This is a genomic window from Larsenimonas salina (genome assembly GCF_023736155.1).
Lineage (GTDB): Bacteria > Pseudomonadota > Gammaproteobacteria > Pseudomonadales > Halomonadaceae > Larsenimonas > Larsenimonas salina.
Genome location: NZ_JAMLJJ010000001.1, coordinates 912,964 through 970,634, shown reverse-complemented (window position 1 = coordinate 970,634; position 57,671 = coordinate 912,964). Strand labels below are relative to the sequence as shown.

Sequence of the window (57,671 nt, the reverse complement as noted above, 5' to 3'; positions counted from 1 at the left end):
TGGTAATGTGGAGTCGAACACTATGAAATCCCGTGCAGCCATCGCCTGGGAAGCGGGCAAGCCGCTCGAAATCGCCGAGATCGACGTTGAAGGTCCGAAGGAAGGCGAAGTGCTGGTGCGTATCGTTGCCACCGGCGTGTGCCACACTGACGCGTTCACGTTGTCCGGTAAGGACCCGGAAGGGTTGTTCCCCTCCATCCTGGGTCATGAAGGTGGCGGTGTGGTCGAAGAAGTCGGCCCTGGCGTAACCTCGCTTTCTCCGGGCGACCATGTCATCCCGCTTTACACCGCAGAATGCGGCAAGTGCAAATTCTGTCTGTCCGGCAAGACCAACCTGTGCAGCTCAGTTCGCGCAACGCAGGGTAAGGGCGTCATGCCGGATGGCACGTCGCGCTTTTCATTGAATGGCAAGAAGCTTCATCACTACATGGGCACGTCCACCTTCTCCGAGTACACCGTCGTACCGGAAGTATCGCTTGCCAAGATCAGCAAGGAAGCGCCGCTTGATAAGGTCTGCCTGCTGGGGTGCGGTATCACGACCGGTATCGGTGCGGTTCGTAACACCGCCAAGGTTGAGCCGGGTGCCACTGTTGCGGTCTTCGGTATGGGCGCGATCGGCCTGTCGGTCGTTCAGGGCGCGCATCTTGCCAAGGCGAGCCGCATCATCGCCATCGACATCAACCCGGATAAGTTCGAATTCGCTCGTCAGCTGGGTGCAACCGACTGCATCAACCCCAACGACTACGATCGCCCCTTCCAGGAAGTCCTGGTCGACATGACTGACGGTGGCGTCGATTATTCGTTCGAGTGCATCGGTAGCGTCAATGTCATGCGTACCGCGCTTGAGTGCTGCCACAAGGGCTGGGGTGAATCGATCATTATCGGTGTGGCCGGTGCCGGTGAAGAAATCTCGACCCGTCCGTTCCAGCTGGTGACCGGTCGCGTCTGGAAAGGCTCTGCCTTCGGTGGGGTCAAGGGCCGTACCGAGCTTCCGGGCTACGTTGACGATTACATGAACGGCAACATCAACATCGATGATTTCGTCACGCACACCATGAAGCATGAAGAAATCAACGAGGCATTCCGTCTGCTGCACGACGGTGAAGCCATTCGTACGGTTCTGACGTACTAAGGTCCGTCGAGCATTTTTTGAAACGGGGCCTTTCGGCCCCGTTGTCGCATAGGAGGCTACCATGACCACTCAGCTCGAGTGCCTAGACGAACACCGCTGCTTCGGTGGACGACAACTGCGTTATCGGCATCGCTCCGAAAGTGTCGATGGCGACATGACCTTTTCCATATTCCTGCCGCCTGGCAACGAAGACACCGCGATGCCGGTTCTCTGGTGGCTTTCGGGGCTGACCTGCACGGATCAGAATTTCGTGCAGAAGGCCGGTGCCCAGCGCAAGGCCGCAGAACTTGGCTTGATCATCGTTTGCCCGGATACCAGCCCGAGAGATGCAGGCGTGCCCGGCGAAGACGACCGCTACGACCTTGGCTCCGGCGCAGGGTTCTACGTGGATGCAACCCAGGACCCGTGGTCCGAGCACTACCGCATGTACGACTACGTGACGCGGGAGCTTCCCTCTGTAATCCGTGAACATTTTAATGTGACGGAGGCTCAGTCCATCAGCGGCCATTCGATGGGCGGTCATGGTGCGCTTGTATGCGCGCTCAAGAACCCGGGCAAGTATGCCTCTGTCTCTGCGTTCTCACCGATCGTGAACCCGACCGAGTGCCAGTGGGGCGTTGACGCCTTCCAGACGTATCTGGGTGAGGACCGCGCCAGCTGGAGTGAATACGATGCGTGTGAACTGGTTCGAAAGAACACCGCACGCCAGCCACTTCTGGTCGAGCAGGGCGAGGCCGATAACTTCCTCGATGAGCAGTTGAAACCGGACCGGCTCGAAGCCGTCTGTCAGGAGCTTGATCATCCGCTCACGCTCAACATGCGCGCAGGCTATGATCACAGCTACTTTTTCATCGCCAGTTTCATCGATGAGCACCTCGATTATCACGCCCGTCACCTGAGCGGCGCCTGAGATCGAACGGCCGGCCCGTGTCGCAGTACGAAGACACGGGCCGGTTCGGTATACTGTCTGACCGTCCACCGCGATAACGAGACCCCATGTCAGGCATAAAAACGGTCGCTACCCTTCTTAAACGCTGGTTGATTCGAGCGCTGCTGACGTTCGTGGTGCTGTCGATCGCTCTTGTACTGGTCTTTCGTGTCGTGCCGCCGCCTCGATCAATGGTCATGCTCGAGCGTCAGATTTCAGCAAGCCTTGAGAGCCGCCCGTTCACGCTGAACTACCAGTGGCGTGCTTATGACGCGCTTTCGGATCAGGCCAAGCTTGCGGTCATTGCTTCGGAAGATCAGCGTTTTCCCTTCCATTATGGAATCGATTTCAAGCAAATACGTGCCTCTATTGATCGATGGGTCGATGGTGGGTCGTTGCGTGGTGCCAGCACCATCAGCCAACAAACCGCCCGAAACCTCTTTCTCTGGACCGGGCGCAGCTGGGTGCGAAAAGGGCTCGAGGTCTGGTTTACCGGCTTGATCGAGCTTTTGTGGCCAAAGCAGCGCATTCTCGAGGTGTATCTCAATATCGCCGAGTGGGACGCGGGTGTATTTGGGCTTGAAGCCGCCTCGCAACACTACTTCAATCGATCATCCAGCCGGTTGACCCCGTCCCAGGCGGCTCGGCTGGCGGCTGTGCTGCCTGCGCCGGATGCGTGGAGCCCGGTTGCCCCGTCAGCGCGGGTATCACGACGCGCGGTGTGGATTCAGGGCCAGATGCGACAGCTTGGCGGTACACGTTATCTGGAGACGCTCGAGCACTAAGGCGCCACCGATGCTGTGCACATCTTTTGATGCCTGCGTCATGCGCGTGTCACCGTAACGTGATAAAAAGATACAAGCTGTAGTTGTCATGAAGGAGGGTGGTTATGCGTCGTCCCATGATTCTTCGCTTGCATGCATCGGGCATTCCGATCGATTGGCTCACTCTTGAAGAGGCGACGATGCTGATGACGCGTCGGGAAGAGGGGGCCGTGGTCTGGACCGATGGCGATGCCCGTTACCGCTTGCATGGTGGTACCAACTCACTGACCGGGCGCCGGTCATTCGTCGACATACCTGAGGTCATCGGTGTGTCCCCGCCTTCAGGGGCCTTTCTGGCCTTCGAGCATACCGGGTTCAACCGAGTGCTCTGCAAGCACCGTGAAGGACTTCGCTGCGCCTACTGTGGCTGTGAGCTGAGCCGCCAGGCCCTGACCATCGATCACGTGCTGCCACGTTCACGCGGCGGTGAGCTTTCCATGTTAAACGCCGTGGCTGCCTGCCGTGACTGCAATGCCCTCAAAAGCAACCGAACGCCTGAGGAGGCGGGGATGGCCCTGCTGCTCAAGCCATTCGTGCCCACCATGGCCGAGGTGCTTTACATGATGCGCCCACGCACGATATCACCGCTTCAATTGTGGTATTTGAAGCATCAGTTCAAGAATGCGGGCCTGCGTGATTACCTTACTGATGCACTTGCCGCCTGAGAATGCGCCTGTATCAATAATCCATCAGTCGGGCGGCGCGCTCACTGAGCGGCTGTCCGTCAAGCGTCAATCGGCTGGTCAAGGGGATCGGCGTTGACGCATGCTGATTCCAGCGTTCGGCGCGTTGTTGATTGAAGCTATAAAGCGGTGTGAGGTCATCGCGCTGCTTTAGGCTCAGTACCCGCAGCGTCAGATTATCCAGAATCAGCGTTTGGTTCCTGTCTTGGTATCCAAGCACCATATGCAGGGCAGGGCTGAACTGATCCTTCATGGCATAAAGGCGCAGCCGTTCATCGGCAATCCCGGTCTTTCTCAAAAGTTGATACTTGGCCAGCGCAAAATCTTCGCAATCGCCTTCCCCATGGCGGATCAGGCTTGAAAATCCGCGCCATTCGTTGGGGCGAGTCGGTGTCTGATTGGCAGCATTATTGACGACGCGATTGATCAGAGTCAGTCGCTCGATGACTGGCAGCGCCCGGGCGCGAGCGATCAAGGCGCTGTCTGTGGTTGTCACTGCGTGGTGATCGACGTTGTTCCAGTAGGTGAATGTCACCGTGGCCCAGGCGTTTTGCGCCAAAGAGGTCAGAATGATCAAAAGCCCCAGAGTTGCCGGTCGCATGGGCCATTCTCCGTATCGTTGTTGCCTCATCTATCGGTTGGTGTCGGCCAAATTTAAGCATGTGCTATTGAAAGTACTGCGGTACGCCTCCACACATTAGTTGAAACGTTACGCACGCTTGCATGCGGTAACACATGAAATGTGAACTCATCGTCTAAGCTGGCGTCTTACAACCGACATTTAATGAAAAAGCGATTGGAGAATCCATGAAACGTACTACTGCTTTTCTGACAGCCACTCTTCTGGCCACAGGTACGGTCGCTGCGCCGGCATTCGCTGCCGACACCAACAGCAGCTCAAGTGCAGCCGCATCGTCCGCGACCCAGAACCCTAACTTCTCCGACTCGCAGCTCGAGAACTTCGCCTCTGCCTCCAAGGAAATCGCGGGTATTTCCCAGAAATACACCCAGCAGCTTCAAGGCGCTGACGATCAGGACGCGCAACAGCAAGTGCGCCAGAAAGCCAACAAGGAAATGGTCCAAGCCGTTAAAGACAATGACCTGGACGTGAAACAGTTCAACCAGATCGGTCAGGCGGTTCAGAATGACCCGCAGCTGATGCAGAAGGTTCAGTCCATGGCGAAGCAGCAGTAAGCGCCATCGACGTCTAAAAAAGCCGCCTTCGGGCGGCTTTTTTTATGTCCAAAACATGTTATGTCCAGAAGGCCACGCTTCAGTCGGCATGCATGAACAGGCTCAAAAGCAGAGGCAGATAGATAAACGACAGGATCGTTGAGCACAGCACCAAACTTGCAACGAATTCCGGCGACCGGCCAGCCTTTTGCGCAAAGAGGTAGTTATAAACAGCGACTGGCATGCACATCATCGCGATCAGGATCTGGCGAGCGAGCTCCGGCAGGCCGAGCAGATGCCCGATTCCAAAGGCAAGGCTTCCGGCCACCACCACACGCGCCGCTGCAAACGCGAATCCGGCCTTCAAGTTGCGCGCTCGGATGCTTGCAAGCGAAACGCCGAGCGTGATCAGCATCATCGGGATGGTAAAGCCAGATAGCAGGTCGATGCTGTTTTTAAGCCACAGCGGCAGGGTGATGTCGAATGCCATCAAACCAATGGCGATCAGTATCGCATAGATGGTTGGCATCTTGAGCAGACTGCGTATCGGATGGGTGCTCGAGGTAAATCCGCCGACAATGAACTGCGCAAGCGACACCACCACGAAAATGGCAATGGCCAGCGGGAAGCCCCCGGTATCCTTGAAGGCATACATCATGACCGGCAGGCCCATATTGCCGGTATTTGAAAAAAGCGTCGGAGGCAGGATGACCTGCCATTCAAGCTTGAGCGCCTTGCTCAGAATCAAGGCAATGGCGCCAAGGGCTGCAAGCATCAATAGCGTTGCGCCCGCCATCTGGGAGAAGGCGTTCACGTCCACCGGCGTTGAGGACAGTGAGCTTATGATCAAGCACGGGGTGCCGACATTGAGAACAAGCTTGGTGATGAATCCGGTGGGGTAGGGCTGGCCGAGTCTAACCCAGAAAAACCCGACACCAGCGCCTGCAAAGACGGGTGCCATGACGGCGAGTAGCTGTGCAAACATCGAGGATCCTGTACGGCGGTTACCTTGTCGGCGTTTTAATCAATGCGTCAGTGTACCGCAGCTACCGCGCTCATGCTTAAGTCGATCTCCGAGAGTACATGGAGGGGGCGCCTGGGCGGTCAGGGCAGCCCGAACAGCCCGCCAAAGTGGACTTGGGAATGACCAGGGGGGTACGTTCGAAGTGCTCGACCCACTCGATCAGGTCGTCGCATTTCAGGGGTCTTGCAAAGAAGTAGCCCTGGGCGATCTCGCATTCCATGGCGCTCAGCATGGAGAGGCTTGCCTCGTTCTCAACGCCCTCGGCCGTAACCGACAGGCCGAGGTTGTGGCCTAGATCAATGATCGAACGTACGATCATTACGTCCTCGAATTGCGTGTTCAAATTGAGAATGAACGACTTATCGATCTTGAGCTGATCGATCGGCATATGGCGCAACTGCGACAGAGACGAATAGCCGGTGCCGAAGTCATCGATGGCAATCTCAAGGCCGAACTGGCGAAGCCGCTCAAGAATCAGCTTTGCCTCGAGCGGGTCCTGCATCAGTGCACTTTCAGTGATCTCCACCGACACTGTGCCTGGAATCAGACAGTTGTCCTCAAACGCCTGCAAGAATTTATTGGGCAGGTTCTTGTCGAGCAGGTCCATGGCGGAAAGATTGATGGCCACATTGGTCTGAAATCCTTGTTTGCGCCAGTCGGCGATCTGACGGCTGACACGTCCGATCACCCATTGGGTCAAAGCGCCGATGGTGCCGGCGCGTTCGGCAAGCTCGATAAATTCATCCGGCGCAATGAAGCCAAGCGAGGTATGTTCCCAGCGTACCAGCGCTTCCACACCTGCCAGACGGCCGGTGCGCATGTTGATCTTGGGCTGGTACACCATGTAGAGCTCATCGTTTTCAAGTGCGGCGCTCATGTCCTTGAGGATGCGCAGCTGGCGAAGGTGTTTTTCATCCATGCCGGACTGATAGACCTGAAAGTGGCTCGACAAATGCTTGGCCTGATTCAGGGCGATATCGGCACGGCGAAGCAGTGCATCTGGCGCGGCCCCATGCCGGGGGTAGCAGGACTGGCCGACGGAAACGGTAACGAAGGTCGGAGAAATGTCGCTGAGAACCGGGCTCTTGGTTAATGCATTACTCAGTGAGCGCAGGCAGGGCTTGTCCATCGAGCTGCATGGGTAAAGCCACAGGTACTCGTCGGCACCGATGCGGTAGGTATAACCGCGTTCGGCGGCCAAATCCCGTAGCCGATTGCCGATTTCGATCAAGACCTTATCGCCATTGAGGTAGCCGAACGTGTCGTTGATGCGCTTGAAGTCGTTGATGCAAAACCGGTTGAGCGTAAAGGGAATATTCTCTTCGATCAGCTGTTCGACCTTGGCCTCGGCTGACTGCCGATTGGGCAGCCCGGTCAGGTGATCCTGGCGGGAGCGATGCAAGAGTTGCGTGGCGCGCTGATCAAGCTTTTCCTGCATCATGTGAAGAGTTCGAGTCAGTGCGCCTAGATCTCCCCCCTTGGGTAGAGGGCGTTCGGTAGGGCGGTACTGACCTTCGCTGATCTGACGAGCGACATCGTTCAAGCGTTGGATAGGGTAGCCAAGTGTTCGCACGGTGACCCAGCTGATCATCATGGCCAGGCTCAAGGCGACGGCAAACATGGCCGCGAGCCGGTACTTCATGAAGCGGAAGGGGGCCAGGGCATCCTCCCGTGACACACTGAGAACCGCCTGAACCTGTGCATTTGCCGAGTACCCGATCGATAGCACCTGAGTAATGTTAAGCGGCTCATCGAGGGCGCTTGATTCATCGGAAAGCGTTGAAAACAGCACGTGTTCTACGCCTGCGTCATCAAGGGTCAACAAGGTGATGTCCATACCATTGAGCGTGCTGAGGCGGTCGATGAATGCCTGCTCGATGGGGCTTCCCAGTACGCGCCAGTGAGGGCCGCCAGATTCCGGGGTGACGCGCAGAAGATAGAGGTGGTCACCGGGGGTTTGAACGATGGCGCTCGCGCTGCCTTCCGCCGTTGCCCGCTGCCAGAGCGCGGTATAGGGAAACGCCGTACCGGGCGCAAGCGCGGCAAGCGTGCTGGTGCCGATAGTGCCCTGCGGGTCGAGTGTCAGGACGATATCGTTACCGGGTAATTCCTCTAAAGGATCGCCTTGCTGTGCCTGGGCTCGAAGCTGACGCTCTTCGTGGTCGATCTCTCGGCCTACCAGTTGAGCGGCCTTTTGGAGCCGTGTCTGCGCCTCTTCAATCAATTGGCTGCGATAATGAGAGAGTGCCGACACGGAAATTGCGGCCTGAGATGCCAGCAGCAGCAGGAGCATACCGATCACAAGCCGTGTAGTAACTGTCATGGGCGCCTCACCGTTTCAAATAATAAGCGAGCGGCGTTCGCTCGAGCCCATGGGCAGGCGCTTTGTGAGACCGGTATCCCCCCTGATGGGTATTGCGCTGGACAACATCGCACGTTCATCAAGATGGCTGGCATGACTGCCTCGGTTCGGTCTGGAATACATACTCATTCGGACTGAGTCTCCATCGGCGAAACCGGGGTTTTCTTTATTGTCTTGAGCCGCGCCACGACAGTGCTTGGCGTCTTTAGAGGTGCGCTGGGCGTGTTGGTAAGCGCGTTGTTAACCCGAGGTTGAGGGCTAGGCGGGCAAGGCGAGAAAGGTCAGTAGATGATCGCGCTGATACTGCCAGTAGAGCGTGATCTCTCGCCCTGCGGGCCACTCGGGCGAAAGCGATATCAAAAGCTTCAATCTAATCTCCTGAGTGTCCAGGCAGAGATAGGTAAGCTCAGCGTCGTGAAAGTAAAATGCGACGCCGGTGATCGGGTTCAGCGCCTTGAACAGGCTTTCCTTGGCTGAAAAAACGAGCGTCAATGCCGTTGCCTGGTCAAGGCCTGAGTGGCGAGCCAGCCATACACGTTCCGCCTCGGATACGATGGCCGGGGCCAGGCGGTCTGCGCGGGCTGTAGGCATGATAGGCTCGGCATCGAGCCCGAGGGCGAGTATCTGGTCAGAGTGCGCCATCCATGCCCCGGCAAGCATCGGGCTGTGCGTCAGTGCGCCGGTAAATCCCATTGGCCAGCAGGGGCGGCGGCCGTCGCTTTCGAGCATGAAAGGAATGGCGGGCGTGTAGCCAAGATCGACAAGCGCCTGACGCACACAAAGCCTTCCTGCAAGGTACTCGGCCTGACGCTTGACTGCTGCGCGCTGAAGCGCCTGCGGCACGTGAACGCCGTGCCGGTCGAACGCCTCGACGCTAAATTCGTCGCGTTCGAACCACGTTGTGATCAGTAACCCGGTGCCGCTTAGTGCAGAGGGCAGCCGGGCGTGTGTCAGGGTAGGCGCGAATGAACCGGTCTTCATCTAAAACAGGATCCAGGCGATGACACCGATGAACAGCGCCCATTTGATGATGTAGTAGAGCGTCCTGTTTTTCTTCTTGAGCCGTTTGCCCTGCTCTCGCACCTTATAGATGTACTTGAACGCTCGATTGATACCGCCGGTGGTGTCGGAGTCGTCGTTGGGCGCGGCAGCGGCGGCCATGACGTTGCGACTGAACCAACGATTCAATGCGCCGGCCCATCGATACTTCATGGGGCGCTCGATGTCACAGAATAGAATCAGGCGGTCCTGCTCGGTCTCATTTTTGGCGTAATGAATGAAGGTCTCATCGAACATGACCGCCTCGCCGTCGCGCCAGCTGTAGGGGATGCCATCGACATCGATCAGGCAGCGCTGATCGTTGGGTGTACGAAGGCCCAGATGATAGCGCAGCGAGCCGGCGTAGGGATCGCGGTGTTTCATCAGCTTGCTGCCAGCCGGCAGTTCGGCAAACATCGCGGCTTTCACGCTCGGGATGTTCGAGAGAATCTCAGTGGTTTTGGGGCAAAGCTCACGCGCGGAGGCGTGGCTGTCGCCATACCATTTGAGGTAGAACCGCTTCCAGCCGCGCCGGAAAAAGGAGTTGAAGCCGGCATCGTCCTTTTGCGACGACCCCTTGATGTGGTGCTCGAGCTGCTCGGCTTCATCGCGAATGACTTCCCATTGTCGAGTCAGTTCGTGAAGTTCCGGAAACGTCTCCGGCTGGTGGTAGGGACGATCCGGTACGCTTGAAAACAGATACATGAACGCATTGATCGGCGCCATGAAGGAGGAGTGATCGGAGAGTTGGCGTAAGGGTTTATGACGGACGCGCCCTCTAAAATGCACGTACAAGATGCTGGCAACGATCAGTGCCACGAGTGTCCATTTGATCATCGAACGCTTTCCTGGTGTTTCTGTAAGTCTTGATGCCGTTTGGCGCTGACTGCGTACTTTATTAGGTGGCTAACCACTTGAAAAGTTTTATCGGCGCCCTAAGCTCATTCGATACCACACAATTCAGGGAGTGATGATATGGTTCCCGCCATCGGATTTGGTACCTACAGATTAACCGGCGAACAGGCCTACAAGGCTGTACAGCAAGCGCTCGAGATCGGATATCGGCACATCGATACCGCTGCGTTTTACGAAAACGAGCGTGACGTCGGGCGTGCCATCAAGGACAGTGGCCTCGCGCGTGAGGATATCTACGTCACCACCAAGATCTGGTATGACCGCCTTGAGGATGTTGAGGCCTCGCTCGAAGAGAGCCTGGAGCACCTGGGGCTTGATCACGTCGATCTGGCCCTGATTCACTGGCCGTCACCCAACGATGACGTACCAATGGAGACCTACCTCGATGGGCTCAATCAGGCGTGCGAGCGGGGTCTGACGCGAGAGATTGGCGTTTCGAACTTTACCATCGCCCATCTTGAAAAGGCGCTGACCCTGCCCGCCGGCAAGCATATCGTGACCAATCAGGTCGAGGTGCATCCGTATCTTGCCAACCGTGCGCTGGTGGATTTCTGCGAACAAAAAGGCATCAAGGTCACGGCGTTCATGCCGCTTGCCAGCGGTAAGGTCATGGACGATGAAGTGCTACAGGACATTGGTAACAAGCATGGCGCGACCGCCGCTGATGTGGCCCTTGCGTGGCTCTCGCAGCGCGACATCGCGATCATTCCATCGTCCAGCAAGCCCAAGCACCAACAGAGCAATTTTGACGCCATTCGCATCTCGCTCAGTGCTGATGACATGACCCGCATCGATGAGCTGAATTGGGGCGAACGCATTGCTAATCCCTCGATGGCTCCAGACTGGGACGCATAAATCGCTTTGTGCTTGAGTAACAAAAAGCCCCGCCGACTGGCGGGGCTTTTTTGATTGGTAAGCCTTTATGGCTTATTGCTGAGAAAGCGTCGCGTTCAGGCTCAAGGGAATGGTATCTCCCAGGCTCCGGTATCCAAGAAGGCTCATGATCAACTGTGCATTGGGCTCTTCCATTAAAGGTTGTGTCTTGATCTCGACGGACTCGCTGGTCGTCACTTGGTAATGCGTGCGGTCGTTTCGGGTGATCGTGATCGGCACATGATCACGCGTTGTATAGCGTTGATCCTTGGTCTCGAGCGCGATGCGGTGGTGCGCTGTCTCACCGATATTCAAGTCATTCAGCCAATCAGGGTCGATGGTGGTCTCAAGCGTTGCCATGCGCTGGTTGGTCTTGTCCTTGAGCCACGTCGGGATATTGGCGTTTCGAACAATATCGAGCTGATTGTACTGAAGCGGCACCGTCAGCTGCCCCTCATCGGTAATGGTGCCGCCGAGCCGGTCAAGCGTGACCGTATCCGTACGGCTGTCATGCGTCACTTCCGCCTGGGCATGACTCGTACCGGGCTCAATCTGCCACGCCGCCTGGGCACCGGTTGCGGCAAGCATCAGACACAAGCCCCATCCCATTGATTTGATGCGCATAAAAACTCCTGTTTGCTGCGATAACGGGTTGGCGTCCTCGACCCTCATTGGGTATCATACGCATCCTTTCTGTAAGGGCCTATAGCTCAGTTGGTTAGAGCAGGGGACTCATAATCCCTTGGTCGCAGGTTCGAGTCCTGCTGGGCCCACCATTCGAATCAGTTACTTATCTAGTTCTTGCCCCTATTTCGACCTTCATTTTCTGACTTGGTTACGGTTTGATCGCAACTGATCACGAAAAAGCCTGGTAACGCCCCCCTGATTTCATCCAGTCGTTGATCGAACATGTGTGAATAGTGGCTAGTGATCGATAGTGACGAATGCCCCAGAAGTCCGCGTAGCGCTGTCATGTTCTCGACCGTTTGGGCTCGTATACTGACGTAACTATGGCGGAGATCTGAAGCTTGAGATGCAGTATATCGATAGCTTTTGAGCATGTTTCAAATGCTGCTATCAACGTGTTTTCCATCGATTGAGTGGGCCGGGCGATCAGCCACCCGCGTGTTCTGCCATTTGTTGTCTAATCGGGTCCCAATGAAATGTGATCGTGGCTGACATTGTTTGGTCCAAGCCCGAAATATTCTCGACGATGAAAATCGTGACAGTTCCAGGCCGAGTGTTTCGGGGAAGTCCAAACGACGCGGGGCCGCTTGGCGGCCCCGTCATCAAGCGCGAGCGCTTTGGACGTTACTCGGCGGTAATGACTTTCTGCACCAATTTGCCATCCATTTTGATCGGGCCGTCTTCTTTCGCGCCCAGGGTGTACTCGAAGACGCCGGTTTTCATGCCGCCTTCTTCGCTATGCACCATCAGCATTAGGTGATCGCCGGGTTTGACGTCTTCGGTCAGAATTGCGGCAACGTCTTTGTTCTTCCCCTTCTTGAGCGGTGCATGGCCGACCACGGGGCCTGGTTTCATGTCTTCGTTGGTGCGATGCACGACCAGCCAGCCGTTTTCATCAGCCATCACTTTCTTTGCAGTCACGGTGCCGCTTGAAACGGACTGATCATCGGCCCAAACACCGGGGTGCATGTCTTTATGGTCGCCTGCCTGTGCAAGGCTGGTCGCGGCGAGCAGAGAAACGGATACACATGCACTTGCCATCAGCTTGTTCATCATCTTTCGCTCCTTGGTCCATCATTTTTTATCGTGTCATTCCTCATTCAAGCCTTATGACTCAAGTGAGGATGTTGATAGATACGTAAGAGGGGGGCGTCGGGTTTCAGGCCGATTGAAAAAATTATAGGTGTTGGCCTTCCGGCTGGCCGGTCGGGTAGAGAACGCCGTGAATGGCCGGGCCGGTAGGTTGGCCAGTGGGGGAGCCGCCGCTGGGTTCGATGCTGATCCCGAAGGTTGCTCGCTTGAGCAGTGCCGGGTCGTACTCACTCATCGTGCGGGTATCCAGACTCAGGTCGTCGTTGAGCACGCCCAGCGAACGGGGCGTGGGCCCGAGTGCGTCATCCTTGATCCACAGCTGGTAGGACTTTCCCGCTACCGGCTCGGCGGAGACCGGCCGCACGTGTAGCTGTCTGTTGGAAAGGTCGACGGACAGCATGAACGCAGGCTGCCGGTCATCCTTTTGAAATACCGCAACAAACGAGGGGTCGCTGGGTGCGTTGCCCAGTGGGCTTGCAAGGATCACGGCCAAAACCAGGGCAGCGGCACAGGCCAGGCCGGTACTCCACTGCCAGCGGGCAAGTCGGCGCCGAAGCGCCTCGATCTGGGAATCGGGCGGCGGGTGTAATTCTGGCTGTCTTGGCTGCGTTGAGCAGTGAATCGGTGAGTGTTCTGTCTGCTGCCGTGCGGCCTCGGCTTCGAGCGCATCGATACGCTGCTCGATGCCAGTTCGAAGCTCGGGCCTCGGGGAAACCGGCAGAGCCTCCTCGCTCAGGGGGGCGAGGCGCGCCTCCCAGGCAAGAATCAGCGCGTCCAGATCAGGTTCTTGCAGACGCCGCCTGGCGATGTCTGCCCGGTCATCCGCATCCAGGGTGCCCAGTACGTACTCGGCGGCCAGCATGTTAAGCGTGTCGTTTTCAGTCACGATGCCAAACACCCCTTTAACTGCTTAAGCGCACGGTGCAACCATGTCTTGACGGTATTTACCGGCTGGTCGAAATGGGTGGCCAAATCCGCCCGGGACCAGCCTTCCAGATACGCGAGGCGGATCATGTCCTGTCGATTCTCCTCAAGCGTGTTGAGACACTGATGCAGGCGTCGGGCGTTTTGTTCCTGATGAAGCACTTCCTGCGCAGAAAGGCCTTCGTCAGGTGCGTGTTCCAGAACGTCCTCGGATTCCCGCACGCCCCTGGGTTGGCGCCGTAATTCGTCGATGGCCAGGTGGCGGGCAATGGCCACCATCCAGGTGATGGGCGACGCGCGCGTTGTGTCGAAGACCGCAGCCTGCTGCCAGATTTTTACGTAGGCTTCCTGCAGCACATCATCGGCGCTGCCTCTGTCCTGCAAGATACGCAGCACCGTGCCGTAAAGTTTCGCCGAGGTGGCGTCGTAGAGGCAAGCAAAGGCCTGGCGATCCTTCTTTGCCACGCGATCAAGAAGATCACAGATATGAGCAATGCCTGCAGATGAGGCAGATGTCGAAGGCTCTACAGTGGGGGTCGAAGACGGCCGTGAGGCATTGGGCATACGGGAGTCTCTTGTCGGGGGTCAACGAGCCATTCACGACGACTGATCGCTGATGGTCGTCTGGCAAGAGTGCTGCCTCGGCCTTGCCTCGGTCAAGCTGGTAAGGCCGCCTGTGGCGGTTTTTTTAATTTTTATCTAATTTAACGATCGTTACTTACTGGAGGCTCCTTACACTAAGAGGGCGTCTGCCTTATATGCGAGACAGACGAGGGTGCTGCGTGACGCAGGGTGCCGTAGATGAGGGTGCCAGGTCGGGGAGCGGTAAACGCCACCAACAAAAGACAGGTTCAGGAGAACACGATGGCCCCATCGGACGACGCCGAGCAACTGTGGCGCTACTTCGAGGATGTACCGCGCTTGAGCGCGGCCCTTCAGGATGCGATGCAGCGGCAGAGATTCAATCGGTTGCTTATGGCCACGCACCGCATGGGGTGGGACTGGTGGACCGTCACATCGGCTCAAGAGGGCCCTGTTCGGGTCGGGCGAAACAATGACCTGGAGAAGGGCACGGCGTCGGTATTGGCCAACATCGATGCTCGAAACAGCCAGATCCTGCTCAAGCTGAACAAGCGCGTTGCAGGCGCGGATGACGGCTGGCAGGTGCTGGATGAGGCGCTGATCGCGCGGTTTGAACGTGCGGAATTCGCCGCCGCGTTTCGAGATGAACAGCAGGTGGGCCGCGCAGGGCGCTGGCCCAAAGCGTATGACCGAAAGGAGCCCTTGATGTCTGATCGACCCGTGCCGCTCAATCAAATTCTGTTCGGCCCGCCCGGCACCGGCAAGACACACACCACCATCGAGGCCGCCCTTGACATCCTGGACGCCGATTATTTTGAGGCGCACCGGAACGACCGCGCGGCCTTGAAGGCCCGCTTCGATGCTCTCACAGAGCGCGGACAGGTGGCGTTTGTCACCTTTCACCAGAGCGTGAGTTATGAAGATTTCGTCGAGGGCTTGAGAGCCACTTCAAGCGAGGGGCAGCTTCGCTACGAGGTGGAGTCGGGTATTTTCAAACGGCTGTGTGAGCGGGCACGGCTTGGCCGCGCCGAGGCCGATGACCCCTTCGATCAGGCGTTGGCGCGCCTGGGGAAGCTGGCAGCAGAGAACGACGGCCAGCTGGAAATGCAGACCATTCAGGGGAAACCCTTTACCGCGTTCTATTCAGGTGGGGATACGGTCAAGGTTTTCCCGCACAGCTCTCAGTCAAACGAGCATGGGTACCGTGCCAATCTGGAGCTGGTCCGTCAGTACTACCAAACCGGCAACAAGGGCGGTATCTACAGCGCCTCCTACGTCGAGGGTGTTCTTCTATATCTAACCCGCGCGTGCGGTTTGCCCCCTTATCAGGCGCCGTCAGCCGATCTCGCCCGGCGGGAAAAATTCGTTCTGATCATCGATGAGATCAATCGTGGCAACGTCTCGCGCATTTTCGGCGAGCTTATTTCCCTGATCGAGCAGAGTAAGCGGGCCGAGGCCGAGGAGGCGCTGTCCGTGGTTCTGCCGTACTCAAAAGAGCTCTTCAGCGTCCCCGGCAACGTCTATCTCATCGGCACCATGAACACCGCCGACCGCTCGCTTTCCGGGCTGGATATCGCCCTTCGGCGCCGCTTCGTCTTCCGGGAGATGCCGCCGCGCCCCGAGCTTCTGGATCACGTGACCGTGGCAGGCATCAATGTGGGTGACATGCTTCGCACCCTGAATCAGCGCATTGAGGTACTGCTGAATCGTGACCACTGCCTGGGGCACGCCTACTTCATGCCGCTGATTGAGGCGCCGGAACTTGATCGACTGGCGTTGATCGTTCGCACTCAAATCCTGCCGCTGTTGCAGGAATATTTTTTCGATGACTGGCAGCGCATTGTGGGTGCTCAACGACCACCGAAAGCCGGCTTCCGACCGCTTCGTGACCCAGGCAGAACACGACGTTCACGCGCTTTTTGGCGAGGCGGCGAACCTGCCGGGCCAGCGTATCATCTGGCGGGTCAACGATGGCGCGTTCGAGCGACGCGAGGCCTACGCCGGTATTCTAAATGCGCGCCCGCCCTTGAGTGATCACTCTGACCCCAATGAGGCAGGCCCGGCGTGACACGCATCACGGTCAGGGAGTACGCCCGGCTCACCACGGAACCGGTCGACACCCCCACGTTTGATCGTGCTCAGGTCTCGCCCTCAGCGTTCGACTGGCTGTGCCAGCTCAACAGCACCTTCGGGCGAGGCGGGGCGAGCCTGGTGCAGGTCGACGGGCGGCGCTGGCTGCGGCTCGATAATTACGTCGGCGTGCTTGAAACCCCCTGCGGCACCTGCCTCGAAATCCTCCCAAAGCACGTGCATGACGCAGAAGGTGCGGCCCCGAGCCGAAAGCTGCTTCGTCGCATGATTCAGTCCTCGCTCGAGCTTTCGACCCGCGAAGTCGGCGCCGCCGAACTTGAACTGTTCGAGGCGCCGCTGTCGGAATGGGTCATGCACCGGTTTCTGGTGGCGCTGGATGAGCTGGTGCAGCGCGGCGTGCGCTTTGACTATGAGCGCATCGAGGATGAGCAGCCGTTTCTTCGCGGCCAGCTCGATGTTGCCGCCCAGATGCGCCAGCCCCCGAGCAGGGCGCATCGTTTTCGCCTGCGCCACGACCGGTTCAGCCCGAACCGGCCGGAAAACCGCCTGCTCAAATGCGCGCTAGAGCGGGTCTGCACCGCCACCCGCTCGAGTGACAACTGGCGGTTGGCCCAAGAGCTTCGACACAGGCTTTCTGATGTGCCGGCAAGCCGGGATGTAAAAACGGATTCAAACGCCTGGCGCACCGACCGCCTAATGGCGCATTACCAGCCCGTGCGCCCGTGGTGCCAGCTCATTCTCGATAAGACCCTGCCGCTCGCGGTGGCCGGCCACCATCACGGCATGAGCCTGCTGTTCCCGATGGAGCAGCTCTTCGAGCAGTACGTTGCCCACCACTTGAAGCGCGCCGCGCCGCCGGGCACCCGCGTACACACGCAGGCCACCGGCGCCTGGCTCTGCCGCCACCGGGGCCGTAACCTCTTTCAGCTCCGCCCGGACCTGCTGGTGGAGCAGGGCGCGCGCCGCTGGGTGCTGGACACCAAATGGAAGCGCCTCGCCCACGACGCGACCAACTACGGCCTCTCTCAATCGGACATCTACCAGCTCTTCGCCTACGGCCATCGTTATTTGAAGGGCCACGGCGACGTGGCTCTGATCTACCCCGCCCATGCAATGTTTGACCGCGCGCTCGAGGCGTTCGAGTTTTCACCAACGCATCGGCTATGGGTTCTGCCGTTCGATCTCGACAGCGCCGCACTGATCGGCGGCGAGGCCGTGGGGTTGCTGTTTTCGGGCAAGGGCAATCGAGGGATGACTTAAAGAAGCCGCCTGGATGGTCGTTACCCACCCACTCCTTGAATGCGCACGTACGATAACCTTCCCAAGGAATCACTGCTCGAGGAAACCTATTACCACCGCTTGAACCCGTCGCAGGGGTTCGCCTTTCAGCGGGTCTATACCGATGACCGCTCGCTTGACGAGACCATGGCGGTGGAAAATGGCTGCTGTGTGATGGTGCCCCGGGGGTATCATCCGGTCGGTGCACCCCACGGTTACGAACTCTACTATTTGAACGTCATGGCCGGGCCGACACGGGAATGGGAGTTCCAGAGCGACCCGGATCACGACTGGATTGCCAGGCAGTGACGGTTACAGCGCTCGGGTTGAACGTGCCCTGTGCCTCGCTCAGGCGGGGCGTGGATTGATTAATTATCCGCCATCGTTTTTTCAGACAGCTGCCGCAGCTTGCGCTTGCCCTGGAAGCTCTTGAATTGACTGTAGGCCAGTGCACACGACCCGATGAGTACCATCACCAGTGCTTGACGTAGATCCATCCTTGGAACCTCGAATATGTTGAAAGGGTAGTGACAGTCTAGATGCGGTGGCGGCAGCGCGCTTGACTGGTTGGGCCTTTATTTTTTGTGGGGCGCCAAGTGAATGTGGGATCGAATCTGAACTAGGATGAAGGTGTCGGCCGACGCCTGCATACGCATTATTGGCCGCTGATGCGTTTGTTCGCCCGGTTCGTTTATAGACTCGATTCATAGACCAAGGCACCGGTGTGGGAGGCGGCCGCTTGGGCCTTGGTGTGGTTCAAAAGGATCTTGACGTGTGAGTACCACCCAGGAGAACGACTATGATATTGCACAGCGCAACACTGCCTACCGATCCTACCCCCACGACCCCACCGCCGATCGACCCCGATCAGTCGCCGCCGGAAGCGCCGCCCGAACCGGGCCCCGAGATCGAGCCGCAGGAGCCTCAGCCTGAAATCGATCCGGACGACATGCCGGACACCGACCCCAATCCGCCGCCTGAGGTTGATCCTCAGGAGCCTGAGCCGGACATGGACCCGACGGCCCCCCCGGAAGTCGATCCGGTCGAGCCGACCGAGGTCGATCCGGTCGAGCCGACCGAGGTCGAACCGGAAGAGCCGACGGAAATCGAGCCGACCCAGCCGCCTGAGATTGATCCGGTCGAGCCGCCGGAAGTGCCTGCGAACGTGCCGAAGGAGTTTTGAGGCAGCGGAGGTCAAGCACAAAACACTAACCATAAAAGGGACGCATTGAGCGTCCCTGTTTTTGCAGGCGGGGTGTGGTGGCAGAGCGCTGCGTGTGGAAACGAAGCGCGTAATGCGGGAGGCCTGATTTTTCGATACATCACTCAATAGCGTTTGAAAGAAAGCGACTCTCGAATCAAGACTCCACGACACCGATCTGACCGAAACGGGGGTCGGCTACGCCGGTCACGAGCCAGACCGAGTATTCTGGTAGTGTAAACGCGACGCGGGATTTGAGTTCTACCGGCACCGGGCGAGCCTTTTGTTCTATTTCCATCACCAGATCCGGTGAGATACCTACCATGTTTGCAAATTCATCGGGTGAGATCTTTAGTTTTTCTCTCAGTGCCTTGAGACGGTATCCGTAGTCAGTGGGCATTTGAATAATCTCGTTCAGTTGTCCTTCAATTAGAGTAACAGGAATCTTTTGTATTCGGTTAATGAAAATTGGTCGACACGGGCTTTTCTCGAATGAGAAGCGAGGGCTTTGTAAGAGAAAGATGAGTGCGCGATGGCGCCGCGCACCCAGAAACTGAGGCAGACCCAAAAGGCTCGGTCAGGCCCGAAAAATGCAGCTCGAGCCAGACAACCCATTCCAGAATGGAATTCATTTCAGAATAGAGCTTATCCCAGAATATAGGGGTTGTGGGACCAGACCCAGGCGGTCAACGCCGTTGCAAGCGTTACCCAGGCCAGGTACGGCACCATAAGCAACCCGGCGAGCCAATCCGCGCGCCAGAAGCCGATCAACGTAGCCAAAATCAGCATCCACAGAACGACCACATCGGCCAGTGCGGCAAGCCCCATCGTCCAGCTGAAAAATAGCCAGCTCCAGAGCATGTTGACGCCAAGCTGAACCAGGTAGAGCGTCAGGACGCCATTGCGGGCAGCAAACCCACCGATGCGCCACACTCGCCAGGCCGCGAAGCCCATGAGGATGTAAAGCGTGGTCCAGACCGGGCCGAAGACCCAGCCCGGCGGTGCCCATCCGGGTTGCTGGAGCTGCTCATAGAGACTGCGGGCATCAACCGAGGCAACAGCGCCTACAAGAAGTGCGAGCGCACTGAGGCCTAGCCAGGCCAAAAGACCACCGCCCGGGCTCAAGGTACGCGAGGAGGGCGCCGGGATCGACATGGAATGTTCGCTATCGCGCATGACAAACTCCATTGATGATGAGCCAGAAGGGAGGCTCGAATCCTGAATGTGTCTGTCAGTCTATACGTAGTCAAGCACTTCGGCATGTACGCGTTTTGTCGATATTGGATCCCGGCGGGGCGTCAAGCGGTATGGCTTTGCACTTAAAAGGCGTAACTCATGCCCAGTCGGACATCGCGTCCCGGCTCGTAGACGGCACTGTTGCCCTCGAGCGCGAAAGTGGTCTGATCGAAATAGGCCTTGTCGAACACATTGTTGACCGCAAGTGTCAGCGTCAGGCCCGAGTAGGCGGCGGGTCGCCACTGGGCGCGAAGATCATGGGTAACGTAGCCCGGCTTTTCGGTATCACCGTCAGCAACGTCGCTCAAGCGCTCCACGGCATTGAGCGTGTAGCCCAGCGTGACATGCTCGAGCCGATACTCGTGGTCCCAGACCCAGCTGTCACCGGTTGAGGCGCCGATTGCCATGGCATCGCCCAGCGGTTTTCCGTCGGCGTCTTCAAGGTCGACCGTGGTGTAGCTCAGGCGGGTGTCGTAGCGGCCCACGCCCCAGCCGATGCTGGCCTCGACCCCTCGACTTTCAACCGTGCCGTCCAGATTGTAGAGCGTGGCCGTCGTCGCGCGGCGGTTATAGGCCTGCAGGTGTTCGATGTCGGTGTGAAAGCCGGTCAGCGTAATGCTCAGGCGATCGCCCGCGGTCAGTACGCTTTGCTCGAACCATTCAAGGCCAATTTCTCGCTGACGGGCCTTTTCGGGCTCGAGCCCGCTTTCAATCGCGATCGCATCACCATTCAGGAGCACTTCACGCGTCTTGGCGCCTCGAATGGCCTCGGCATAGCCTGCGTGAAGGCGAAGTGCGTCGGTGGCCTGAAGACTCAGCGTGATGTTGGGCGAGAGCTCGCTGCCATCGACCGTGCCTGCCTGACCGTAGTCGGTGTCGAAGCGATCAAGCCGAGCGCCGGTCGACAGCCCAACTCGGCCCCAGGTCATTCGATCCTGCACGTAGAGACCAAGATTGCGGGCGGTGTCGTCGCTGTTGGGGCCGGTAGAAGCGCCGTTACTGCGGTTGTCGGTTTCTTCTTCGAAATAGTCCACGCCGGTTGTGAGCTCATGGTCGATCGCGCCCGTCTCGAACAGCATGCGGTTTCGTACGTCACCGCCGATGTCACGGGCGCGAGCACGGGAGCCCCCGTCACGTTCGTGGTCGATGGTGGTGTGGTAAAGCGTGGTGGAGAGGTCGAGCCAGTTCGTGAGCGGATGCCAGTCGTAGTTCAGGGTGTAGGTGTCCCGGTTCATTTCCTGATAGGTCGGGGCCTGGCGGGAAAACAGCGGCATGTGCGGTCGCGTTAGGTACGTACCGTGGTCAGTGCGACGCTCGGCGGACAGGCGGAGATCATGGTCACCGGCCTCCAGCAGCGAGAGCTTCAAGAGGTACGCGCGTTGCTGGCCTTCGGTGCGCGGCTGCTCATGCCCATGACCATCGGTGTAGTCGTCGCTGTTGCGCGCGCTGACGTAGCCCAGAATGCCGAGGTGCTCGCCTGCACGCCCATAGACGGCGGTGCCGCCGGTCACGGCGTTATAGGCGCTTTCAGTGCCGGCACTGATGCGGGCGCCGAGGCGCTGATCCGGCGCGAGCATGTCCTGTGCGTCTTTCGTGACGAAACGGACGCTGCCGCCGAGGGCGCCGGGGCCGGCGTCGGCGGTGGCTGGGCCGCTGTCGACCTCGGCGCGTTTCAAAAGCGCCGGGTCGGTACTGAGCCGCCCGGTATGGTGAAACAGATAGCCGCCCTGGCGGGCACCATCAATGGTGACATTGAGGTTGGTGTCCTCGATACCGCGCACATAGAGCTTCTGCCCAATCGCCACGCCGCCGCCCACTTTGACGCTTGGATCCCCTGAAAATACGTCGTTGAGATCGGTGGCCTGACGTCTTGAAAGGTCGGCGTCGGTGACGACGCTGTTTTCTTCCAGCCGATCATCGATGACGAGGATCGAGGCCGGATCAGCGGCCAGGGCGACGCCGCTTCCGGAGAATGTCAGTAGCACGGGGGTCAACAGGACTCGGGGCAGGGCAGTGAATTCGAGGCGCACGCGGTGTTCCTTTGATAATGGTTATCAATAGCGGGCGTGAATATAAATAATTACTAGGAAAAGGCAACGCGCTTTTGCCGCGACCGGCAGGGTAAACCGCTGTTTTGGATGGTTTGTAAGATTGGATTAAGTAAGCTTCGACGTTCTGAAGGCGTTCAATAAAAAACCGCAGCCGGGCTGCGGTTTCTGTCGTGAGGTCCATGTATCCGTCACGGCAGACACATGGAGTGCGTCACTTAGGCGTAGGTGTTGATGTTGGTGCCTACATCACCCGAGGTTGCAAGCTGGGGCTGTGGGGCAACCGCTTCCATCAGTTGGTCCACACTTGCGGCCTGCGAGTCGAGACTCTTTTTGAGCAGACCGGCCTGAGCATCCTGGGTCGCGTTGTGCTGCTGAAGCGCAACTGATGCATTGACCATGGCGTTGATCGATGAGTCCATTCAACCCTCCTGAACGAGGTCGTGTGAATTGAGTACTGCACTCGGGGTATCGGCGAAGAATCCAAAGCCTTGATCAACGAAACAAAGATAAGGATGTTTGACGTTTTGTCCGTTGACTCAAATAAGGAGTGCTGTGTGAGTTTTGTGCTGTCTGCCGTGCTTGTGAATTTGCCACTGGCGTTTTCGCCTGGGCCGGCCAATCTGATGTGCGTAGGTATTGCCGCATCAAAGGGATTTCGACGCACCCTGCCGTTTATCGGCGGCCTTCAAGTACTGCCCCTTGTGTATTCGGTGCTGGTGGCCGTTGGCGCAAGTGCCGTTCTTTCCCAGCTCGAGCAGGTCAGTGGCATCATCAAGGTGCTCGGCAGCCTTTACATGCTGTGGCTTGCGCTCAGGATGTGGCGGGCGCCTCGTGCGCCTGCTCAGAATGAGACGCAGGCTTCTCCGGCGGTGGCCTCGGGGTTCTGGCAGGGGGTTGCCGCGCAGGCGGCCAATCCAAGAAACATTCTTATTGTTGTAACCCTGTATTCGGTGTTCGCCGAGCAGAGTCAATCACTTGAAGCCGGTCTGGCTTTGGCCGTAATCATTACGCTCTGCAATCTGGCCTCGCATCTTTGCTGGTCACTGGGTGCATCGACGCTCAGGGCTTCGCCCCGGTTTGAGCGCTATCAAAACCGTCTTTCCGGTGGGCTACTGGTCGTGGCCGTGGCGCTTTTATGGCTTTAGCGAGTCGTGGCGAGCGATGTGGGTGTGAACGATACTTTCGGTGCCATTAGACAGGGAGGCAAGGCATGGGTGTATTCAAGCAGCGCGAATGGGTGGCCTGGAAGTGGGGCGATAACTGGGCCAAGGGCAAGGTCACCAAGCGGTTCGAGGAAACGGTCACTCGAACGCTTCAGGGCAGTGAGGTCACTCGAAAGGGGTGTGAAGACAACCCGGCGTATTTGATCAAGCAAGAGGATGGCGCCCGAGTGCTCAAGCTTCATAGCGAGCTTAAAAAAGCGTGATGGTTGGAAGGTGCCGAGTGAGATAACACGGTCCATTTCTGCCGTGTAACATTGAGTGTTCGTTCAATATTAAAGAGACCTGATGGTCTCTTTTTTTGCGTCAAACGGTCGTAAACGTGTCTTGAACATTAACTCAAGTTAAAGGTTACAAAACGTTTCGAAATTAGCGGTGCTTAATTTTGACGCTGAGCAAGCCGCCCACTAATTCTTAACGTAGCGAGCTGTTTTCGCCACGTATTCAACAATGTGTTTTTTTGGTTAGGCCGCACTTGCCTTGAGCGAAATGCCAGGTTCATCGGCGATGGATAAGAGCCAATGCTTTTTTTATCGTTTAATGACTGGCACTCGCTATGGAAACGGTTCAACCCTAGAGAGAGGTTGCCGCATGTCTTACAACGCCCTTGAGATTTCTCGTACCCCGCCTTTTCATTCCAATGCCCACGCCGTAAATAGCCGCACTGCCTCTGGACTCCACGCCGTACCCCTTGAACGCGGTGAGCCTATTCTTTTCGTGACCTCCGAGCTTGCCGATTTCGTCAAGGTCGGGGGGCTTGGTGATGTGTCGGCGGCATTGCCGCGCGCGCTCTTGAACCATTACGACATGCGTGTACTGATGCCGGCCTACACCGAAGTGGTCGAAAGCCTATGGCCGATTCAGACCATTGCGGAACTGCCGGGCCTTGGTCATATTCCAGGTTGCACGCTTGGCCGGATCGATCTGCCCGAAGGACTTAGAGTGTATGTCCTGGTCTGCCCGGAGCTTTATGAGCGTCCCGGCAGCCCCTATCTGGACCCTGAAGGCCGGGACTGGCCGGACAACCACATCCGATTCGCGCGGCTCTCGCTGGCTGCGGCTCAGATGGCGGCCATGACCGCAGATGAGCGGTTCGAAGATGAGGGCTGGCATCCGGCGCTTTTGCACCTGCACGACTGGCAGGCAGGGCTTGCGCCAGCGTATCTGCGTTGGCAGGGCGATGAGACGCCGTGTGTCTATACCATTCACAATCTGGCGTATCAGGGGTTGTTCGATCCCGCGATTGCGCCTGATATCGGAGTGCCCGAACACGCCATCAATGACCACGGCATTACCTTCTATGACCGTCTGTCGTTCATGAAATCCGGCATCATCTACAGCGATCACATCACAACCGTCAGTGAAACCTACGCCCGTGAAATTACCACGCCGGCCTTTGGCTGCGGTTTGGAAGACCTGCTGGCGCAGTGCCATAGCGAAGGCCGCTTGAGCGGCATCGCCAACGGCATTGATGACAGTTGGGACCCAAAGACCGATGCGTATCTCGCGTGCGTGTTCGCCACCAACGACTGGGCCGGCAAACGCGCCAATACCGACCATGTGCGCCGCATGTTCCGACTGGCCGTGAGCCACGGACCGCTGTTTGCCGTAGTCTCTCGGTTGGTGCATCAGAAAGGGCTCGATCTCACCATCGCGGCGGCGGAGAGCATTGTGCGTGCTGGCGGTCAGTTGGTGGTCATTGGCTGCGGTGAGCCGGCAATCGAGGAGGCGCTTCGCAATTTGGAGGCTCGCTTCCCCGGTGCAATCGGCGTCTACATCGGTTTCAGCGAGCGTGAAGCACGCTGCATCTTCGCCGGCAGCGATTTCCTTTTGATGCCTTCGCGTTTCGAGCCGTGCGGTCTGTCCCAGATGTATGCCCAGCGTTTCGGCGCACTGCCGATCGCCCATCGTACTGGCGGGCTTGCGGACACCATCGACGATGGCGTGACCGGATTCCTGTTCGACGAACTGGATCAAAGTGCCTATCAGCACGCCATCGATCGGGCTTTCCGAGTGTATGGCTGCACCGAGCTTTTCTACGCCATGCGCCGCGCGGCCATGGCCATCTATTATCAATGGCGACTGTCCGTGACTCCTTATCGACGCCTCTATCATCAACTCATGGCCGACACGCCCCACCGTCTGGGTAAGGTGGCACCATGAATGCTTCCCTTCAATCCGTACCGACGATCACCGCAACCGAACAGGATGCGCTCGACCGACTTGCCCAGGCCGCTCATGGTCGCCCATTTGAGTGGCTGGGCCCGCACGAGCACAGCGACCACATCATGGTGCGCATCATGGCGCCGGGTGCCGAAGGCGTCGACCTGGTCGACCACACTGGCAAGCGGCTTGCCTGTGCCGAGTACGCGAGCGAGGGCATCTTTCGGGCGTGTCTTCCAAAGCACACGCCGTATCAGCTAAAGATTCTCTGGCCGGGTGATATCGAGCAGATTACTGAAGACGCGTATCGGTTTGATCCCTGGCCTGGCGAGATGGACATCTACCTCTTCGGGGAAGGCCGTCATCGCGAGTTGACCCATGTGTTCGGCGCGGTTGAAACCGAAATCGATGGTGTGGCCGGGGTGCGTTTCACACTCTGGGCGCCCAACGCCCATCGGGTGTCGCTGGTGGGTGAATTCAATCAGTGGGACGGCCGCCGTCATCCTATGATGAAGCATGAGTCCTGTGGCATGTGGGCTATTTTCGTACCGCATCTGCGCCCCGGGGCGCGTTACCGGTTCGAGCTTCTGGACGCCAATTATCAGGTACGCACCAAGGTCGACCCATTGGCGCGTGAGAGTGGAGCGACCCATGAGGTCGTCTCGATCGTTGCATCCAACGAGCCGTTTCGCTGGCACGACAATGCCTGGATGGCGCGCCGTGCAAAACGGTCCATGCGCACGTCGCCGCTGTCGATTTACGAGCTGCACCCGCTGTCCTGGCAGCGCGGTGAGGACGGTCGCTTCGTGGACTGGGATGAGCTGAGTTCGCGGCTGATTCCCTGGGTTGCCGATCTGGGCTTTACCCACATCGAGCTGATGCCAATCACCGAGCACCCGTTCGTGGGTTCGTGGGGCTATCAGCCGATCGGTCTTTTTTCACCGATGTCCCGGATGGGCTCGCCTGAAAGCCTTTCCCGCTTCATCGATGCCTGTCACGCCTCCGGCATCGGCGTCATCGTGGATTGGGTGCCGGCGCACTTTCCAGCGGATGAATACGGTTTGGTGCAATTCGACGGCACGGCGCTCTTTGAGCACGCCGACCCGCGCGAAGGCTTTCACCCGGACTGGAACACCCTGATCTACAACGTCGGTCGGCATGAGGTGCGCGGCTTTCTGATCGCAAGCGCACTGGAGTGGCTCGAGCGGTTCCACATCGATGGGCTTCGCGTGGACGCCGTGGCCTCCATGCTGTACCGCGATTACAGTCGAGAGGATGATCAATGGGTGCCGAACCGCTATGGCGGCCGGGAAAACCTCGAGGTCATCGATTTTCTGCGTGAGCTCAATGACACTGTCGCCGAGCGGTGCAGTGGCGTGATGATGATTGCGGAAGAATCTACCGCCTGGCCGGGCGTGACCGCGCCAACCGCCACCGGTGGGCTCGGGTTCACCTTCAAGTGGAATATGGGTTGGATGCACGACACGCTGAGCTACATGGAGCGCGATCCGTTTTTCCGGCGTCATCATCATCACGAGCTGACCTTTGGCCTTCAATACGCGTTTTCGGAAAATTTCGTGCTGCCGCTGTCCCACGATGAAGTGGTTCATGGCAAGGGCTCGCTTCTGAACAAGCTGCCTGGCGATGAGTCTTTGAAGTTGGCTGGGCTTCGCGCCTATCTGGCGTTCATGTGGGCCCACCCCGGCAAGAAGCTCCTGTTCATGGGTGCAGAGCTTGGACAGTTGAAGGAGTGGAACCATGACCTGGAGCTTGAGTGGAATCGGCTCGATGAGCCCGGGCCCAAAGGGTTACTGCGCACGCTTGCCGATTTGAATCGCATCTACGTAAGCGACCCCGCCCTTCATGTGCGTGACGCCGACCCCGGCGGGTTTGTGTGGCTTGTCGGTGATGACACCGAAAACAGCGTACTGGCGTTTCTACGCAAGGCCGAACCCGGCAAGGCACCGCTATTGGTGGTGTGCAATTTTGCCCCGGTGGAGCGGCCCGCTTATCGCATTGGCGTGCCCATTGCGAGTCTCTGGTTTGAGGTCTTCAACAGCGACAGTGAACTCTATAACGGCAGCAATATCGGTAATGGCGGCTGGGTTCAGGCGCGCGCCGAGCCCAGCCACGGGCAGCCGGCGTCCTTGCAGCTGACGCTGCCACCAATGAGCACCTTGTATTTGCGCCAGGGAGATTGGCCATCATGAGTCATGGGCAGCACGGAAGCGATGCGACACGCTTTGGCCCCGAACCTACCGGGCACTCAAGACGCTTTGCACTCTGGGCGCCCGGCGTCGAGACGCTGACACTGAAGCTTGCGCCGTCAAAAGGCGCATCATTTTCCTCACACACCATGCATGACGATGGCGAGGGCTGGTTTTCGGTCGATGCCGATTGCGCGCCCGGCGCCCTTTATCTTTTTCAGTTGCCCGATGGCCGCGAGCTTCCGGACCCTGCGTCGCGGGCCCAGGATGACGACGTCTTTGGCGCAAGTGTGGTTATCGATCACGCGACCTATCAATGGCAAAACGCCGAGTGGCACGGGCGCCCCTGGGCCGAGACCGTTATTTTGGAAGTCCATGCTGGCGTACTCGGCGGATTTTCAGGTGTTCGGAGCTATCTCGCCCAGTGGGCGGCGCTTGGAATCACCGCCATCGAGCTGATGCCGGTCAATGCGGTGCCGGGCACGCGCAACTGGGGCTATGACGGCGTACTGCCGTTCGCGGTCGAGTCGAGTTACGGCACGCCCGATGACTTCAAGGCGCTGATCGATGAGGCCCACGGTCTTGGGCTGATGGTGTTTCTTGACGTGGTGTATAACCACTTCGGCCCAGACGGCAACGTCTGGCCCGCCTTCGCGCCCTCGTTTTTTACCGGGCGCGACACCCCATGGGGTAACGCCATCGATTTCGACAACCCCAACGTGAGCGCGTTTTTCATTGAAAACGCGTTGATGTGGGTCAACGACTACCGGTTGGATGGGCTGCGTTTTGATGCGGTACACGCCATCGACAACGATGGCTTCCTGAATACGCTGAGCGAAAAGCTTCAGGCCGCCGCGGGTGAGCGCCGGCACCTGCACCTTATGCTCGAAAACGAGCGCAACAGCGCCTCATTACTTGAGACCGCCTATACCGCGCAGTGGAATGACGATGTGCATAACGTGCTTCATCACCTTCTGACCGGCGAGCAGGAAGGCTATTACAGTGAATACGCCCACGCCCCGACCGAAAAGCTTGCTCGGGCGCTGGCATCCGGGTTCGTGTTTCAGGGCCATGAAACAAACGATGGTACCCCACGCGGTGAATCGAGCAGCCACCTGACCCCGACCGCGTTTATCAATTTTCTTCAGAACCACGACCAGATCGGCAATCGGGCACTCGGCGAGCGCTTGATCACACTGACCGATGGCCAGGCGCTTCACGCGGCGACAGCGCTTTTGTTGTTGACCCCGATGATTCCGATGCTGTTCATGGGGGAGGAGTGCGGCGCGCGTCAGCCGTTTCTGTTCTTTACCGACCACCGTGGCGAGCTTGCCGATGCGGTCAGGGAAGGGCGGCGCGCTGAATTCGCAGCGTTTTCCGCGTTCGACTCAAAGACCGCCCGCAATGCGATCCCAGACCCCAATGAACCGGGTACCTTTGCGGCCTCGTTTCCCTATGACCAGCCCGATGAGAACTGGGCGGCGCGCTATAAGACGCTCTTGTCACTGCGTCATCAACACATCATGCCGTACCTGGCGGACTGTCGGTTCGGGGAGGCCCGAGTGTTGGGCGATGGTGCGGTCGTTGCGAGCTGGCATCTGGCCGAGGGGCGCCAACTGACGGTCGCGGTCAATCTTGGGTGTGATGACGTCGAGTTTTCGCTGACGCGCGCCGGCCTCTTGTATCAAACCGGTGATGTCGGTGAGAGCGGGGCGTTGAGCCCGAACAGTTGCACGGTCTGGTTGGAGCACACCTCATGACGGCGTCTCTGGAAACGCTTGCCGAGCTTGCCGGCATTCAACGCCACTGGGAAAACAACGACGGTGAACAGTGTACGCTCGACGACAAGGCGATCTGCCGTGTGCTGGCCGCACTCGGCTATCCGGCCGATTCCCAGCGGGAGCGCGACTATAGCCACGAGGCGCTTTTGCGCCTGGTCGAGCCGAAAAGCGTCGAACAGTGGCCGCCATTGATTACCGCCGAGGTGTCGGTTCCGGTCGAACTGCCAAGTGCCGTAACCCCGGGCACTGCCTATCGCCTCGAATCGGAAGAAGAGTCGTTCGAACTCAGCGGTGAGACCGACGATAACGGCTTTCTGGCCCCGGTCGATACGCCGGGGTATTACCGATTGACGCTTGCTGGCAAGACGGTGCGCCTTGCTGTGGCACCCACCTCGGCACCCCGCATTCCTGAAGGCACCCACCTCGCCGGACTCGGCGTTCAGCTCTACAGCCTTCGACGCGCTGCGCCGACCGCTCTTGGGGATCTGGACGCGTTATCGAGCCTTGCTCGAGACATGGGCGAGGCCGGCCTCGACGCGCTGGCCATCAGTCCGGTACATGCCCTGTTCGAGCAGGACCCCACGCGTTATTCCCCCTACGCGCCGTCATCACGGCTGGCGCTCAACAGTTGGTACGCCCTGCCACTTGGAACTCAGGCACCTGATGAGCCACTGATCGATTATCAGCAGGTTGCCAAGCGGGCTCAAACGCTTCTTGATCGTGCGCACCTTGACATGAGCGCCCATGAACGGCGTGAGTTTGAGGCCTTTTGCAGCGAGGCGCCCAAGCCGCTTCTGGATCATGCCTGTTTTGAAGCGCTGTGTGACATGTTCGGGCCGTTCGAGGATTGGCCGGTCGATTACAAGAGCGTCAACAGTGAGGCGGTGCGGGCATTCGAGCGCGACGAGCGCGGGCGCATCGAGCGTTATCTGTACGCCCAGTGGCTGGCGCGGCGTGGCTTGATGGCGGCGCAGACCACTGCCCAGGACGCTGGAATGCGCGTCGGCCTGATCGCGGACATCGCGGTCGGGGTGGCGGCCGATGGTAGCCAGGTGTGGAGTCGGCCGAACGAAGTGCTGGGCCGACTGAGCGTCGGGTCGCCGCCGGATGCCTTCAACGCCGACGGCCAGAGCTGGGGCGTGACTGGGTTTTCACCGCAGGGACTGGTCGAGACCGGGTTTTCAGGTTTTATCGATATGCTGAGGGCAACGCTTGGCTGGGCCGGTGGGCTTCGTATTGACCACATCATGGGGCTGTCTCGGCTGTGGCTGATCCCCGAGAACGGCTCACCTCTGAACGGTGCGTACGTGCGCTACCCCGAGCAGGCTCTGCTAAGGCTGGTCGCGCTGGAAGCGTGGCGCCACGACGCGGTGGTTATCGGGGAAGACCTTGGTACGGTCGAGGACGGTTTTCGAGATCGGCTCGGCGCGCGCAACATATTGGGTATGGCGGTCATGTGGTTCGAGCGTGATGGCGACGCGTTTCTTGAGTCAACCCGCTACGCCCCGCAATCAGTTGCCATGAGTTCGACCCATGACCTGCCGACGGTGGCCGGTTGGCTCAGTGCCCGCGACATCGAATGGCGGGAGTCCATCGGTGCGATCACTGCCGAAGACGCTCGTTCTGCGCGCGATGAGCGCGCCGAGGATCGAGTGCATCTTGCTGAGGCGCTTGGCATTGATGCCTCGGCATCAGTCGATCATTGGCTCGATGCGGCGGCCCGGTTTGTCGGTAAAAGCCCCGGACCGCTCGCGATCCTGCCGCTTGAAGACATTCTGGCCCTCGAGGAGCAACCGAATCTTCCGGGCACGGTGGACACGCACCCCAACTGGCGCCGGCGGCTGCCGTTGACCGTTGACGCACTGGCACGTGACCCCGGCGTTATTCGTCGCCTCAAGGCCTTCCTTGAGGGGCGACGTGCCGCAACCAAGGAGCACCTCAATGACTGACCCGGGTACATCGCCTCGCGCGACGATGCGGCTTCAATTTCACGCCGGGTTCACGCTGGACGACGCAATCGACCAGCTCGACTATCTGCAGGGCCTTGGCATCAGCCATGTCTACGCCTCACCCATTTGGGCCTCGCGGGCCGGGTCGACCCATGGCTATGACGGTGTCGATCCCACGCGCATCGATCCAGAGCTTGGTGGGGAGGCGGCGCTTCTGCGGCTGGTGTCAGCGCTTCGAGCGCGAGAGATGGGCCTGGTCGTTGACATCGTGCCCAACCATCTGGCTGTTGGCGGCAGTGAAAACGTGTATTGGCTCGAGCTTCTGCGAAACGGTCGCTCGAGCCGTCTGGCCGACATGTTCGATGTCGACTGGCAATGCGGCGACCCGACGCTTCACAACAGGGTTCTTGTTCCCTTTCTTGGTGAACCCTACGGCGAGATGCTCGAGCAGGATGCGTTGACGCTGTCTGTCGATGAGATCGAAAGCGAATTCCAGTTCACCTATTTCGAGCACGTGTTCCCGCTTCGCCCAGAGGACCAGCCGCGCGTTTTGGCTGAGCTGGGCCTTGATGGCGGTGAAGACGGTGGACTGACTGCCTTGCTTGAAACCGATGAGAGCAAACGGCGGCTGAATGAGGCGTTAGAGGCGTTCAATACGCACCCTGATCGTGCGCAACGGCGTCATGCATTGCTCGAGGACCAGCATTACCGGCTGGCTCACTGGCGAACTGCCAATGACTGGCTGAACTGGCGCCGGTTTTTCGACATTACCGAGCTTGGTGCGGTTCAGGTTCAGCACGCGTGGGTATTCGAGCTGACCCATGGCTATCTGTTCGAGCTGGTCGAACGCGGGTTGGTCGATGGCGTTCGTATCGATCATATCGATGGCCTTGCCGACCCCGGCGGTTATTGTGCGCAGTTACGGGCAGGGCTTGACCGTGCCGCTCAGGGGCGTCCGTTGGATGCGCCTGCCGGGCCGGTCCCGATCTGGGTCGAAAAGATTCTCGAAGGTCAGGAAGCGCTGCCCGACAGTTGGCCCGTGACGGGGACAACGGGCTATGACGCCATGAACGTGTTATCGGTCATTCAGCATGAGCCCGCCGGCGAAGCGCCGCTGACAGCACTTTGGAACACCCTGAGCGAGTCTGGCGCAGGATTTCACGACGAGGTGCTTGCTGCGCGGCAGGAGTTGATGGCCTCGAACCTGGCGGCCGAATTTGACCGTGTGCTGCAGGCGCTCGTGCGCTGCGCTCGTGCGCGCGTCGAGTTACGGGATATCACGCCGATGATGCTGCGTCGGGCTCTTCATGCGTTGGCCACCGAGTTCGATGTCTATCGCGCCTACGGCGATACCGACGAGTCGGAGCTTTGGAACCGGGTACAGGACAAGGCGGGTGTGCGTTTGGCACCGCCGGATCAGGGCGTGCTCGAGTACCTGGTGGCTGGATTATCCAAGCAGAGTTTTGCCGAGGATGAACTTTGGGGGCAGGCGCGGCTTCGTTTTGCTCAGTTGACGGCGCCGCTCGCGGCCAAGGCCGTGGAAGATACCGCCGGGTATCGCCACGCCGTGCTCTTTTCACGAAACGACGTCGGTTTCGATGGGGCTCGATTCGCCGATTCCGTCGAGGCCTTTCATGCCTTCAACCGTCATACGGTGGCGCACTGGCCGGAAACACTGCTGACCACCGCCACCCATGATCACAAACGGGGCGAAGACGTGCGCGCGCGGCTGGCGGCACTGTCGGAATTCGGCGAGGATGCGGTGGCGGAGTTTGAGGCCTACCGGACGGCCGCTCAGGCACTCGATGGAGGAGAAACGTTCCATCCTGTCGATGCCTGGTTCGTGTTTCAGATTTTGGTCGGGGCCTGGCCGCTGGAGCTTGGCGCCGATGACGCCGAGGGGCTTTCGACGTTTGCCGAGCGGGTCGTCAACTGGCATCAAAAGGCGCTTCGGGAAGGCAAACAGCGCTCGCACTGGCTTTACCCGGACGAGGCGTATGAGGCCCGGTGTCGTGATTTTGTCAACGCACTGCTGTGCAGTGACGCGGGCCAGCTTGCGCGCGTTCGACTTCATGCGTTTATCGAGTCCGTCGCTGCACCGGGGGCGTTGAATGGCCTGGTTCAGGTGCTTTTGAAACTCACGATGCCGGGCATTCCCGATACCTATCAAGGCTGTGAGCGGTGGGATTTCTCACTGGTCGACCCCGACAATCGTCGCCCGGTCGACTTTGAGCGCCGCCGTCGTCAGGAAGCAATGCCATTGCCGACACTGCTTGGCAGCTGGCGTGATGGCCGCATCAAGCAGGCCATGATTCAGGAACTATTGACGCTTCGTAACCAGCAGCCCGAGCTGTTTTCCCGCGGCGATTATGACGCGCTTACGGTACAGGGTGCGCTTTCCGAGCACGTGATCGCGTTTCGGCGTCAGTTCGAGGATCACAGAGTGTTGGTGATCGCGCCTCGGACGACGCGTGCCCTGCTTCAGGGCATGCATGGTCTTCAAATAGACAGTGCGCGCTGGGGGGAGACCCGGGTGCTGCTCGCCGAGCACGACCGCGGAATGACCTTCACTGACCTGCTCGGTGGCCAGGTCGTGACCGATGATATTGAGCTTTCGTCACTGCTGACGGTCATGCCCTTTGCCGTTTTAGTGGCCAGGGCCGGCGTTAAGGGGGCTGAAGAGGCCGTCGATTACTGTGAGGCAAGTGCCTCAAACGAACACTATTAATCCCTGGATAGGGACGCCGCGCCCTGATGGCGCGGTTTCGATATGGAGTATCACCGAATGGATGATCAGTTGAGAGTACGGTTGTTGGCCTATCGACTGTGGGAAGTGGAAGGTCGCCCGGATGGGCAGGCCGAGCGTCACTGGGAAATGGCCAGCCGGCTGGTGGCGGCCGAGCGGGTGACCGATGTGCCGCCGGAGCCGGTGACCCGCAAGCCGCCCGAGAAGACCGAACAGAGCGCTGAGGTGCCGCCGACGGTTAAGTCGACTCGGCGCAAGAGTTCAACAAGCACCGAAAAATCAAAAAGTGCTTCGAAGACAAAAGCGGCTTCCCGGCCACGCAAGGCACCTGCCAAGGCTACGGCCAAGACAGAGACCTCAGACACCTCAGACACTTCTTCCGAAACGACGCCTGCGGACGATAGCTCGACCACGAGCCGCACTCGTCGAAAGAGTAACCGTGCATGAGAAATACAGCGATTCATCCAGGGGCACCGACGCCTGGCAGTGTGGCCGACAGTGAGCGTGGCTCGCATCGGTACAGTTCAAGGCGCATCGAAGAAGGGCTTCCTTACCCCCTTGGCTCGACCTGGGACGGATTGGGCGTCAATTTTGCCCTTTTTTCGGCCCACGCGACCAAGGTGGAGCTGTGTCTTTTCAGTGAGGATGGCGAAGAGGAGCTCGAGCGCATTGAGCTTCCGGAGTTCACCGACGAAGTCTGGCATGGCTATCTGCCCGAGGCCCGGCCCGGCCAGCTCTATGGCTATCGAGTACATGGCCCCTATGAGCCGGAAAAGGGCCATCGCTTCAACCCAAATAAACTGTTGATCGACCCCTGTACACGACAGATCACTGGTGAGCTGGTGTGGGACGATGCGCTTTATGGCTACACCATTGGCCATGAAGACGGCGATCTCAGCTTCGATGAGCGTGATAGCGCGCCGTTCATGCCCAAGTGCCGAGTCGTGGACCCCGCCTTTACCTGGGGGCGTTCTCAGCCGGTGCATGTTCCGTGGCAGGACACCGTCATTTACGAGGCGCATGTAAAAGGGCTGACCATGCGTCACCCCGAGGTCGATGAGGCGGTTCGAGGAACGTTTTCAGGGCTTAGCGACCCGGCCATTCTCGATCACCTGCAGCGTCTTGGTGTCAGTTCGCTCGAGTTGATGCCCATTCATGCCTTTGCCGATGACCGGCACCTGCAGGAAAAGGGGCTTCATAACTACTGGGGCTACAACACCCTTGCGTTTTTCGCGCCGCACTCGAAGTACATGGCCTCCAGCAGCATCAGCGAATTCAAGCAGATGGTGGCGAGCGCGCATGCGAGAGGCTTCGAGATCATTTTGGATGTGGTGTACAACCACACCGCAGAAGGCAACGAACTCGGGCCGACGCTTTCCTGGAAAGGCATCGATAACGCGAGCTACTATCGTCTGATGCCTGACGAGCCGCGCTATTACATCAACGACACCGGGACCGGCAACACGCTGAATCTCTCCCACCCGCGCGTGCTTCAGATGGTGACGGACTCCCTGAGGTATTGGGCCAAGGAGATGCGCGTCGATGGGTTTCGATTCGACCTGGCAACCATTCTTGGCCGTGAGCCGCATGGCTTTGATGAAGGGGGAGGGTTTCTGGATTCCTGCCGTCAGGATCCGCAGCTGTCTCAATGCAAGTTGATTGCCGAACCGTGGGACTGTGGCCCGGGTGGCTATCAAGTGGGTGGTTTCCCGCCTGGATGGGCCGAGTGGAACGATCGGTTCCGCGATACGGTGCGGGCGTTCTGGCGTGGCGATGAAAGTACGCTGCCGGATTTCGCCACCCGACTCATGGGCTCGGAAGACCTGTTCAATCACCGCGGACGCAAACCGTTTGCCTCGGTCAACTTCATCACCGCGCACGATGGCTTCACCCTGCGTGATTTGGTGACGTACAACGACAAGCACAATGAGGCCAACGGCGAAGACAACAACGATGGGCACGACGATAACCGCTCGTGGAACCACGGGGTCGAAGGCTTTACTGAAGACGAGGAAATCAGTGCGCTTCGGATGAAGCAAATGCGCAACCTGATGGCCACGCTTCTGTTTGCACAAGGTACGCCGATGATTCTTGCCGGCGACGAATTTGCACGCACGCAGGAAGGCAACAACAACGCCTACTGTCAGGACAGCGAGATCGGCTGGGTCGACTGGAATATGTCCGAGGAAGGTCGTTCACTTCTCGATTTCACTCGGTATTTGATTCGACTTCGTCGCCATTATCCGATTTTAAGGCGCAGCCGGTTCATGACCGGTGACTGGAACGAAGAGCTTCAGGTCCGCGATGTCAGCTGGATGACCGTAGACGGCGAGGACATGACCCCGGAAGCATGGGAAGATCCGTCGCGTTTGAATGTGGCCGTTGTTCTCGACGGTCGGGCACAGCCCACAGGCATTCGTCGGGCCGGTTCCGACAGTACCCTGCTCATCCTGTTCAACGGCAATGACAGTGAAATCGACTGGCCGCTTCCCGAAGCTTCCCAAGGGCGGTTCTGGATGTTCAGGCTGGATACGGCCGACGCGTGCAATGCTCAGGGCAGTAACTTCGAGTTCGGTTCGACCTATCAGGTTCAGCCGCGTTCAATGGTCTTGATGGAGTTGATTCGTCGAGGGTAGGGCGAAAACGACCAACGTATGACGATGCATCAAAAAAAGCCTGCTTAAGAGCAGGCTTTTTTTATGCGGATATCGCGATGTGGGGCAGAAATGCCTCAAGCGCGTTAGGCGTTCTTGCGCATGCGCCCCAATGTATCGGTTGCGTTTTCAAGCGTAGGATCAGGAACAGTGTTGTACTTGGCGAATGCACCAAGAGCTGATTTCAGATCTGCGGTATGACATGTGGATTTACCACATTGAACACATGTAACTTGATCGCCCTGTTTTTTCTGAACCGGTAACATGAATTGATCATGCCCGCATTCGTTGCATTCCATATCCAAGGCAACCCGCATCATAGGGCCGCGCGCCCCGGTGCGCCTTTGTTTGCGTGAGCCTGAGCTTCACGCGTCATCTGCATGCTGAGTGTCCTGGACATGCTCAATGCCTGGAATGCCAGCGAGGGCGAATGGGACGCTTCCCAATTACCAACCGTGTCTAGAAATTCACCGCAGTCTGCGCATTCGATCTCATCCCAATCGAATTCGCTAAGCGGCGCTTTGGTATGTGAGCTGCCACAGCGGTGGCACATCATTGCGTAGTTCATGTAAACGCTCCTTGTTTACGGGTTTGCCTTCCTGGCAATTGATCTGGTCATTGTGACCGAATGCTGGGCAACCTTTGCCAGCCTGTCTTTCCTCACCATCCCTGGTGCAGCCTTGGCCTCGCATCGTGCGTGGCTGGGATCACGTAAAAACACATGATCCATGTGCTTGAAATCCCGACTCGCCTATCTCCTTTGGCGCAGCATCTAAACAATGACACAAATGAAGTTCTTGTACAAATATAAGATCAATTTTTTCTCTTGCGATAAATCTCGTTTAAAAATCACGGTTTAGCGAGTGATTCTTATCGTTAAAGAGCCTCTTTGCACAACCGATGTATAAATTTGTAGGTGTCAGCCTATGGCCTGACTCGCCAAGCCGAAGCGCACATAGGAGCTACTGGGTGGCGTCGGGCCGAAACTCAATCGCTGGGAGGGTGGGGTGGCGTTCATGCCCCAGTGGGTAAGCGGTATTTCCCAGTCCGGTTGATCGGCGATATCAAGCCGTACGATCTGGCCTCGCGCGTTGTCCAGGAGCGCCTCTATCATGGCCCAGGCATCAATTGCGTCTTGTGCAATCACCGGGCCTATTTGAAGCCCACGGCCGAAAGGACGACACAGCGCAGCGCCGTGAATATTGCCTTGTCGCTCGATCAGAACCGCGTCCGTTGCCTGACGGGCAAGTGCGCTTAGAAAAGCCGCCGAGCATTGGGTCGACAGTACGTGGATATCGCGTTCTTGTAGGCGACGCAGCCCTGAAACGACAGAAGGTGATGGCGAGCGCTCGTTGACCCGCCCCTGGTACTTGCGAACGGCTCCCGTCTGTTTGAAGCCCATTTGGCGATAGAGGGGCTCTCCCTGGCGTGTTGCGACCAGCGAAAACGTCGAGTGGGAGGATGCCGCCATGACGCGCGACATTAGCGTCTGGCCGATACCTTGGCGCTGCCAGCATTGATCGACCAGCACCGCGCCGATCGACGTGACATGGTCGTGTTCGAACCAGAGGGCAGTCCCGATGACGTTACTCCGATCATCGAGCGCTGTAATGCCCTGAGCAAGACCAAGCATGGCCTCCCAGTCTTCTAGACGATGCTCCCATTGCGCCAGCGCAGAAAGGCGCTGCGCCTGCTGAAGATGAGATGGCGTCATCGCCGTAAATTGAATCGCAGAGGTATAAGTCACCGCGTGTGTCCTTTGAAAGTGGGTGGCGCGCGTTCCGATAAGCTCATGTAAGGAGGCAGAGGGTAGCGGTCGCTCTTGGGGCAGGCCGGTATTTCAACGTGGTATGCGGTCTGGCTCAAGTATTTCAACTACGCGGGCGTGTGCTTCAACTACGTGCACATATGTTTCAACTGCGTGGGCAGGAAACGGCTGGGTGAGTGGTGAAGAGCGGGGTTATACAGTGGCTCGGTCGTTAAAGCTTCGTTGAACGAGCGTGAAGAATAAAATATTATTCGCGCCCTTCTAGAAAAGAATATTTCATTATTTAAAGGTATTCTGCATGTCGTCACGATACTTCGGTGCAGGTCCAGTATGCTGAAGCATGCGCAGACGGCCTGCTCGAGTCGTGATTACTTTCGGTGTATACAGCTTTTGTTTAAGCTTGTTCGGATGATTTCAACCAACTGATGATGGGCGTATGACAAACGAATCTCGACGCGTTTTCGACTTGAGCATTGTCGTACCGATCTATAATGCGTCGGCATCTCTGGCGACCTTGTTTAAGCATCTTGCCGAGTTGCCTCAAGACGGCGTCGAGGTGGTGCTGGTCAACGACGGCTCGAAGGATGATAGCCTCGAACAGTGCCGGCGCTTTGAGACGAGTCGATCCAACGTTTGTGTGATCGATCAGGTCAATGGGGGCGTGTCTGTCGCTCGTAACAATGGCATCAAGGCCGCTCAGGGCGACTACATCGCCTTTTGTGATGCCGACGACCAGCTGCTTGCCTCTGAAGTAATGTCCGTACTTGCCAAGGCGCAGCGCGCCAGGGCCGAGATTGCCGTATTCAACTATGCGACCATCTGTGAGCGAGACGGGCACGAGCTCAATCGCTCGACACTGGCCGCGGGTGAGTTCGATTTTGACCATGATTTTTTGATGCTTTATGAGGCCGGTGTATTCAACCCGGTATTCAACAAGATGTTCTCCGCCGAGTTCCTGACGCGACATGCGATTGCTTTCGAGGAAGGCGTAGCGCTTGGCGAAGATTTTCGATTCAATCTCGACGCCTTTATCGCTCTCGAACACGGCATCATCTGCAGTGAGCATGCGTACCGGTACGTGGTTGGCCAAAGTGAATCGCTGACAACGTCCTACAACCCCAAGCAGTTTTCGTATTTTGTCTACGGGTTGGGTCGGATCGAGCGCCTTCTGCGCGAACGAGGTATCAACGATGAGCATTTTCTGGCCAAGCACTGGAGCCGAGCGCTGATCAATAGCGCTCAGAATATTGCCAAGCGAAACGGCCCGGCCAATCCGGTGGATGCGTTCAAGGAGTTCAAGTCGAACGCCTGCGAAGCGCGCCGCCATGCCGACCTCAGCAAGGCTGAACCTTATCAAAATGACCGCAAGATTCAGTTTCTGGTATGTCTGGTTCGAAAACAGCAGGACCTGCTTTTATTCGCCATTGTTTTTACGATGATGAAATTCAAGCAGAAAAAAGCGGGCGTATGACGCCTTGATGATCAGGATTTAAAAGCCGAACATGCGTTCGGCTTTTTTTTATGCCTCACCTTATCTCCCATGCGGTAGCGCCATGTGTTTGCCGCAAACTTGAACTACGTTAGATACACGCATGAGTGCTCATGAAACTGGATTGTCGACACAGTTTCAGAGGCGCAGTCTGCCTGTGCTGAGAAAGCATCGTTTTGCGCATCACCAGGAATTTACCGAGTAGCCCGAATTGGTCACAGTCAGTGCCGGGCTGGTATACTTCAGGGCACGATGAAGTGTTGCCGAACGGCGCATTCCAGCGTGACAACATTGTCGACAGAGTGTGGCGTGTCTGCGCCCGGTCGACACTGTCGATGGAACGTTCGCTGTTGCGGCCTGTACCATCGTTTTCCAGGATTATTAGTCATCGTTGTGACAAGAGAGGTCAACGCCAATATGTCCGATACGCCGAAGATCATTTATACGCTGACCGATGAAGCACCAGCGCTTGCAACCTATTCGCTGCTGCCCATCATCGATGCCTTTACCGATCCGGCCGGGATTGTGGTCGAGACGCGTGACATCTCGCTTGCAGGACGCATTCTTGCGCAGTTTCCGGATGTCTTGAGCGACGAGCAGCGTATTGGCGATCACCTCAGTGAACTCGGTGAGCTTGCCAAGACGCCTGAGGCCAACATCATCAAGTTGCCGAACATCAGTGCCTCGATGCCTCAGCTCAAGGCGGCCATCAAGGAGCTTCAGAGCCAGGGCTATCCGTTGCCCGATTACCCCGATGAGCCAACCACCGACGCCGAGAAGGATGCCAAGACACGCTTTGATCGCGTCAAGGGCAGCGCTGTAAACCCGGTGCTTCGTGAAGGCAATTCGGACCGGCGTGCACCGCAGTCGGTCAAGAACTACGTTCGCAAATACCCGCACCGCATGGGCGAGTGGTCCTCGGACTCCAAATCCCACGTGGCCCACATGGAAGACGGCGACTTCTACGGCAGTGAGCAGTCCGCAACGTTAGACGCCGACGACAGCCTCACTATTGAGCTGGTCGGCAAGGACGGCACCAAAGAAACCTTGAAAGACGGTGTCAAGGTGCTGGCCGGTGAAGTGGTGGATGGCGCGTTCATGAGTGCGTCGAGCCTTCGCTCGTTTGTCGCCGCTGAAATCGATGACGCCAAGAAGCAGGGCGTGCTGTTCTCGCTTCACCTGAAAGCGACCATGATGAAAGTCTCGGACCCGATCATGTTTGGCATCGTGGTCAGTGAATTCTACAAGCAGGTGCTTGAAGATCACGCGGGTGATCTCGAGCAGGCCGGCTTCAACCCCAATAATGGGGTAGGCGACCTGTATTCCTCGATCCAGTCGCTTTCCGAGGACAAGCAGAACGCCATCAAGGGCGACATCGATGCGCTGTACAAGGAGCGTCCGAGCATCGCGATGGTCGATTCCCACAAGGGCATCACCAACCTGCACGTTCCGAGCGATGTGATCATCGATGCCTCGATGCCAGCGATGATTCGTGATTCCGGCAAGATGTGGGGCGCCGACGACCAGCGTCACGACGCCAAGGCCGTCATCCCGGATCGCTGCTACGCGACGATCTATCAGACCACCATCGACGACTGCAAGAAAAACGGCGCGTTCGATCCGACCACCATGGGCAGCGTGCCCAACGTGGGCCTGATGGCGCAGAAGGCCGAAGAGTACGGCTCTCACGACAAGACCTTCCAGATTCCGTTTGCCGGCACCGTGCGCGTCGTCAAATCAAACGGTGACGTGGTCTTCGAACATGACGTCGAGGCCGAAGATATCTGGCGTATGTGCCAGGTGAAGGACGCGCCGATTCGCGACTGGGTCAAGCTTGCCGTAACTCGCGCCCGTGACAGTGAAACCCCTGCGGTGTTCTGGCTCGACGCCAACCGCGCCCACGATGCTCAGCTGATCCAGAAGGTCGAAACCTACCTCAAGGACCACGACACCAGCGGGCTGGACATTCGCATTCTGCCGCCGGTCGAGGCCATGCAGTTCTCGCTTGAGCGCATCCGTCGTGGCGAAGACACCATCTCGGTTACCGGCAACGTGCTGCGCGACTACCTGACGGATCTGTTCCCGATCATGGAGCTTGGCACCAGTGCCAAGATGCTCTCGATCGTTCCGCTGATGAACGGCGGTGGTCTGTTCGAAACCGGCGCCGGCGGCAGCGCACCGAAGCACGTTCAGCAGCTGGTCGAGGAAAACCATCTGCGTTGGGATTCACTGGGTGAGTTTCTGGCGCTGGCGGCCTCACTCGAGCATCTGGGCAAAACGTTCGACAACGCTCGGGCCACGGTGCTTGCCAAGGCGCTTGATACCGCCAACGGCGAGTTCCTGAACAACGACAAGTCGCCCAAGCGCAAGACCGGTGAGCTCGATAACCGCGGAAGCCATTTCTACCTGGCGCTGTACTGGGCAGAAGCGCTGGCCGCTCAGGACGACGACGCCGAACTCAAGTCGCTGTTTTCTGAACTCGCCTCCACGCTTCGCGCCGAAGAGCAGACCATCGTTGATGAACTCAACGGTGCCCAGGGCAAGGCAGTCGAGATCAAGGGCTACTATCACCCTGACAAGCAGCTGGCCTCTGATGCCATGCGCCCGAGCGCGACGCTTAACGAGGCGCTCAAGAAAGTCGCCAACAGCTAAGCCATCGACCTCTGGTTTTATCGATGTACGACGAGCCCGCTTTCGAGCGGGCTTTTTTATGGCGCGTGTCACTATGGCTTCGATTACACAAACGTCTGAGACAAATCCGTTTCGAATGCGTTAGCGTAATGCGACGCATTTTTAAACGAGGTGACAACGGTGCAACATCATCTGGCACGTACGACGCGGTTTGTCTGGCATGGTGCGGGGCTGCCTATAACGCTTGAATGGACCGAGCAGGGCGAAGGGCCGCTGGTCTTGTTATTGCCGGCGTTGTCGACAGTTTCGACCCGCCATGAGTTTGCCGAGCTTCAAGCCAAGCTTTCAGAACACTACCGCACGGTGTCGGTCGACTGGCCCGGCTTTGGCGATTTGCCCAAACCGTTTATTGATGGCAACGCGGCGCTACTAGTGCGCTACCTGAAGGATGTGCTCGCACAGTTTAAAGAGACGCCGGCCATGATCATTGCGGCCGGTCATGGCGCCGGCCTTGCATTACTCGGGCTCAAGGACATGCCAGCGGTCTGCGAACGTCTGGTTCTGATTGCACCGACCTGGCGAGGGCCGCTGCCCACCATGGCCAAAGGCGCGGTCAAACCCTGGTTCAAGACCGTACGGCGTGTATTCGATGCCCCCGTGATCGGACCGCTTCTTTATTGGCTCAACGTTCGACGCTGGTGCATTCGAAAGATGATCAACGAGCATGTCTATGAATCACCGACGTTCTTGACCCAAGCTCGAATGGAGGGCAAGCGCCAGGTGCCGAAAAGCGCCGGTGCCCGCCACGGCTCGATCCGCTTCGTGACGGGCGCCTTCGATGCGTTCTTGACCAATGACGCGGCTTTTGAGGCGGCAGAGCGCCTGGCGTGCCCCACGCTCATGCTCACGACGGAACACATGCCCACGCGCTCGAAAGAGAACATGCAGCGCCTCACACCATTGGTCGAATCGGTCACCTTGTCGCGCGGTCGGCTGCTGGTGCATGAAGAGTGCCCGGAGGCGGTCTACCAAGCGATCGACGCCTTTATTAAGGCGCATCCTCTACCGAGTTGATGCGTTCGCGCGTTTATATCTCAAAGGCTTGAGATCAGTTGTGTCGCGGCATGCAGGGCCAGCCCGACCAGGCCGCCAACCAGTGTGCCGTTGATGCGAATGTATTGCAGATCGTTGCCGACGTTTTTCTCGATCTGCTCGACCACATCGTCACTGCTGAGTTGATCGATGTAGCGGCGGATGTAGGCGTCAATGCGATCGGAGTTCTTGTCGACCAGGTCCGGCAGCAGGATGAGCGCCTGGTCGTTGATCCAGCGACGCGCGTCCGGTGCGTCCGACAGCACCCGGGTGTAATGAGCGATGAAATCCCGCGCCATGCGATAGCTCGCGCTATTGTCACCCTCTTTTTCCAGATCGGCTTGCCAGCTCTGGGTCAGGCGCGTCCAAAGCGTTTGAATGTAGCGCTGCATGTGCGGGTTATCGGTCAGCTCCTCGCGAACGCGATCAAAGCGGGCAATCAGTGCGGGGTCGGTTCGGGTCCGTTCGATGAACTGGCTCAGCTGATGGTCGAGCTGCTGACGTACCGGATGGTTCGCGTCGTTGCTCACCGCAGTCAGAAGTTCTGATAGCCGCTCGATGATTCGCTCGTTGGCAAGCCAGCCTGCAAACCGGTTGAGGCTGATTTCACGGCCGAACAGTTTCGGGTTGATCAGCCTGAAAATGACCTGGGTCAACTGGCGCTTGAGCCAGCGCTGATGCACCGGGCTTTCGAGCCAGCGGGCGGCGCGGGTCAAGGTGTCGTCCAGCAGCGCCTGATGCTGGTTATCTGCCTTCAACGCCCCCAATACTCGGCCGAACAGGCCGGCAAGGTCCACCCGCTTGGCGTAATGGGTAAGCGTTGCCTCGAAAAAGGCCCGGGCGCCGCGCTCATCGAGTGAGCGCAGTACGAACTTCGCGCCTCGGGTCAGGGCGCCGGCCAGTACATGCTGGTTGTGGGGCTTACGGAGCCAGTTCAGCCAGTGTTCGGCGATGTCGGTCTGCTTGATGCTCGAGTGCACATAGGTCTTGGACAAGAAATTGCTTCGAATGAACGTCGACAGGCTGTGGCCGATACGCGACTTGTTACGAGCGATGATGGCCGTATGGGGAATCTTGAGTCCGAGCGGGTGGCGAAACAGGGCCGTGACGGCGAACCAGTCAGCCATCCCTCCGATCAGGGCGGCTTCTGCAAACGCGGTCAGATAATCCATGTACGGGAACAAGTCGCCCCAGTAGATGCTTGCGCTGTAAAGAAGCAGGGCGGCGACCAGACTGATGCTGGCCAGGCGTTTATGGTTTTTCATGAAGGCTCTTGAAAATCGGTGGGCGTATATCGAGGCAAAGCAGGCGTGATGGGCATCCAGGTTCTACGCTTTGTAATCCACGGCGTTCGCTAAGCCATGAAGTGTATTTCGAACGTCGAGTTGATGCCACGTACAAGGATGTAGTATGTCAAATTCAATGACGGAGCTGTGGGCGTGGATCACGGCCAACGCTACCGTGTTCAGTGGACTGACCAGCGTCGGTATGCTGATCATCTGGGGTGTTTATCTGCAGCTGTTTCTACACAGTTTCCGCTCGCAGCGCCGCCCACAGATCATAATCAATCGCGGTCTCGGTCGGGATCTCAATGCGCAGTGCCTAATCAGCAACATGAGCGAATCGGCGGTGTTCGTCGAAACGGTGATCGTGTGCTTGATTGCCAAGGATGAAAGCTTCTGTCTGGACATCACCGATGATCTCAATGACACCGAGCAGCAGAATCAGCAATCAAAAAACGAGCAGGAAAACGGTCGCTGGACGCGACAAGGCCCGCTCGACAATGCCGATTATATGGTGATGGGAAGTTTTGAGCGTCTGGTGCGTCAGACCTGTGAGTACCATGACCTGCCGCTGGACGATAAGGGGCTGCCCGATGACAAGCAAAAGGAGTTCAGCGCCGTCGAGATTCGGGTCATCGGCATTTTTGGTTCGAACCCCAACCCCATCGGCGCGTCACGCCGTTTCATCATGAACTGCGATGACAACGGGCACCTTGTGTGTCTAACCCCTGAAAGCAACAGCACGCGCCAGTGGGCCAAGCGCCGTCATCGTCGGGTATGGAAGGGGTGGTTGAAAGAGATCGATTGAGCCCTTTATGAATGTGTCGCTTGACCTATTTCATGCGCCCGGTTTTTCGTAAGAAATGCGCCCCTTGAGGGCGCATTTCTTGTATTGGAAAAGACAGTGTCCAGGTATGTGTGTTTTGGGCTTTGACCCGCTTCCTGTCTCCCGTCATCATATCGGCGAAGTGCAAGGGCCGGCCTTCACGGCGCTCTTTCGACCAACAGGACTCAGCGGATTTCCTATGATCAAGAACTTTCCCGGCGCATTCTTGGGTATTCCCATCGGCGGCATCGTCTGGCTGGCGTCCGGTACGCTTGTGGCCGGCGCGGTCGTCGGTATCGCATTCGGCATTGCCTGGGATATCTGGCGCAACAAGAATTCCCCCGACGATTCAGACGAGCGCAGCTAGGTTCGGCGAACCCGGGCAAGTTCGTCCCACCGGGTGGTGCAGCGGCTCGAGCGGTGTTCGCACTTGAGCTGCCACGGCCCGGCCCCATCGATGAACCCCACGGTCAGGGCGCGTTGCCCGAATCGCCGATTGGCGCGGTCCAGGGCGCTCATCAGTGCATCATTTAGCGTCTCTTCACCGGACACATTTTCCAAAAGACTCAGTTGCTGCTGGTCGGTACGCGCCAGATCCATCAGCATTACGCCGCATTTCTGGTATCGCACCCCTTTTTGATAGAGCGCCTCGAACCCTTGACGCGCCGCGCGCAGAAACATGAACGTATCCTGGCTTGGATGATCGAGTTCGATCACGACGCGCCCATGGTGCCGATCCGGCCCGATGTGTTTACTGGTGCTCATCGTCAACATGACCGCTCTGGCCGTTGAGCCTTGCTGTCTGAGCTTCTCAGCGCTTCGGTTGGTGTGTTGTCGGATTGCCTGCATCAGGGCAATCGGACATTGAGTGGCTCGGCTCAGGCTCCGGGACGTCATGAGGGCATGCTTGTCCGAATCGGCGTCGTTCATCTCGAAGCAGGCGGTACCGGCAAGTTCCATTGCCGTGCGTGCAAGCACAACACTGAAGGCCTGGCGCAGGGCATGTGGGTCGGCCGTGCTCAGCGCGTGTGCCGTCAGTATGCCCTGGGCTTTCAGGCGGAGCGCAAGCCGTGTGCCGATGCCCCATACCTGATCGACGGGCGTGGCGCGAAGTAATGTGGGATGCGCCGGGTCGCTGGGTGCGGGCATGACGTACACGCCGCTGCTTGCGCGCTTGGCGTAGCGGTTGGCGAGCTTGGCAAGCGTTCGCGTCGGGGCCAGACCGATCGAGACCGGAATACCGGTCAGGCGCCGAATCGCCTGCCTCAGTGCGTTTAGCTCATCGACCTTTACCGTGTGACCGGCCAGATCGATCCAGGCCTCGTCGATCGAGTAGGGCTCGACCCCTGCGTAGTGCATTCTCATGACCTCGAGCACGCGAGCGCTCATGTCGCCATACAGTTCATAGTTCGACGAACACAGAACGATTTTCCGCTTCAAGGCCGGTGCAATGAGATGCGCAGGCACGCCCATCGCAACGCCGAGTCGCTTGAGTTCTTCGGAGCGGGCGATAACGCAGCCGTCGTTGTTGGACAGGATGCCCACCGGCACACCGTGGAGGCGTGGCGCGAATACGCGTTCGCAGCTGACGTAGAAGTTATTGCAGTCGACCAGCGCAAACGGGCCGCTCATGCGGCTTCGTGAATCACGAAGGTGACCACCCCCCAGATTTGAATATCCCGATTGATGAGAGGAATCGGCGCGTAGTCGCGGTTTTCGCTGTAAAGCCCCGGTAGAGCATCGGTCAATCGGAGCGTTTTTACTGTCATTTCACCATCAACCACTGCGACTACGATGTGTCCGTGCCGTGCGGTCAGAGCGCGGTCGACCACCAGAATGTCTCCGGGCTGGATGCGCGCGCCGGTCATCGAATCACCCTCGACGCTCAGGTAGAAGGTTGACGCTGGGCGGCGTACCACGTGGGCGTTCAAATCCAGTCGATCGGTTGCGTAATCTTGCGCAGGGCTTGGGAAACCAGAGACGCCCGCGCGCACGCGGTATTCGATCATTGGGCAGGTAATCGGTGTGGTGTGAGCGGGCAGAAGGCGGCAGTGCATGGGGCGATTCGCTATGGTGTATGTATATATATACAGTATATCGCTTTCTAACTTACCGTCAGCGCGACCATAGTGTGAATGAAGTATGAAGTGGCGGTGTTCAAATCGCATTCACAAGCGAAGTGAGCGGGGGAAAGTGCAGGTTCGGCAGGGCGGTGTCTTGTGACGCAGCGGGTACGTTCATTGTGGCTTCGAAAGTGGTTACACCTGACCATACCAGGGTTAAAAATTTGAAAGAAGGCGATACGCTCTCAGCGTATAGGTTTCGTTTTTTGGTATAGAGCGTTAGAAGCGGGTATCGATACGGTGGTGTGCACCCATCGGATCTATTCTGGAAAGATTCCAGGATGGAACGAGGCCGATTCATTAGAGCCCAAAACCATTTTTTCCCAGGAGCATACATCGAGCCTCTATTTCATAAGTGCACTACTAAGTTGATTTAAAGGGTCATAGGCTCATGCGGTATTGTCCACTTGATGGTATAGACCTGACCGTACACTATGTTGTTATACCGTTAACCAGTTCGGGAGACTGCCGGTGGCGTTTTCAACCCCTTCGACAAAATCGCTTGTCGCCTTTGTTACTACGGCTCGATTAGGTTCGATGACCGCAGCGGCCGATGCTGAGCGCACTACGCAGCCAACCATCTCGCAGCGTATCCGAGGATTAGAAGAGCATCTTGGACTGCCGCTTTTTGATCGTTTAGGAGGAAGGCTCAGTCTAACCCCGCAAGGAGAGCGCTTTTATCAGGAGGTGGCGCCGAGTCTTGATGCCATATGTGACGCTTGTGATCGACTCATGCACGATGGGCAAGGACTATCTCCACCAGTAGTTATTGCTGCCGATGCTGGCTTTACCCATCTTTGGCTATTACCTCGGTTACCAGCGCTTAAGCGCGCTTTTCCTCAGTACAATATCAGGCTTATTTCAGTAGATCGCGAAGATGATCCCGAGCGGCTAGCAGCTGATCTCGCTATCCGTTTTGGACTTAGCTCTCCTCAAGAAGAAGAGCAGCTTTTAGCTCGAGAAGCCGTTTTTCCCGTTTGTAGTATTGAATATGCCCGGCGTCATAATTTATCCGGTGTATTGACATCCAACCAGATATCAAGGCTTTCTTTATTGCATCAAGATATTAAAAATCCGCGTTGGCTCGACTGGATGCAGTGGAGTCAGTTTGCTGGAGTTGCGCCGGGTATGGCTGATGATACGTTTACCTATCAAAACTATGCCTTATTACTCAACGCGGCGCTTGATCATCGCGGAGTGGCTCTAGGTTGGGAAAATTTAGTTGAAGAATATTTAGTAACTGGTCGGCTGGTTGCGCTTGGTCCAAAAGTTACTCGTGAAAATTATGGTTACTGGCTACATGCAAGGCAGCCTCGGCGAGCAAAGATTGAGCCTATACGGTGTTGGTTATTGAACGCAGTTGAACAAGGAGAAAATAAGAATCACGCTAAAGAGTCAGTAATGGGGCAGTACTAGTTTAGTGTTTAGTAAGTGTGCGATCCCCCATGCTCGTAAATGAGCATGGGGGGACACTATTTAATGGCGTGGTTTTTGAGTCTTTTTAGGCTCTTTGAGCAAAGAGATCAGTACACCAGCAGTCATAACAAGAATGACTATGCTAACTGGAAGCGCAGCAGCAATCAGCGCGGTTTGAAGAGCGTTAAGACCACCCACTACAAGGAGTACTCCCGCTACAAGGCCTATGACTGCCCCCCAAAAAACGCGCACTAAATTTGGCGGGTTTTCATTGCCTAGCGAAAGTATCGTCGTTAATACCAGCGTTCCCGAGTCCGATGAGGTGATAAACCAGCTCATGAGCAGGAATACCATCATGGCCGATAGGATCCAGCCAAATGTGCCTGTTCCTACGATGCCATCAGCTGTTGCGAAGAGGGCTGCAGGCAGATCCCAGTTGCGTACCAACGACATAACATCTCCGGTGCCCACACCTCCAGCGGCATTAAGCTCTTGGTGAATAGCATTTCCACCAAAGATAACCAGCCAGATGAACGTCAGCAAAGTGGGTACCAACAGGACACCGAGTACGAACTGACGTAGCGTTCGACCTTTTGAGATACGAGCAATGAAGAGACCAACAAAGGGTGCCCAAGCGAGCCACCAGCCCCAATAAAAAATAGTCCAAGCTTGTTGCCATTGGGTCGCTCCTTTATCGTCAGCGAACCAAAGTCCCATGGGCAGCACGTCACGGGCATAGTCAACTAAGGTTTCACCGAAAGTTTTCACCAGCCAAAGGGTTGGCCCCCAGAGCAGGAAAATGCCGATAACCACGGCGGAAACCCAAATGTTGAGCAAAGAGACAATTTTGATGCCTTTGTCAACGCCGCTGACCGCCGAAGCGATAGAAAGCGCTGAGATCACAGCAATAAGAACTAGTTGAGTGGTTAGGCTGTCATTAATACCGAACAGTTTTTCTAACCCAACACCTATTTGACTAACCCCTAAGCCTAGCGACGTAGCGACACCAAATATACAGCCAAGAACACCGAATATGTCGAAGATATGTCCAGCTGGGCCAAAGATGCGATCACCGATAAACGGGTAGAGCGCGGACCGAAGGGCAAGCGGTAGACCTTTACGATAAGCAAAGTACGCCAAAGACATACCCACAATGACGTAAATGGCCCATCCGTGCAGCCCCCAATGGAAAACCGTCACTCGCAAAGCATCAATGGCGCGATCATGGCCCATGGCAATATCCCCGGCCATGTCGGCATGAGGGTTATTGGGGTACCCAAAACTGCCTGAATTATCGAGGTAGAAAATCGGCTCAGCAACGCCGAAGAAAAGGATACCGATGCCGATGCCGGCAGAAAATAGCATCGAAAACCAAGCGAAATTGCCAAACTCGGGGCGACTATCATCTGGTCCTAATCGAATGTTGCCAAAGCGACTGAAAACAATGAATGTGCAGACTAAAAGTAGACACACCACAGTGACCAAGTAGTAAGTACTAAAAGTCTTTTCAATCCATGTGCGTGCGGCGCCAAATATAAGATTTGCAGCGTTAGAACTTATGCCAGTAAACAGTACAAAGAGAAGCACTAGAATGCCGGCTGTTATCGTCATTCCACGATGCATGCCCCTAAATGGTCCTCCTTGGTCTAACTCGATTACTAAGTAATCGGTCCCCATCACTGCATGAGGATTATCACCGGAGGGGGGGCTATGAGAAGATGGTTTTGAAGTATTAATAGTTATTTTCCTCTTTAACCGGGTCTCAGTGAGTTATCACTGTGAATGCTCATACGAGCACGTATTTAAGTTACTAAAATTTTATAGTTCCAGTGGGTGCTCTTTACCAATGACATTTGGATCAAAAGGGGGCCGCGAAAAAACACGCCGCAGTATGGGTTCGAAATGCTCTAGGGGAGGGGTGGGGTAATCGGGATCGAACGATGCTTGGTCGTAACGTTCGCAAAAATCAATACAACTCTGATACCAAGGGTGGTCCTTGAAGCGGTCTCGCTCATTGGGGTCTTCTCCATAAAAGTGCGCATAGTAGATCTTTTGAAAGAGGCCATGATGATGAACTATCCAAGTGACTTCACCACGTACGTAAGGCCGAATGATCGAGGCAGCAAGCTGCGAATGATTATAAGGCGCAAGCTCATCCCCTAAATCGTGTAATAAAGCCCCGACGATCAGGTCTTCATCTGCACCATCCGCCTCTGCCCGCGCTGCCGATTGAAGAGAGTGCTCTAGACGGCTGACTTGATACCCACTTAATGTATTTTCTAGATCTTTTAGTGCCTGTAGTAGCCGGTCAACTAAGCCCTCATTGAATTCCGACTCCAATTTTTCAAGAAAAAGATATTCTTCACGAGTGCCGTCTTTCATCTGGCGAAATGCAACCTGATGCATTTAGGCGATCTCCTCTTTAGCTTTTGTCGTTTTCAATAGGCTAGCGTAGCGTTCACGTGGACCATCGGTGTCCAGGTAGCAACCTTGTAGGTGGCGGTGTCCCTCACTGGTGTCATAACTGGTTCGTCCGTGAAGCACGCGGCTGTTATCAAACATCATTAGTTCACCACCACCTAGTGCAAAACGGACCTCGAAACGGGGATCGTTAAATAGTTCGCTAAGCCGTTGACGTGTCTGATGAAAGAGTCGAGTTTCTTTATCGCTAAGTAGTGGTAGCGCATCCAGTCGGGGACTGTAGTGCACGCCGGTAGGCTGGCCGTTGGCATCAGTCTGAATCATGCTGCGGTGCGTTACGAGCTCCGTACCTGCATCAATAAAGCGAAACCGTACCGGGGTCTGCTTTAGAAGCTGATATCCCTCTAGCATTTCGTGTTTTAAAGTTTCAAGCACCCGAAGGCTATCGACCAGCGTTGATAACCCTCCGCTAGTTTCGTTAACTAAGCAATGTAACAACTGAATGCCAGGAACCGGGTTTCGATAGGGGTTATCGGTATGGGGACCGAGTGCCACACTGCGATAGGCCAGATCATTGCCGCTCGGACGTGAGTACACTTCAAAATAGCGACCAAAATTGGTTTCCTTAACATACCCGTACTTGGCACCGACTTCCAAAATACGCTCAGGGTCTGTTGGCACGTTGAATAGAACTAGGTAACCGTAGCGTAGATAAGCATCTAGCGACTGCTGGAAAGTTTCATCGTTTGCGATTACTTGTGTCCAGTCGAAGCGAAGCATCTTTTGGTCAAGCGTCGCATCCCAGGATGTAGCAACAGGGAAATGGTTGTCATCTCTAATCTCGACGGCTAGAAAATTCAGGTCGAAGATTTCCTCATGACTGTCACTGAATAGAACCTGTATTTGATCGGCTGAGGGTTTTGATAGCGATGTGATCGTTAAATTGATATCGATGGCATGGGAATCAAATAACCTCTGCTGCGTCATTGGCTCCAATTGATCATGGGCTTGGGTGCGCTCTCTTAACCAAAGTGGGCTGAGGGTATAACGTTGTCCACCCTTGTAAACATGGATGGCTGGTGGCTGTTCTACAATTTCAAAATCGATGTTTGCCGACATTTTTGCACCTTCATCCAGTGAATGCTGATTTGCGTTTCTCGATTGGCAGTATGGAAGATCGACAATAGTCGTGGTACAGGGTTTTATTAATTACCCGGCATGCATTTTTCTTATGCCATGATTGGGTATGTGCTTTACCTCGTACCGGATCCGCTCCGGCCTGCGCCGCCTTTTATTGGTGGTGCGAAATCAGCCTGCTGTCGCAAAAGACTGCCTCTCCGGCTAAGAGGGATAGGTGTTCAAGGCGTATCCGGCCCACTATCTGCATCTCGATATCTGTGAAGTTTGCACCGGGATCAGGCTGCCACATTTCGTGAAGGTGTCGTCTCTGAAGAGCGCTACGACCCGCAGTTACCATTACGCCCCGCTTAACGAGCTTGCCGCGCATCTGAGGGACTATCTGTGGGCCTATAACAGCGACCGGCCGCTACATTCCCTGATGCGTAGGAGGAAGCGCTTTCAATATCCGGTGCCTTTTTATATAGTCAAAAAATATATTCATATTACTGTTTATTGGGTGGCGTATGGCACGAAACGAAGTGGCAAAAGCGCAGTGGATCAAGCGTGTATTTCCTATTGTGGAATGGTTGCCAAAGTACAATGTACGTTACCTAAGCGATGATGCGGTTGCAGCTGTGATCGTAACGTTGATGCTCATCCCCCAAGCGTTAGCCTATGCGCTTCTAGCGGGTGTTCCGGCCGTCGTCGGGTTATATGCGAGCATGCTTCCCATGGTGCTTTATACCTTCTTTGGCTCTAGTACGACGTTGTCGGTTGGGCCGATGGCGGTGGTGTCTCTGATGACGGCAACCATAGCCTCGCAGTGGGCCGGTCAAGGCAGTGATGAATACATGACTGTGGTAATCGCGCTGGCCGCGATGTCTGGTCTCATGCTGACTTTAATGGGGCTGTTCCGCCTCGGGTTTCTCGCCAACTTTTTAAGTCACCCCGTTATTGCAGGTTTTATTTCGGCTTCAGCGCTAATGATCGGCGCTAGTCAACTGCCTCATTTGCTGGGCGTGTCATCCTCGGGTGATACGCTCTTTGCCATGCTGACGTCGTTATTTTATGCGCTTCCCGGCACGAATGGAGCGACGCTTGCGCTAGGAGGCGCATCCGTGCTTATGCTTTTGGCGGCAAGGCGTTGGATGGTCAGCGGGCTGGTGGCGCTCGGCTTCAGTAATGGCATTGCCCGTTTCGCTGCACGTCTTGCACCGATTTTGACGGTGGCGGTAGCCACCCTAGTGACTTGGGTCGGTCAGCTTGAGTCGTACGGTGTTGAGGTGGTCGGTGCTGTCGCTTCGGGATTGCCCTCTCTAGTCTTGCCCGACCTATCGATGGATCGAATGCAGTCACTTGGTGTCTCTGCGCTTTTGATCAGTGTGGTGGGGTTTGTCGAGGCGATGTCGGTAGCACAGGCGCTTGGTTCTAAGCGTCGTGAGCGTGTTGACCCCAATCAGGAGCTGGTAGGGCTTGGCGTGTCCAATCTAGGCTCTGCCTTCAGCGGTGGCTTTCCGGTCACGGGAAGCCTTTCCCGGTCGGTCGTCAATCATGAGGCCGGCGCGGCAACACCTGCTTCGGGGTTCATGGCTGCCTTGGGTGTTCTCGTCGCAATCCTGACCCTGACGCCGGTCATAGCGCACTTGCCGACTACGGTGTTGGCCGCCATCATTATTGTGTCGATCATCAGCCTGCTCGATGTTCATACTTTCATTCGCTCCTGGCGTTATCATCGAGGAGACGCGGTTGCCATGCTCGTGACCTTTTTGGCAACGCTTTGGCAGGGGGTTGAGGTCGGATTGGTGACTGGTGCTGCGTTGTCATTGATGTTGTATCTCTACAGGACCAGTCGTCCTCACTACGCGGTTCTTGGTCGGATGCCGGGCACCGAGCATTTCCGAAATATCGAACGCTTCGATGAGGTCGAGACCGACCAGAGCGTCATTATCGTACGTATCGATGAAAGCCTTTATTTCGCCAACGCACGCTTTCTTGAGGAAAAGATCGATTCTCTTTGCGCCCAGGTCGACAACCTCAAGCATCTGGTGCTGGCTTGTCAGGCTATTAACATGATTGATGCGTCGGCGCTCGACAGCCTCGAGGAGATCAATCAGCGACTTAAGGAGTCCGGCATCGAGTTTCACTTGGCCGAGGTAAAGGGGCCGGTAATGGATCGTCTCAAGGAAACCGATTTTCTGGATCACCTGGGTGGGCGCGTGCACTTGAGCGTATACAGTGCGTGGGAAGAGTTGCATCAGGGCCAGGCAAACGCCAATTCGAACTAAGGCAATACCTCGTATCAAATGGCATCATCGATAATATAAGAATGCCATTTGAAGGGGATGTACGTGGAGATACGAAAGGGCACCATTCGTCAGAAAAACATGGCGGCGATTCTGTCCGCCGCCGAAATCACCTTTTCCGAAAAGGGCTATGCAGGCGCCACAATGGGCGACATCGCCGAGCGCGCCGAGCTGCCCAAATCCAACCTTCATTACTACTTTTCGACCAAGGCGCAGCTCTACCAGGAGGTATTGACCGCGCATCTGGCCCTTTGGGAACAGGATGCACTGTGCTTCGAATACTACGACGACCCGCAGGTGGTGTTGACCACCTATATTCGCGCCAAGATGACCCGGTCCCGTACGCGACCCTACGGCTCAAAGGTTTGGGCCAATGAGGTGATGCACAGGGCGCCGCTCATGAGCGAGGAGGCGAGGACGCGCCTGGTGGAGTGGGCGAAGCTCAAGGAGGCCAAGATTGCAGGGTGGGTTGAGCGCGGTGCGATCGCCTCGGTTTCACCGCCTCATCTTCTTTATATGATCTGGGCCTCCACCCAGCATTACGCCGATTTCGACTATCAAATCGAACTTTTAAACGATCGCCACCCACTTGATGACGTCGAATTCGAGCGTGCGATCCAGACGGTCACTCGGGTGGTTCTGGGTGGACTGGGGCTTCGGGTTTGAGCGGGACCGGTGGCAGCCGTCTACGATGTAGGCTTATTTCGAGAGCGTGAAGAGCGAGTATATGGCTGAAACAAACGGTGGGGTGACACGCGATGAATTCGACCGACAGCTGACCGAAACTGAGCCACTGGTGCATTGGCCGGCGGTGATCAGAGCACTCTTTTTCGTCCAGCGAGGTGATTGGCAGCGAGCGCACGACATCGTTGAACATACCGATTCGCGGTCGATCCGTTGGCTGCATGCCCATTTGCATCGCTGGGAGGGCGATCATGGAAATGCGGCCTATTGGTATCGCCGGGCCGACCGACCGGTATCGTCGGTGTCCCTCGACGATGAGCGCGCCTTGTTACGTGATACGCTTTTACCCGCAGCCGATGGACCGCCACGATGACCGACCGTAATACTAACGCTCACGCCGCCAAACAGTGGGGACGACGCCTGGCCCCCTGGCTTTTGGGCGGCGTTGTCGTCGCTGGCGGTTACTTCCTGGCCATGCAGTACGCTCAGTCAAGTATCGAGGAAAGGCTTTCAACCATGACCGAGCGCAAGGTCACCCTTGAGCGCGTGTGGTTCAACCCGTTTACGGCCACGCTAACGCTGAACTCACTACACATTCCCGGAAACGACGTCGACAGCCACCCGGTCATCGCGGCCGAGGTGGCGACGTTCAATCTCACCTACGCCTCCCTTTGGAACGATGTCTGGCACATCGAGCGGGTCGATCTCGAGGCGCCGCAACTCGAGCTTGAAACGAAGGCCACGGGCGCGCTCAACCTGAGTACGCTGTTCGCGCACGGTGAGAGTGGTGGCGGGTCGTCTTCATTCCAGGTGGACGCCTTGAACGTGGATAACGGCCAGCTGGCGTGGACCTTGCCCACGCCGGCCGGATCGAGCCGAGTGGCGCTCGATTCAGTGTCGATCACCGCAAAGGGATTCGACAGTGCACGCAAGCAACCGTTTGACCTTCAAGGCGCAGGGCGCCTTGAAAGTGGCACGCTTGCCGGGCACGGCAAGATGGGCTTCATGCCATGGTCAACGTCATTGTGGCTCAACTTCGATCAGGTACCGGTCAGTGCCTACCAGAAGGCAATGAGTTACATGACGGGTGCCACCGTTACCCAGGGAGTGTTGAATGGGGAGCTTCATCTGATCGATGGCGCGAAGGGGTTGTCGCTGGCGGGGGATTTGTCACTGGCCTCACCGGTGCTGGTCGATGATGCAAAAGCGCCGCTCATGAAAGCCAAGTCGATACGACTGACGGGGCTCGAGTTTGATCAACCGACCAGCAAGATCTCAGTGGATTCGCTGGTGCTGGGCGCGCCGTGGATTCTTGCAGAGATCACGCCGCAGTCCTCGTTCAATCTGAGTGCGCTGATGCCTTCCGAGCGCAAAACGACAAGCGATCACGACCAGAAGTCCGATGGCGCCGCAGAAGGTGAACAGGCCGACACAGAGCAGGTAAAGAACGAGCAGGCAAGCAACGAGCAGGGACAAACGCAAAACCGCGAGGGCGGTATTCGATTGAAGACGCTTCGCTGGGAAGACGGCACCATTGAATTGAAAGACCGCCACCTGAAGGAGCCGTTCGACGTCACGCTCAATCAGTTGCATGGTCAGCTCGATAACGTCGACAGCCGCGATACCAAACCGTTATCCGTCGAAATGACAGGGCAGGTTGATTCATCGTCACCGCTTTCGCTCAAGGGCGAGCTGGCGCTGT

At 57.2% G+C, this 57,671-nt stretch carries 50 protein-coding genes, 1 tRNA gene and 1 pseudogene (1 of these 52 running past the window's edge); 30 read left to right on the top strand and 22 right to left on the bottom strand.

The features are described from left to right. The first annotated feature begins 22 nt into the window (after positions 1–22). The 4 genes from NAT23_RS04610 to NAT23_RS04595 all read left to right on the top strand — a co-directional run bounded on the left by NAT23_RS04610 (position 23) and on the right by NAT23_RS04595 (position 3,549). Positions 23–1,132 carry an S-(hydroxymethyl)glutathione dehydrogenase/class III alcohol dehydrogenase gene (locus NAT23_RS04610; RefSeq protein WP_251591044.1) on the top strand — a complete coding sequence of 370 codons (1,110 nt, stop codon included), beginning with the start codon at positions 23–25 and terminating at the stop codon, positions 1,130–1,132. A 61-nt stretch (positions 1,133–1,193) separates the two neighbouring features. Then, positions 1,194–2,042: an S-formylglutathione hydrolase gene (fghA, locus tag NAT23_RS04605; RefSeq protein ID WP_251926020.1), complete on the top strand. Its 849-nt coding sequence runs from the start codon at positions 1,194–1,196 to the stop codon at positions 2,040–2,042. Between the two features lie 86 nt (positions 2,043–2,128). Further along, the gene (gene mtgA / locus NAT23_RS04600) at positions 2,129–2,845 is read left to right on the top strand and encodes a monofunctional biosynthetic peptidoglycan transglycosylase (RefSeq protein WP_251926019.1); all 717 of its coding nucleotides are present in this window, start codon (positions 2,129–2,131) and stop codon (positions 2,843–2,845) included. 104 nt (positions 2,846–2,949) lie between these two features. Next, positions 2,950–3,549, top strand: coding sequence for an HNH endonuclease (locus tag NAT23_RS04595; RefSeq protein WP_251591038.1), 600 nt, complete (start codon positions 2,950–2,952; stop codon positions 3,547–3,549). A gap of 13 nt (positions 3,550–3,562) precedes the next feature. Here NAT23_RS04595 and NAT23_RS04590 read toward each other — a convergent pair whose 3' ends face one another. Beyond that, entirely contained in the window at positions 3,563–4,168 is a 606-nt protein-coding gene (locus NAT23_RS04590) for a transglutaminase-like cysteine peptidase (protein ID WP_251926018.1), read from the bottom strand. A gap of 206 nt (positions 4,169–4,374) precedes the next feature. On the opposite strand from NAT23_RS04590, the gene NAT23_RS04585 reads away from it, so the two are divergent. Further along, positions 4,375–4,761: a DUF4168 domain-containing protein gene (locus NAT23_RS04585; protein WP_251926017.1), complete on the top strand. Its 387-nt coding sequence runs from the start codon at positions 4,375–4,377 to the stop codon at positions 4,759–4,761. Between the two features lie 79 nt (positions 4,762–4,840). On the opposite strand, the gene NAT23_RS04580 is transcribed toward NAT23_RS04585, so the two are convergent. From NAT23_RS04580 to lpxO, 4 genes are all read right to left on the bottom strand, one after another. After that, on the bottom strand, positions 4,841–5,725 hold the full coding sequence (locus NAT23_RS04580) for an AEC family transporter (protein WP_251926016.1): 885 nt from the start codon (positions 5,723–5,725) through the stop codon (positions 4,841–4,843). 76 nt (positions 5,726–5,801) lie between these two features. Next, positions 5,802–8,087 carry a putative bifunctional diguanylate cyclase/phosphodiesterase gene (locus NAT23_RS04575; RefSeq protein ID WP_251926015.1) on the bottom strand — a complete coding sequence of 762 codons (2,286 nt, stop codon included), beginning with the start codon at positions 8,085–8,087 and terminating at the stop codon, positions 5,802–5,804. Between the two features lie 297 nt (positions 8,088–8,384). Next, positions 8,385–9,107 (bottom strand): 4'-phosphopantetheinyl transferase family protein, encoded by a 723-nt coding sequence (locus NAT23_RS04570; RefSeq protein WP_251926014.1) that lies wholly within the window; start codon positions 9,105–9,107, stop codon positions 8,385–8,387. After that, positions 9,108–10,001: a lipid A hydroxylase LpxO gene (gene lpxO / locus NAT23_RS04565; protein WP_251591018.1), complete on the bottom strand. Its 894-nt coding sequence runs from the start codon at positions 9,999–10,001 to the stop codon at positions 9,108–9,110. 138 nt (positions 10,002–10,139) lie between these two features. Between lpxO and dkgB the strand changes: the two genes are divergently transcribed. Next, complete coding sequence (gene dkgB, locus NAT23_RS04560; protein WP_251926013.1) at positions 10,140–10,934, top strand: 2,5-didehydrogluconate reductase DkgB; 795 nt, start codon at positions 10,140–10,142, stop codon at positions 10,932–10,934. A gap of 72 nt (positions 10,935–11,006) precedes the next feature. Here the strand turns inward: dkgB and NAT23_RS04555 are convergent, their stop codons facing one another. Then, complete coding sequence (locus tag NAT23_RS04555) at positions 11,007–11,576, bottom strand: hypothetical protein (protein ID WP_251926012.1); 570 nt, start codon at positions 11,574–11,576, stop codon at positions 11,007–11,009. Between the two features lie 75 nt (positions 11,577–11,651). Between NAT23_RS04555 and NAT23_RS04550 the strand changes: the two genes are divergently transcribed. After that, positions 11,652–11,728 (top strand) — tRNA-Ile (locus NAT23_RS04550). A 535-nt stretch (positions 11,729–12,263) separates the two neighbouring features. Here the strand turns inward: NAT23_RS04550 and NAT23_RS04545 are convergent. The 3 genes from NAT23_RS04545 to NAT23_RS04535 form a co-directional block, all read right to left on the bottom strand. Further along, positions 12,264–12,695, bottom strand: coding sequence for a DUF7282 domain-containing protein (locus tag NAT23_RS04545; RefSeq protein WP_251926011.1), 432 nt, complete (start codon positions 12,693–12,695; stop codon positions 12,264–12,266). A 121-nt stretch (positions 12,696–12,816) separates the two neighbouring features. Further along, positions 12,817–13,617 carry an anti-sigma factor gene (locus NAT23_RS04540; RefSeq protein WP_251926010.1) on the bottom strand — a complete coding sequence of 267 codons (801 nt, stop codon included), beginning with the start codon at positions 13,615–13,617 and terminating at the stop codon, positions 12,817–12,819. Continuing rightward, positions 13,614–14,219, bottom strand: a complete 606-nt coding sequence (locus NAT23_RS04535; protein ID WP_251926009.1) for a sigma-70 family RNA polymerase sigma factor — start codon at positions 14,217–14,219, stop codon at positions 13,614–13,616. Before NAT23_RS04535 ends, NAT23_RS04540 begins: the two co-directional genes overlap by 4 nt. Before the next feature lie 300 nt (positions 14,220–14,519). Between NAT23_RS04535 and NAT23_RS04530 the strand changes: the two genes are divergently transcribed. The 3 genes and pseudogenes from NAT23_RS04530 to NAT23_RS04520 form a co-directional block, all read left to right on the top strand. Next, positions 14,520–16,271 carry an McrB family protein gene (locus NAT23_RS04530; protein WP_251926008.1) on the top strand — a complete coding sequence of 584 codons (1,752 nt, stop codon included), beginning with the start codon at positions 14,520–14,522 and terminating at the stop codon, positions 16,269–16,271. Positions 16,272–16,301: 30 nt separating this feature from the next. After that, positions 16,302–17,588 carry an McrC family protein gene (locus tag NAT23_RS04525; RefSeq protein WP_251926007.1) on the top strand — a complete coding sequence of 429 codons (1,287 nt, stop codon included), beginning with the start codon at positions 16,302–16,304 and terminating at the stop codon, positions 17,586–17,588. Between the two features lie 51 nt (positions 17,589–17,639). Next, positions 17,640–17,915, top strand: a pseudogene (locus NAT23_RS04520) (5-deoxy-glucuronate isomerase); the annotation flags it as partial. Positions 17,916–17,974: 59 nt separating this feature from the next. On the opposite strand, the gene NAT23_RS14730 reads toward NAT23_RS04520, so the two are convergent. Further along, the gene (locus NAT23_RS14730; protein ID WP_286009904.1) at positions 17,975–18,103 is read right to left on the bottom strand and encodes a hypothetical protein; all 129 of its coding nucleotides are present in this window, start codon (positions 18,101–18,103) and stop codon (positions 17,975–17,977) included. Positions 18,104–18,405: 302 nt separating this feature from the next. Here NAT23_RS14730 and NAT23_RS04515 point away from each other — a divergent pair, with 302 nt between their 5' ends. Further along, on the top strand, positions 18,406–18,789 hold the full coding sequence (locus NAT23_RS04515) for a hypothetical protein (RefSeq protein WP_251926006.1): 384 nt from the start codon (positions 18,406–18,408) through the stop codon (positions 18,787–18,789). 175 nt (positions 18,790–18,964) lie between these two features. Here NAT23_RS04515 and NAT23_RS04510 read toward each other — a convergent pair whose 3' ends face one another. The 4 genes from NAT23_RS04510 to NAT23_RS04495 all read right to left on the bottom strand — a co-directional run bounded on the left by NAT23_RS04510 (position 18,965) and on the right by NAT23_RS04495 (position 22,513). Continuing rightward, positions 18,965–19,207 (bottom strand): helix-turn-helix domain-containing protein, encoded by a 243-nt coding sequence (locus NAT23_RS04510; protein ID WP_251926005.1) that lies wholly within the window; start codon positions 19,205–19,207, stop codon positions 18,965–18,967. Positions 19,208–19,452: 245 nt separating this feature from the next. Next, complete coding sequence (locus NAT23_RS04505) at positions 19,453–19,983, bottom strand: TspO/MBR family protein (RefSeq protein ID WP_251926004.1); 531 nt, start codon at positions 19,981–19,983, stop codon at positions 19,453–19,455. 143 nt (positions 19,984–20,126) lie between these two features. Beyond that, positions 20,127–22,073: a TonB-dependent receptor domain-containing protein gene (locus tag NAT23_RS04500; protein ID WP_251926003.1), complete on the bottom strand. Its 1,947-nt coding sequence runs from the start codon at positions 22,071–22,073 to the stop codon at positions 20,127–20,129. A gap of 236 nt (positions 22,074–22,309) precedes the next feature. Further along, positions 22,310–22,513, bottom strand: a complete 204-nt coding sequence (locus NAT23_RS04495; protein ID WP_251590872.1) for a YjfB family protein — start codon at positions 22,511–22,513, stop codon at positions 22,310–22,312. A 135-nt stretch (positions 22,514–22,648) separates the two neighbouring features. On the opposite strand from NAT23_RS04495, the gene NAT23_RS04490 reads away from it, so the two are divergent. The 9 genes from NAT23_RS04490 to glgX all read left to right on the top strand — a co-directional run bounded on the left by NAT23_RS04490 (position 22,649) and on the right by glgX (position 36,796). Then, entirely contained in the window at positions 22,649–23,239 is a 591-nt protein-coding gene (locus NAT23_RS04490) for a LysE family translocator (protein WP_251926001.1), read from the top strand. Between the two features lie 65 nt (positions 23,240–23,304). Next, complete coding sequence (locus NAT23_RS04485; RefSeq protein WP_251925999.1) at positions 23,305–23,520, top strand: hypervirulence associated TUDOR domain-containing protein; 216 nt, start codon at positions 23,305–23,307, stop codon at positions 23,518–23,520. 385 nt (positions 23,521–23,905) lie between these two features. Further along, complete coding sequence (gene glgA, locus NAT23_RS04480) at positions 23,906–25,477, top strand: glycogen synthase GlgA (RefSeq protein WP_251925997.1); 1,572 nt, start codon at positions 23,906–23,908, stop codon at positions 25,475–25,477. After that, positions 25,474–27,687 (top strand): 1,4-alpha-glucan branching protein GlgB, encoded by a 2,214-nt coding sequence (glgB, locus tag NAT23_RS04475; RefSeq protein ID WP_251925995.1) that lies wholly within the window; start codon positions 25,474–25,476, stop codon positions 27,685–27,687. Before glgA ends, glgB begins: the two co-directional genes overlap by 4 nt. Then, on the top strand, positions 27,684–29,444 hold the full coding sequence (gene treZ, locus NAT23_RS04470; protein ID WP_251925993.1) for a malto-oligosyltrehalose trehalohydrolase: 1,761 nt from the start codon (positions 27,684–27,686) through the stop codon (positions 29,442–29,444). Before glgB ends, treZ begins: the two co-directional genes overlap by 4 nt. Then, the gene (malQ, locus tag NAT23_RS04465; RefSeq protein ID WP_251925991.1) at positions 29,441–31,414 is read left to right on the top strand and encodes a 4-alpha-glucanotransferase; all 1,974 of its coding nucleotides are present in this window, start codon (positions 29,441–29,443) and stop codon (positions 31,412–31,414) included. The genes treZ and malQ overlap by 4 nt, the downstream gene beginning before the upstream one ends. Further along, on the top strand, positions 31,407–34,142 hold the full coding sequence (gene treY / locus NAT23_RS04460; RefSeq protein ID WP_251925989.1) for a malto-oligosyltrehalose synthase: 2,736 nt from the start codon (positions 31,407–31,409) through the stop codon (positions 34,140–34,142). Before malQ ends, treY begins: the two co-directional genes overlap by 8 nt. Positions 34,143–34,199: 57 nt before the next feature. Beyond that, a complete protein-coding gene (locus NAT23_RS04455) occupies positions 34,200–34,607 on the top strand; it encodes a DUF2934 domain-containing protein (RefSeq protein ID WP_251925987.1) in 408 nt (135 codons plus the stop codon). Further along, positions 34,604–36,796: a glycogen debranching protein GlgX gene (glgX, locus tag NAT23_RS04450; protein ID WP_251925986.1), complete on the top strand. Its 2,193-nt coding sequence runs from the start codon at positions 34,604–34,606 to the stop codon at positions 36,794–36,796. The genes NAT23_RS04455 and glgX overlap by 4 nt, the downstream gene beginning before the upstream one ends. Before the next feature lie 334 nt (positions 36,797–37,130). On the opposite strand, the gene NAT23_RS04445 is transcribed toward glgX, so the two are convergent. Further along, entirely contained in the window at positions 37,131–37,382 is a 252-nt protein-coding gene (locus tag NAT23_RS04445; protein WP_251925985.1) for a hypothetical protein, read from the bottom strand. A 351-nt stretch (positions 37,383–37,733) separates the two neighbouring features. Then, entirely contained in the window at positions 37,734–38,561 is an 828-nt protein-coding gene (locus NAT23_RS04440) for a GNAT family N-acetyltransferase (protein WP_251925984.1), read from the bottom strand. A 457-nt stretch (positions 38,562–39,018) separates the two neighbouring features. On the opposite strand from NAT23_RS04440, the gene NAT23_RS04435 reads away from it, so the two are divergent. The 3 genes from NAT23_RS04435 to NAT23_RS04425 all read left to right on the top strand — a co-directional run bounded on the left by NAT23_RS04435 (position 39,019) and on the right by NAT23_RS04425 (position 43,776). Beyond that, on the top strand, positions 39,019–40,053 hold the full coding sequence (locus NAT23_RS04435; protein ID WP_251925983.1) for a glycosyltransferase family 2 protein: 1,035 nt from the start codon (positions 39,019–39,021) through the stop codon (positions 40,051–40,053). 435 nt (positions 40,054–40,488) lie between these two features. Next, positions 40,489–42,723 (top strand): NADP-dependent isocitrate dehydrogenase, encoded by a 2,235-nt coding sequence (locus tag NAT23_RS04430; protein WP_251925982.1) that lies wholly within the window; start codon positions 40,489–40,491, stop codon positions 42,721–42,723. Between the two features lie 159 nt (positions 42,724–42,882). Then, complete coding sequence (locus tag NAT23_RS04425) at positions 42,883–43,776, top strand: alpha/beta fold hydrolase (protein ID WP_251925981.1); 894 nt, start codon at positions 42,883–42,885, stop codon at positions 43,774–43,776. Positions 43,777–43,796: 20 nt separating this feature from the next. Here the strand turns inward: NAT23_RS04425 and NAT23_RS04420 are convergent, their stop codons facing one another. Continuing rightward, positions 43,797–45,059 (bottom strand): DUF445 domain-containing protein, encoded by a 1,263-nt coding sequence (locus NAT23_RS04420; protein WP_251925979.1) that lies wholly within the window; start codon positions 45,057–45,059, stop codon positions 43,797–43,799. A 145-nt stretch (positions 45,060–45,204) separates the two neighbouring features. Here NAT23_RS04420 and NAT23_RS04415 point away from each other — a divergent pair, with 145 nt between their 5' ends. Further along, positions 45,205–45,885, top strand: coding sequence for a hypothetical protein (locus NAT23_RS04415; protein WP_251925977.1), 681 nt, complete (start codon positions 45,205–45,207; stop codon positions 45,883–45,885). A 217-nt stretch (positions 45,886–46,102) separates the two neighbouring features. Next, positions 46,103–46,270: a hypothetical protein gene (locus NAT23_RS04410; RefSeq protein WP_251925974.1), complete on the top strand. Its 168-nt coding sequence runs from the start codon at positions 46,103–46,105 to the stop codon at positions 46,268–46,270. Here the strand turns inward: NAT23_RS04410 and NAT23_RS04405 are convergent. Together NAT23_RS04405 and NAT23_RS04400 are read right to left on the bottom strand one after the other, a co-directional pair. After that, entirely contained in the window at positions 46,267–47,535 is a 1,269-nt protein-coding gene (locus NAT23_RS04405; protein ID WP_251925972.1) for a Y-family DNA polymerase, read from the bottom strand. The two genes, NAT23_RS04410 and NAT23_RS04405, sit on opposite strands and share 4 nt — an antisense overlap. Then, positions 47,532–47,960, bottom strand: coding sequence for a LexA family protein (locus NAT23_RS04400; protein ID WP_251925970.1), 429 nt, complete (start codon positions 47,958–47,960; stop codon positions 47,532–47,534). Before NAT23_RS04400 ends, NAT23_RS04405 begins: the two co-directional genes overlap by 4 nt. 537 nt (positions 47,961–48,497) lie before the next feature. On the opposite strand from NAT23_RS04400, the gene NAT23_RS04395 reads away from it, so the two are divergent. After that, entirely contained in the window at positions 48,498–49,442 is a 945-nt protein-coding gene (locus NAT23_RS04395; RefSeq protein ID WP_251925968.1) for a LysR family transcriptional regulator, read from the top strand. Positions 49,443–49,502: 60 nt separating this feature from the next. Here NAT23_RS04395 and NAT23_RS04390 read toward each other — a convergent pair whose 3' ends face one another. The 3 genes from NAT23_RS04390 to NAT23_RS04380 form a co-directional block, all read right to left on the bottom strand. Then, positions 49,503–51,065: a BCCT family transporter gene (locus tag NAT23_RS04390; RefSeq protein WP_251925966.1), complete on the bottom strand. Its 1,563-nt coding sequence runs from the start codon at positions 51,063–51,065 to the stop codon at positions 49,503–49,505. A gap of 195 nt (positions 51,066–51,260) precedes the next feature. Continuing rightward, positions 51,261–51,848: an HD domain-containing protein gene (locus NAT23_RS04385; protein WP_251925964.1), complete on the bottom strand. Its 588-nt coding sequence runs from the start codon at positions 51,846–51,848 to the stop codon at positions 51,261–51,263. After that, on the bottom strand, positions 51,849–52,982 hold the full coding sequence (locus NAT23_RS04380; protein ID WP_251925962.1) for a TauD/TfdA family dioxygenase: 1,134 nt from the start codon (positions 52,980–52,982) through the stop codon (positions 51,849–51,851). It abuts the gene before it with no gap. A 524-nt stretch (positions 52,983–53,506) separates the two neighbouring features. On the opposite strand from NAT23_RS04380, the gene NAT23_RS04375 reads away from it, so the two are divergent. From NAT23_RS04375 to NAT23_RS04360, 4 genes are all read left to right on the top strand, one after another. Beyond that, on the top strand, positions 53,507–55,267 hold the full coding sequence (locus tag NAT23_RS04375) for a SulP family inorganic anion transporter (RefSeq protein ID WP_251925960.1): 1,761 nt from the start codon (positions 53,507–53,509) through the stop codon (positions 55,265–55,267). Between the two features lie 63 nt (positions 55,268–55,330). Continuing rightward, entirely contained in the window at positions 55,331–55,951 is a 621-nt protein-coding gene (locus tag NAT23_RS04370; protein ID WP_251925958.1) for a TetR/AcrR family transcriptional regulator, read from the top strand. Between the two features lie 61 nt (positions 55,952–56,012). Further along, positions 56,013–56,342, top strand: a complete 330-nt coding sequence (locus NAT23_RS04365; RefSeq protein ID WP_251925957.1) for a hypothetical protein — start codon at positions 56,013–56,015, stop codon at positions 56,340–56,342. Next, a protein-coding gene (locus tag NAT23_RS04360; RefSeq protein WP_251925955.1) for a DUF748 domain-containing protein crosses the window boundary here: on the top strand, positions 56,339–57,671 show its 5' portion. Its footprint extends 788 nt past the window's final position; the window shows 1,333 of its 2,121 coding nt (coding positions 1–1,333); the start codon lies at positions 56,339–56,341; its stop codon lies beyond the right edge, outside the window. The genes NAT23_RS04365 and NAT23_RS04360 overlap by 4 nt, the downstream gene beginning before the upstream one ends.

Coding starts and splice junctions, on each gene's coding strand:
- NAT23_RS14730 (WP_286009904.1), bottom strand. CDS start 18,103: ATGGATCTACGTCAAGCACTGGTGATGGTACTCATCGGGTCGTGTGCA.
- NAT23_RS04415 (WP_251925977.1), top strand. CDS start 45,205: ATGTCAAATTCAATGACGGAGCTGTGGGCGTGGATCACGGCCAACGCT.
- NAT23_RS04445 (WP_251925985.1), bottom strand. CDS start 37,382: ATGAACTACGCAATGATGTGCCACCGCTGTGGCAGCTCACATACCAAA.
- NAT23_RS04530 (WP_251926008.1), top strand. CDS start 14,520: ATGGCCCCATCGGACGACGCCGAGCAACTGTGGCGCTACTTCGAGGAT.
- treZ (WP_251925993.1), top strand. CDS start 27,684: ATGAGTCATGGGCAGCACGGAAGCGATGCGACACGCTTTGGCCCCGAA.
- NAT23_RS04435 (WP_251925983.1), top strand. CDS start 39,019: ATGACAAACGAATCTCGACGCGTTTTCGACTTGAGCATTGTCGTACCG.
- NAT23_RS04430 (WP_251925982.1), top strand. CDS start 40,489: ATGTCCGATACGCCGAAGATCATTTATACGCTGACCGATGAAGCACCA.
- NAT23_RS04535 (WP_251926009.1), bottom strand. CDS start 14,219: ATGCCCAATGCCTCACGGCCGTCTTCGACCCCCACTGTAGAGCCTTCG.
- NAT23_RS04405 (WP_251925972.1), bottom strand. CDS start 47,535: ATGAGCGGCCCGTTTGCGCTGGTCGACTGCAATAACTTCTACGTCAGC.
- NAT23_RS04410 (WP_251925974.1), top strand. CDS start 46,103: ATGATCAAGAACTTTCCCGGCGCATTCTTGGGTATTCCCATCGGCGGC.
- NAT23_RS04380 (WP_251925962.1), bottom strand. CDS start 52,982: ATGTCGGCAAACATCGATTTTGAAATTGTAGAACAGCCACCAGCCATC.
- treY (WP_251925989.1), top strand. CDS start 31,407: ATGACTGACCCGGGTACATCGCCTCGCGCGACGATGCGGCTTCAATTT.
- NAT23_RS04455 (WP_251925987.1), top strand. CDS start 34,200: ATGGATGATCAGTTGAGAGTACGGTTGTTGGCCTATCGACTGTGGGAA.
- NAT23_RS04590 (WP_251926018.1), bottom strand. CDS start 4,168: ATGCGACCGGCAACTCTGGGGCTTTTGATCATTCTGACCTCTTTGGCG.
- NAT23_RS04515 (WP_251926006.1), top strand. CDS start 18,406: ATGATATTGCACAGCGCAACACTGCCTACCGATCCTACCCCCACGACC.
- NAT23_RS04580 (WP_251926016.1), bottom strand. CDS start 5,725: ATGTTTGCACAGCTACTCGCCGTCATGGCACCCGTCTTTGCAGGCGCT.
- glgX (WP_251925986.1), top strand. CDS start 34,604: ATGAGAAATACAGCGATTCATCCAGGGGCACCGACGCCTGGCAGTGTG.
- NAT23_RS04570 (WP_251926014.1), bottom strand. CDS start 9,107: ATGAAGACCGGTTCATTCGCGCCTACCCTGACACACGCCCGGCTGCCC.
- dkgB (WP_251926013.1), top strand. CDS start 10,140: ATGGTTCCCGCCATCGGATTTGGTACCTACAGATTAACCGGCGAACAG.
- NAT23_RS04585 (WP_251926017.1), top strand. CDS start 4,375: ATGAAACGTACTACTGCTTTTCTGACAGCCACTCTTCTGGCCACAGGT.
- fghA (WP_251926020.1), top strand. CDS start 1,194: ATGACCACTCAGCTCGAGTGCCTAGACGAACACCGCTGCTTCGGTGGA.
- NAT23_RS04610 (WP_251591044.1), top strand. CDS start 23: ATGAAATCCCGTGCAGCCATCGCCTGGGAAGCGGGCAAGCCGCTCGAA.
- NAT23_RS04485 (WP_251925999.1), top strand. CDS start 23,305: ATGGGTGTATTCAAGCAGCGCGAATGGGTGGCCTGGAAGTGGGGCGAT.
- NAT23_RS04505 (WP_251926004.1), bottom strand. CDS start 19,983: ATGCGCGATAGCGAACATTCCATGTCGATCCCGGCGCCCTCCTCGCGT.
- lpxO (WP_251591018.1), bottom strand. CDS start 10,001: ATGATCAAATGGACACTCGTGGCACTGATCGTTGCCAGCATCTTGTAC.
- NAT23_RS04545 (WP_251926011.1), bottom strand. CDS start 12,695: ATGATGAACAAGCTGATGGCAAGTGCATGTGTATCCGTTTCTCTGCTC.
- NAT23_RS04385 (WP_251925964.1), bottom strand. CDS start 51,848: ATGCATCAGGTTGCATTTCGCCAGATGAAAGACGGCACTCGTGAAGAA.
- NAT23_RS04390 (WP_251925966.1), bottom strand. CDS start 51,065: ATGCATCGTGGAATGACGATAACAGCCGGCATTCTAGTGCTTCTCTTT.
- NAT23_RS04365 (WP_251925957.1), top strand. CDS start 56,013: ATGGCTGAAACAAACGGTGGGGTGACACGCGATGAATTCGACCGACAG.
- mtgA (WP_251926019.1), top strand. CDS start 2,129: ATGTCAGGCATAAAAACGGTCGCTACCCTTCTTAAACGCTGGTTGATT.
- NAT23_RS04510 (WP_251926005.1), bottom strand. CDS start 19,207: ATGCCCACTGACTACGGATACCGTCTCAAGGCACTGAGAGAAAAACTA.
- NAT23_RS04420 (WP_251925979.1), bottom strand. CDS start 45,059: ATGAAAAACCATAAACGCCTGGCCAGCATCAGTCTGGTCGCCGCCCTG.
- NAT23_RS04375 (WP_251925960.1), top strand. CDS start 53,507: ATGGCACGAAACGAAGTGGCAAAAGCGCAGTGGATCAAGCGTGTATTT.
- NAT23_RS04575 (WP_251926015.1), bottom strand. CDS start 8,087: ATGACAGTTACTACACGGCTTGTGATCGGTATGCTCCTGCTGCTGCTG.
- glgA (WP_251925997.1), top strand. CDS start 23,906: ATGTCTTACAACGCCCTTGAGATTTCTCGTACCCCGCCTTTTCATTCC.
- NAT23_RS04595 (WP_251591038.1), top strand. CDS start 2,950: ATGCGTCGTCCCATGATTCTTCGCTTGCATGCATCGGGCATTCCGATC.
- malQ (WP_251925991.1), top strand. CDS start 29,441: ATGACGGCGTCTCTGGAAACGCTTGCCGAGCTTGCCGGCATTCAACGC.
- NAT23_RS04555 (WP_251926012.1), bottom strand. CDS start 11,576: ATGCGCATCAAATCAATGGGATGGGGCTTGTGTCTGATGCTTGCCGCA.
- NAT23_RS04400 (WP_251925970.1), bottom strand. CDS start 47,960: ATGCACTGCCGCCTTCTGCCCGCTCACACCACACCGATTACCTGCCCA.
- glgB (WP_251925995.1), top strand. CDS start 25,474: ATGAATGCTTCCCTTCAATCCGTACCGACGATCACCGCAACCGAACAG.
- NAT23_RS04495 (WP_251590872.1), bottom strand. CDS start 22,513: ATGGACTCATCGATCAACGCCATGGTCAATGCATCAGTTGCGCTTCAG.